General features: G+C 69.5%; 38 protein-coding genes, 1 tRNA gene and 3 pseudogenes. 22 read left to right on the top strand and 20 right to left on the bottom strand.

What is annotated here, in order from left to right; genetic code table 11:
• Positions 1-33 precede the first annotated feature (33 nt).
• Positions 34-2,157: pseudogene (gene tmcA, locus C469_RS12390) on the top strand (tRNA(Met) cytidine acetyltransferase TmcA); the annotation flags it as partial.
• Between the two features lie 423 nt (positions 2,158-2,580).
• Here the strand turns inward: tmcA and C469_RS12385 are convergent.
• Both C469_RS12385 and C469_RS12380 read right to left on the bottom strand, forming a co-directional pair.
• Positions 2,581-2,910: a 4Fe-4S dicluster domain-containing protein gene (locus C469_RS12385; protein WP_008007055.1), complete on the bottom strand. Its 330-nt coding sequence runs from the start codon at positions 2,908-2,910 to the stop codon at positions 2,581-2,583.
• Positions 2,911-3,003: 93 nt separating this feature from the next.
• Positions 3,004-4,770: a glutamate--tRNA ligase gene (locus tag C469_RS12380; protein ID WP_008007053.1), complete on the bottom strand. Its 1,767-nt coding sequence runs from the start codon at positions 4,768-4,770 to the stop codon at positions 3,004-3,006.
• A gap of 360 nt (positions 4,771-5,130) precedes the next feature.
• Here C469_RS12380 and C469_RS12375 point away from each other — a divergent pair, with 360 nt between their 5' ends.
• Complete coding sequence (locus tag C469_RS12375; RefSeq protein WP_008007051.1) at positions 5,131-5,358, top strand: hypothetical protein; 228 nt, start codon at positions 5,131-5,133, stop codon at positions 5,356-5,358.
• A 65-nt stretch (positions 5,359-5,423) separates the two neighbouring features.
• On the opposite strand, the gene surE is transcribed toward C469_RS12375, so the two are convergent.
• Positions 5,424-6,332 carry a 5'/3'-nucleotidase SurE gene (gene surE, locus C469_RS12370; RefSeq protein ID WP_049911407.1) on the bottom strand — a complete coding sequence of 303 codons (909 nt, stop codon included), beginning with the start codon at positions 6,330-6,332 and terminating at the stop codon, positions 5,424-5,426.
• Positions 6,333-6,556: 224 nt separating this feature from the next.
• A complete protein-coding gene (gene carA / locus C469_RS12365; protein WP_008007048.1) occupies positions 6,557-7,618 on the bottom strand; it encodes a glutamine-hydrolyzing carbamoyl-phosphate synthase small subunit in 1,062 nt (353 codons plus the stop codon).
• A gap of 96 nt (positions 7,619-7,714) precedes the next feature.
• Between carA and C469_RS12360 the strand changes: the two genes are divergently transcribed.
• Entirely contained in the window at positions 7,715-8,128 is a 414-nt protein-coding gene (locus tag C469_RS12360; RefSeq protein ID WP_008007046.1) for an Lrp/AsnC family transcriptional regulator, read from the top strand.
• Between the two features lie 550 nt (positions 8,129-8,678).
• Here the strand turns inward: C469_RS12360 and icd are convergent.
• Together icd and C469_RS12350 are read right to left on the bottom strand one after the other, a co-directional pair.
• A complete protein-coding gene (gene icd / locus C469_RS12355; RefSeq protein WP_008007044.1) occupies positions 8,679-9,941 on the bottom strand; it encodes an isocitrate dehydrogenase (NADP(+)) in 1,263 nt (420 codons plus the stop codon).
• A gap of 107 nt (positions 9,942-10,048) precedes the next feature.
• Entirely contained in the window at positions 10,049-11,026 is a 978-nt protein-coding gene (locus C469_RS12350; RefSeq protein ID WP_008007042.1) for a glycosyltransferase family 2 protein, read from the bottom strand.
• Positions 11,027-11,324: 298 nt separating this feature from the next.
• Here C469_RS12350 and C469_RS12345 point away from each other — a divergent pair, with 298 nt between their 5' ends.
• From C469_RS12345 to C469_RS12300, 10 genes are all read left to right on the top strand, one after another.
• The gene (locus C469_RS12345; RefSeq protein ID WP_008007040.1) at positions 11,325-12,242 is read left to right on the top strand and encodes an isoaspartyl peptidase/L-asparaginase; all 918 of its coding nucleotides are present in this window, start codon (positions 11,325-11,327) and stop codon (positions 12,240-12,242) included.
• Positions 12,243-12,627: 385 nt separating this feature from the next.
• The gene (locus tag C469_RS12340; protein ID WP_082230144.1) at positions 12,628-13,977 is read left to right on the top strand and encodes a beta-alanine-activating enzyme beta-propeller domain-containing protein; all 1,350 of its coding nucleotides are present in this window, start codon (positions 12,628-12,630) and stop codon (positions 13,975-13,977) included.
• Positions 13,978-14,065: 88 nt separating this feature from the next.
• Positions 14,066-15,106, top strand: coding sequence for a 2-phospho-L-lactate transferase (cofD, locus tag C469_RS12335; RefSeq protein ID WP_008007035.1), 1,041 nt, complete (start codon positions 14,066-14,068; stop codon positions 15,104-15,106).
• Complete coding sequence (locus C469_RS12330) at positions 15,103-15,951, top strand: hypothetical protein (RefSeq protein WP_008007033.1); 849 nt, start codon at positions 15,103-15,105, stop codon at positions 15,949-15,951. Before cofD ends, C469_RS12330 begins: the two co-directional genes overlap by 4 nt.
• Positions 15,948-16,877 carry a triphosphoribosyl-dephospho-CoA synthase gene (locus C469_RS12325; protein WP_008007031.1) on the top strand — a complete coding sequence of 310 codons (930 nt, stop codon included), beginning with the start codon at positions 15,948-15,950 and terminating at the stop codon, positions 16,875-16,877. The genes C469_RS12330 and C469_RS12325 overlap by 4 nt, the downstream gene beginning before the upstream one ends.
• Complete coding sequence (locus C469_RS12320) at positions 16,874-17,545, top strand: DUF447 domain-containing protein (RefSeq protein WP_008007030.1); 672 nt, start codon at positions 16,874-16,876, stop codon at positions 17,543-17,545. The genes C469_RS12325 and C469_RS12320 overlap by 4 nt, the downstream gene beginning before the upstream one ends.
• Positions 17,546-17,624: 79 nt before the next feature.
• Positions 17,625-17,819, top strand: a complete 195-nt coding sequence (locus C469_RS12315; RefSeq protein WP_008007028.1) for a 30S ribosomal protein S17e — start codon at positions 17,625-17,627, stop codon at positions 17,817-17,819.
• Between the two features lie 127 nt (positions 17,820-17,946).
• Positions 17,947-19,182 (top strand): tripartite tricarboxylate transporter permease, encoded by a 1,236-nt coding sequence (locus C469_RS12310; protein ID WP_049911406.1) that lies wholly within the window; start codon positions 17,947-17,949, stop codon positions 19,180-19,182.
• Between the two features lie 83 nt (positions 19,183-19,265).
• Positions 19,266-19,445 carry an HVO_2753 family zinc finger protein gene (locus C469_RS12305; RefSeq protein ID WP_004047107.1) on the top strand — a complete coding sequence of 60 codons (180 nt, stop codon included), beginning with the start codon at positions 19,266-19,268 and terminating at the stop codon, positions 19,443-19,445.
• Positions 19,446-19,447: 2 nt separating this feature from the next.
• Positions 19,448-19,714 (top strand): elongation factor 1-beta, encoded by a 267-nt coding sequence (locus C469_RS12300; RefSeq protein ID WP_008007020.1) that lies wholly within the window; start codon positions 19,448-19,450, stop codon positions 19,712-19,714.
• Between the two features lie 112 nt (positions 19,715-19,826).
• Here the strand turns inward: C469_RS12300 and C469_RS12295 are convergent, their stop codons facing one another.
• The 6 genes from C469_RS12295 to C469_RS12270 form a co-directional block, all read right to left on the bottom strand.
• A complete protein-coding gene (locus tag C469_RS12295) occupies positions 19,827-20,207 on the bottom strand; it encodes a thioredoxin family protein (protein WP_008007019.1) in 381 nt (126 codons plus the stop codon).
• Positions 20,208-20,267: 60 nt separating this feature from the next.
• Positions 20,268-23,912, bottom strand: a complete 3,645-nt coding sequence (locus C469_RS12290; RefSeq protein WP_008007017.1) for a UvrD-helicase domain-containing protein — start codon at positions 23,910-23,912, stop codon at positions 20,268-20,270.
• Positions 23,905-25,218, bottom strand: coding sequence for a hypothetical protein (locus C469_RS12285; RefSeq protein ID WP_049911405.1), 1,314 nt, complete (start codon positions 25,216-25,218; stop codon positions 23,905-23,907). Before C469_RS12285 ends, C469_RS12290 begins: the two co-directional genes overlap by 8 nt.
• Complete coding sequence (locus C469_RS17365; RefSeq protein ID WP_082230143.1) at positions 25,215-26,033, bottom strand: hypothetical protein; 819 nt, start codon at positions 26,031-26,033, stop codon at positions 25,215-25,217. Before C469_RS17365 ends, C469_RS12285 begins: the two co-directional genes overlap by 4 nt.
• 163 nt (positions 26,034-26,196) lie before the next feature.
• The gene (locus tag C469_RS12275) at positions 26,197-26,649 is read right to left on the bottom strand and encodes a DoxX family protein (RefSeq protein ID WP_008007015.1); all 453 of its coding nucleotides are present in this window, start codon (positions 26,647-26,649) and stop codon (positions 26,197-26,199) included.
• Positions 26,646-27,698, bottom strand: coding sequence for a WD40/YVTN/BNR-like repeat-containing protein (locus C469_RS12270; RefSeq protein WP_008007013.1), 1,053 nt, complete (start codon positions 27,696-27,698; stop codon positions 26,646-26,648). The genes C469_RS12275 and C469_RS12270 overlap by 4 nt, the downstream gene beginning before the upstream one ends.
• A gap of 119 nt (positions 27,699-27,817) precedes the next feature.
• Here C469_RS12270 and C469_RS12265 point away from each other — a divergent pair, with 119 nt between their 5' ends.
• Complete coding sequence (locus tag C469_RS12265; RefSeq protein WP_008007011.1) at positions 27,818-28,843, top strand: TatD family hydrolase; 1,026 nt, start codon at positions 27,818-27,820, stop codon at positions 28,841-28,843.
• Positions 28,844-29,352: 509 nt separating this feature from the next.
• Here the strand turns inward: C469_RS12265 and C469_RS12260 are convergent.
• Together C469_RS12260 and C469_RS12255 are read right to left on the bottom strand one after the other, a co-directional pair.
• Entirely contained in the window at positions 29,353-30,246 is an 894-nt protein-coding gene (locus C469_RS12260) for a fumarylacetoacetate hydrolase family protein (RefSeq protein WP_008007009.1), read from the bottom strand.
• Positions 30,247-30,290: 44 nt separating this feature from the next.
• Positions 30,291-31,646, bottom strand: coding sequence for an amidohydrolase family protein (locus C469_RS12255; RefSeq protein WP_008007007.1), 1,356 nt, complete (start codon positions 31,644-31,646; stop codon positions 30,291-30,293).
• A gap of 126 nt (positions 31,647-31,772) precedes the next feature.
• On the opposite strand from C469_RS12255, the gene C469_RS12250 reads away from it, so the two are divergent.
• From C469_RS12250 to C469_RS12230, 6 genes and pseudogenes are all read left to right on the top strand, one after another.
• The gene (locus C469_RS12250; RefSeq protein WP_008007005.1) at positions 31,773-32,387 is read left to right on the top strand and encodes a TetR/AcrR family transcriptional regulator; all 615 of its coding nucleotides are present in this window, start codon (positions 31,773-31,775) and stop codon (positions 32,385-32,387) included.
• Positions 32,388-32,600: 213 nt separating this feature from the next.
• Positions 32,601-33,275, top strand: a complete 675-nt coding sequence (gene phoU, locus C469_RS12245; protein ID WP_008007003.1) for a phosphate signaling complex protein PhoU — start codon at positions 32,601-32,603, stop codon at positions 33,273-33,275.
• Positions 33,276-33,280: 5 nt separating this feature from the next.
• Positions 33,281-33,679, top strand: a complete 399-nt coding sequence (locus tag C469_RS12240; protein WP_008007002.1) for an acyl-CoA thioesterase — start codon at positions 33,281-33,283, stop codon at positions 33,677-33,679.
• Positions 33,680-33,755: 76 nt separating this feature from the next.
• The gene (locus C469_RS12235) at positions 33,756-33,995 is read left to right on the top strand and encodes a glutaredoxin family protein (protein WP_008007000.1); all 240 of its coding nucleotides are present in this window, start codon (positions 33,756-33,758) and stop codon (positions 33,993-33,995) included.
• A pseudogene (locus C469_RS17400) lies at positions 33,992-34,072 on the top strand (cob(I)yrinic acid a,c-diamide adenosyltransferase); the annotation flags it as partial. The gene C469_RS12235 and the pseudogene C469_RS17400, both read left to right, overlap by 4 nt.
• 161 nt (positions 34,073-34,233) lie before the next feature.
• Positions 34,234-34,512, top strand: coding sequence for a DUF7553 family protein (locus tag C469_RS12230; protein WP_008006998.1), 279 nt, complete (start codon positions 34,234-34,236; stop codon positions 34,510-34,512).
• Between the two features lie 18 nt (positions 34,513-34,530).
• Here the strand turns inward: C469_RS12230 and C469_RS12225 are convergent, their stop codons facing one another.
• Entirely contained in the window at positions 34,531-35,049 is a 519-nt protein-coding gene (locus C469_RS12225; protein WP_008006997.1) for a hypothetical protein, read from the bottom strand.
• An 84-nt stretch (positions 35,050-35,133) separates the two neighbouring features.
• Here C469_RS12225 and C469_RS12220 point away from each other — a divergent pair.
• Positions 35,134-35,208, top strand: a tRNA-Val gene (locus tag C469_RS12220).
• Between the two features lie 333 nt (positions 35,209-35,541).
• Here the strand turns inward: C469_RS12220 and C469_RS12215 are convergent.
• The 5 genes and pseudogenes from C469_RS12215 to C469_RS12195 all read right to left on the bottom strand — a co-directional run bounded on the left by C469_RS12215 (position 35,542) and on the right by C469_RS12195 (position 40,726).
• Complete coding sequence (locus tag C469_RS12215; protein ID WP_008006995.1) at positions 35,542-36,114, bottom strand: PH domain-containing protein; 573 nt, start codon at positions 36,112-36,114, stop codon at positions 35,542-35,544.
• A gap of 6 nt (positions 36,115-36,120) precedes the next feature.
• A complete protein-coding gene (locus C469_RS12210; RefSeq protein ID WP_049911404.1) occupies positions 36,121-36,816 on the bottom strand; it encodes a PH domain-containing protein in 696 nt (231 codons plus the stop codon).
• A 995-nt stretch (positions 36,817-37,811) separates the two neighbouring features.
• Positions 37,812-38,022: pseudogene (locus tag C469_RS17685) on the bottom strand (IS200/IS605 family transposon protein TnpB); the annotation flags it as partial.
• A 298-nt stretch (positions 38,023-38,320) separates the two neighbouring features.
• Positions 38,321-39,646 (bottom strand): phosphoglucosamine mutase, encoded by a 1,326-nt coding sequence (gene glmM / locus C469_RS12200; protein ID WP_049911403.1) that lies wholly within the window; start codon positions 39,644-39,646, stop codon positions 38,321-38,323.
• Between the two features lie 81 nt (positions 39,647-39,727).
• Entirely contained in the window at positions 39,728-40,726 is a 999-nt protein-coding gene (locus C469_RS12195) for a hypothetical protein (RefSeq protein ID WP_147587300.1), read from the bottom strand.
• 168 nt (positions 40,727-40,894) lie between these two features.
• Here C469_RS12195 and C469_RS12190 point away from each other — a divergent pair, with 168 nt between their 5' ends.
• Complete coding sequence (locus tag C469_RS12190; RefSeq protein ID WP_241430023.1) at positions 40,895-42,949, top strand: glycoside hydrolase family 15 protein; 2,055 nt, start codon at positions 40,895-40,897, stop codon at positions 42,947-42,949.
• Positions 42,950-43,146 lie beyond the last annotated feature (197 nt).

Below are 43,146 nucleotides of genomic sequence, written 5' to 3'. Positions count from 1 at the left end.
CAGCCCGCTCAGAGATGTGTATAAGAGACAGCCCGCGAGGTCGTCGTCCTCGACTGCCACGAGCAGTTCGTTCCGAACGCGCTGGGCCGGTGCGTCGGCGCGGTCGACGGCGGCGGCCTCCTCGTCCTGTTGACCCCGGAGCTCGACGCGTGGCCCGCGGTCCGCGACCGGTTCGACGACTCGCTCGCGGTCCCGCCGTACGGGATCGAGGACGTGACGGGCCGCTTCCGCGAGCGCTTCGTCGGAACGCTCCGGTCGCATCCGGGGATCGCGATCGTCTCGCTCGGGGCGGACGGGCCGGAGGGCGACGCGGTCGAGCGCGACGGGCTCATCGGCCCGCCAGGCGGGGCGACCGGGGACGCGGGAGCGCGGACGGCCGCCGAGAACCCGACCGCCCCGCCGAACGCGACGTTCCCGGCCGCCGCCTACGAGGCCTGTCTCACGGGCGATCAGGTCCGAGCGGTGAGGGCCTTCGAGTCGCTGGCGACGCCGGGACACGCGGTCGTCGCCGAGGCGGACCGCGGGCGCGGGAAGTCGAGCGCGGCGGGGATCGCGGCGGGCGCGCTCGCGCTCGCGGGCGCCGACGTGCTCGTCACGGCGCCGGCGTTCCGCAACGCGGCGGAGGTGTTCGCGCGGGCGAGAGAGCTGCTCGGCGAGACCGACACCGACTCCGAGCGCGACGCCCGCCGCCTCGACGCGCCGGGCGGGGGGCGGGTTCGGTTCCTTCCGCCCGCCGAGGCCGCCGATCTCCCCGACGACCCGGACGCGGTGATCGTCGACGAGGCGGCCGCGCTCCCGGTGCGGCTCCTCGAGCGGTTCCTCGACGCGCCGGCGGTCGCGTTCTGCACGACGGTCCACGGGTACGAGGGGGCCGGGCGCGGGTTCTCGATCCGGTTCAGAGAGCGGCTGCGAGCGAGCCCGTTCTCGGTGCGGGACGTGCGCCTCGACGAGCCGATCCGGTACGCCCGGAACGACCCGGTGGAGGCGTGGGCGTCGCGGGCGCTCCTGTTGGACGCGCGCCCGGCGGTCGACGAGGCGGTCGCGGGCTCGACGGTCGGGGACGCGACGTACCGAACCCTCGCGACCGACGACCTGCTCGCGGACGAGGCCCTGCTCCGGGAGGCGTTCGGACTGCTCGTCGCCGCGCACTACCGCACGGAGCCGAACGACCTCGCGCGGCTGCTCGACGCGCCGAACCTCACCGCGCGGGCGCTCGTCGCCGAGGGGCGCGTCGTCGCGGTCGCGCTGCTCGCGCGCGAGGGCGGGCTCGACGCCGAGACCCGCCGGGGGATGTACGAGGGCGAGCGCGTCCGCGGCAACATGGTGCCGGACGTGCTCACGAGCCAGCTCCGCGACGAGACCGCCGCCGAGCCGCGGGGGGTACGGACGGTCCGGATCGCGACCCACCACGCGCTCCGAGGCGAGGGGTTCGGCACCCGCCTTCTCGACGAGGTGCACGCGGAGTTCGGCGGGGAGGGCGGCGGGGCCGAGGGGGACCGCGACGGCGACGTCGACTACTTCTCGGTCGGCTACGGCGCGACCCCGCGCCTGCTCCGCTTCTGGCGGCGGGCGGGCTACCGAACGGTCCACCTCTCGACCTCCCGCAACGACGCCTCCGGGGAGTACTCCGCGATCATGGTCCGTCCCGTCGGCGAGGGCGGACCGGGGAGCGCCCTCCTCGACCGCCACGCGGCCGCGTTCCGCGACCGCGAGCGCGACGGGCTCTCCGACGCCCACCGCGACGTGGACCCCGACGTGGTCGTCGGCGCGCTCCGCGCCTGTTCCGCGCCGACGACGGTCGACCTGACCGAGACCGAGTGGCGCTCCGTCGTGGGCGCGTCGTTCGGCCCGGGGATGTACGACAGCGCGCCCGGCGCGTTCCGCGACCTGGCGATGGCGGCGCTGATCGAGGGCGACGGAGGGAGCGAGACGACCGACGGCGACGCCCTCGACGGCGACGCCCTCGACGGCCGCGAGAAGCGCCTGCTCGTCCGGAAGGTCCTGCAGGGCCGCCCGAGCGAGTCGGTCGCCGACGAGCTCGGGTACGTGTCGGCGGGCGCGTGTATGCGGGCGCTCGGCGACGCCTACGAACCCCTCGTCGAGCGGTACGGGACCGACTTCGCGCTCGAAGAGCGCGAGCGGTTTATAAACAAGTGAGCGGATCAACGACAGGTGCTTATAAACGATGCCTTGCGGTGGCGCGCCTCCGAGCGGCCGCCCTTGGCGGTCGCGAGGAGTCCGCGAGGGACGCCGCGAGCGCTTTTAAGCGCGAGCGGCGAGGCTGGGGAGGCGTGAGGCTGCGGTGCTGGGCGGTGCGGTGGGTGGGACTCAAAGGGGCAGCCGTCGAGGACAGCGCAGGTGACGTAAGCACTGCAGGGAGCGAACGAAGTGAGCGACTGAAGCGCGCAGCGAACGTGCGCTGTCCTCGACGGCTGGGGCTTTGGAGGCTGTCACCGCGCCGCCGACAGCGGTTTATAAGCGACCGGCTGAGGCTTTGGAGATGTTCGCCGTCGATCGACGACAAACTGATTATAAATAATCCGCAGGGATTTCAGGGACCGTCCCAACGCATTCGATCGATTAGATCCGGTTCTCGCGGCCGGGGTCGACGTCGATCGCGTCGACGGGGCAGACGTCCACACAGAGCATGCAGTCGATACACTGGTCCTCGTCGACCGGGCTCGCCTTCCGCTCGGACTCGGGGTGACCGGGCGTGTCGACCCACTCGAACACGTCGACCGGGCAGTCCTCCAGACAGGCGCCGTCGGCGAGACAGATGTCGAAGTCGACCGCGACGTGCGTGCCGCGGATCCCCTGCTTCTCCGGCGGCTCGACGGGCCCCCAGACGGCGACGCCGTCCTCCTCGCCGACCTTCTCTCGGCTCTGTTCGAAGTTCGAGTCGATGGCCATCTTGCCCGTAGTTCCGCGGCTCGCTACTTAACCCCCGCGGCGGGCGGTCGCGGGCGCGCAGCTCGAGCCGCGCGCCGGTTCCGAAGACGCCGACTACGGGTGCGCGAAGTACGCGAGCAGGTCCTCCTCGCCGGTCGGCCCGTCGGGCTCGTCGGTCGCCTCGGGGTCGAACGCGTCGATCCGGGCGAAGCCGACGCGCTCGAACTGGACGACCGCGTCGGGGGCGACGTCGGCGACCGCGGGCTCCGCGATGCCCCGGACGTCGCCGGAGACGGTCCGGAGGAGCGCCTCGAGCCCCTCCTCGGCCGGCGCCCAGTGGATCACGTCCACGTCGCCGTCGCGGACCACGTCGATGCCGGCGTCGACGAAGGCCAGCTCGTCGCCCGCGTGCCGGACGCAGCCGTACCCCTTGAGCCAGACGCGCTCGCCCTCGCTCGGGAGGTCCGAGGACTCGACGACGACTCGTCCGGCGGGCACCTCGCGGTCGCCGCGGTCCGGATGCTCGGGGTGGAGCGGCGGGTGGCCGGCCTCGGGCGCGTCGCCGCCGACGACCGGGAGCTCCACGGCGGGGTCGTCCTCGCGGTCGCGCACGAGGAAGTACCGGTTCGCGTCGTCGTCGACGAGGTCGCGGTTGTTCGCGTACACCGACGACATCGCGAGGTCCACGTCGGAGGTGGACATCCCGAGTTCCGTCATCGAGTCGACGAGCGCCTGCCCCTGGATGCCGCGGCGACGCATCGACCGAATGGTCGGCGCTCGCGGGTCGTCCCAGCCGGTCAGCTCGCCGCCCTCGATCAGCCCCTTGATCGTCGACGTGGAGAGTTTCACGTCGTACTCGTCGACCTGCACGTGGCCCCAGTGGAGCACCTCGGGGTACTCCCAGTCGAAGTAGTCGTAGACGAACCGCTGTCGCTTCGCGGAGTCCTGCAGGTCGATCCCGCGGATGATGTGCGTGACGCCCGTGAGGTGGTCGTCGACGCCCGACTGGAAGTCGAGCATGGGCCAACAGCGGTAGTCCGCGGCCGCCTCGCGCGGGTGCGGCGTGTCGATCATCCGAAAGGCGACCCAGTCGCGGAGCGCGGGGTTCTTGTGCTCGATGTCGGTGCGGACACGGAGGACCATCTCACCGGCGCCGTACTCGCCGTCGACCATCGCCGAGAACTCCTCGTGAACCGTCTCGGCGTCCTTCCCGCGGTGCGGGCACGCTTCGGCGTCGTTTTTGAGCGCCGAGAACTCCTCGCCGGAGCACGAGCAGGTGTACGCGCCGCCGGCGTCGATCAGGTCGCGGGCGTGGTCGTAGTACGTCTCCAGCCGGTCCGAGGCCTTCAGGACGCGGTCGGCCTCGAATCCGAGGTATTCGATGTCCTCGAGGATGGCGTCGTACGCGTCCAGGTCGGGTCGTTTCGTCTCCGGGTCGGTGTCGTCGAACCGGCAGATGAACTCGCCGTCGTACCGCTCCTTGTACGTCCCGATGACGGCGGGCATCCGGGCGTGGCCGACGTGCCACGGGCCGTTGGGGTTCGGCGCGGCGCGCATCACGACCTCGCCCTCCTCGGCGTTCGGGAGGTCGGGGAGGACGTGCTCGTCCGCCTCGTCGTCGGCCTCGAGCTCCGCGAGCCTGTCGGGCGCGAGCTCGCCGAGCCGCTCGCGGCGCTCGGCCTCGTCCATGCCGGCGACCCGGTTCACGACCGGCGCGACGACGCCGGGGATCTCGTCGCCGTGCGGTCGGAAGTCGGGGTTCTCGCCCATCAGCGGGCCCATGATGGCGCCCACGTCCGGGTCGCTGCCGTGTTTGAGCGCGTTGAACAGCGCGGCGGCCTCGCCGGCCGCCTCGACGCGCTCGCGGAGTTCGTCGTCCATGCGCTTCGCTTGTCGGGGTCGGCTCAAAAGCGCCGCGGAACGGCGGTGGAGGGAGCGACTCGCGCGAAGCGGGACCGCGACGGCGGGGCCGCGGGCAGGGGTACCGGAGACGTGACCCCGAGCGGACTTAAACCGTCCAGACCGTTCACGCGGGTATGCGCCGGTTACCGACGTGAACGGTCGAGACGCTTATCAGGCCGCGACGGCGTAGGCGTGCGATCGGTTCGGGGAGCCGAACGGACGGCGGATGTTCGGCCGGCTCCGCCGGGTTGATATCCGGGCGAGTCGTGGATCGTCCATGGACACGGGAGCGATCCGGGCCCGAGCGCGGAGCGCGGAGGGGCAGACGTGGTAGAGCCCATGTCGGAGGCGGAACGCGACGCCGGGAACCGACGGATAAAGGCCGTCATCCTCCTTATCGTGGCGGTGTCGCCGCCGCTCATCTCGCTCCAGTTCGGCCCCTCACCGATCGAGCTGCTCGGGGCGCTCGGCTCCGGGGTCGTGCTGGGACTGATAATCGTGTGGTACCTCGGCCGGTTGGGCGAGGAGTTCACCGGGAGTTCGCGTCGACCGGGACGGCGGCGCTGAGGCCGGGCTGTCTCTTATACACATCTCTGATGGCGNGGGGGGGGGGGGGGGGAGAGCCGTCCCTCTCAGTCCTGCTCTATCCGCGAGGCCCCCGAGCCGGCCGCCGCCCCCTCGACGACCTCGCCGGCGCGGTCGCCCGCGATCGACCGCGACGACGACAGCGGCGAGATGCTCACTTCGCCCTCGACGGCCGCGAGCCGGTCGGAGCCGGGATCGTCGGCGACGTCGCCGCGGAGGAACTCCCGCCAGAAGCGGTCGCGGAGCTCCATCCCCATCTCCCCGCGCCGCTCGCTGAACTCCCACCCTTCGGGGACGTTCTCGTCCTCCGGCTCCGCCTCGCCGGGGTGGAACTCGATCACGTCGAAGCCGCGCGCGGGTTCCGTCAGCCGATAGGTCGGAGCCTCGGCCGCCTCGTCGTCGGCCGCCGGGACGTTGACGTTCAGCACGTCGGCGCCGAACGGGAGAGAGAGATCGGCGTCGCCGTCACCGTCGCTTCCGCCCTCGGCGCGGTCGAGCAGGTCGGCGACGACCTCGCCGGCGACCGCGAAGTCGCCGTTGTCGAGCGTCGGCGGGACGGGGAGGTTCCCCCGGTCGTACAGCGACACCGCGATCGCCGGCGTGCCGAGGAACGACGCCTCCATCGCGGCGCCGACCGTGCCGGACTGCCCGAGGATGTGCGCGCCGATGTTCGGCCCGTGGTTACAGCCGGAGACGACGGCGTCGGGGTCCAGCCCGAGCGCCACGTCCGCGACGGCGACGCAGTCGGCGGGAGTCCCCTCGACCGCGTAGCCGGCGTCGGTCTCGGTGTACTCCACCGTCGTGTCCCACCACGAGCGCGCGCCGCCGACGCCGGACTGGTTGCTCGCGGGCGCGACCACCGTCACGTCGTAGTCGCGCGAGAGCGCGTCGGCCAGCGCCCGGATCCCGACGGCGTCGATGCCGTCGTCGTTGGTGAGGAGGATCTCCGTCGTCATGGGCGTCACTGCGAGGGGACGGGGGAAAACGTCGCCGGTCGCGGACGGGACGGGGAACGAAATGGGCAGGAAACAGACGAGAAACGGGCGGAGAACGGACGAGAAACGGAACGTGAGAATCCGACGCGGGAACCGGCAGGCGTCGGGCGGGTGGTACTCCGTGGCGGTCAGTGGCGGCACGGGGCGGTCGGTCGCGGCCAGCGGATTCGTCGGGAGCGGGGCGGTCAGTCGGCGGCGACGGGCGGGGCCGCCTCCGCGAGCTCCAGCACCTCGTCGAAGAAGCCGAGCGAGTCGTGCGGACCGGGGTTCGCCTCGGGGTGGTACTGGCGGGTGATGACGTCGAGCTCCTGGCTGTCGAGCCCCTCGACGGTGTCGTCGTTGACGTTCACCTGCGTCACCTCCAGCGGACCGGTGTCGTCGACCGTGTAGCCGTGGTTCTGGGTGGTCATCACGACCTTCTCGCTCCGGAGGTCCCTGACGGGCTGGTTGACGCCCCGGTGGCCGAACGCCATCTTCTCGGTCGAGCCGCCGAGGGCGCTCGTGATCACCTGCTGGCCGAGGCAGATGCCGGCCATCGGCAGTTCGCCGGCGAACGCGTCGACGACTTCCTGAGCGGCGACGAAGTTCTCCGGGTCGCCCGGGCCGTTCGAGACGAACAGCACGTCGGGGTCCACGTCGGCCACGTCCTCGGGGGTCGCGTCGTACGGGAGGACGTGCACGTCCGCGCCGCGCTCGGTGAGCGAGGAGATGATCGAGCCCTTCGCGCCGCAGTCGAGCAAGGCCACGTCGGCGACGCCGTCGCCCTCGTGGACGGTCGGCTCCGACACGGACACCTGCGCGCCGATGTCGACGTGGTCGCTCATCGGCTTGCACGCCTCCATCTCCGCGACCGCGTCCTCGGGGGTCGCGTCCGGCCCGGCGGCGATCCCGCAGGCCATCGCGCCCTCCTCGCGGACCGTGGTGACGATCTCGCGGGTGTCGACGTGGTCCACGGCGGGCACGTCCTCGCCGGCGAGCCACTCGGCGACGTCGTCGGTGAACTCGCGGGCGATCGCCGCGCGCGGCTGGACCGAGTCGGACTCGAACCGCTCGCTTCGGACGCCGTAGTTCCCGATCAGGGGGTACGAGAAGGTGAGGATCTGTTCGGCGTAGGAGGGGTCGGTGAGCGACTCCTCGTAGCCGGTGTACGCGGTCGTGAACACCAGTTCGCCACGGGTACGCCCCGGCGAACGAGCGCGCGCTTCGAGCACGCGTCCGTCGGCCAGCGCGATGTAGGCGTCCGACATTACGAGAAACGTACGCGTAAAGGGTAATAAATGCGTCGTTCGTAGCTTCGTTACGATATTCGTAACGAGTAAGTCGCCGGGGCGAGACGGGCGGATATGGACGACCTCGATCGCCGGATCCTCTCGATACTGCGACGAGACGCGCGGACCCCGTACACGGAGATCGCGGACCGGGTCGGCACCTCGGAGGGAACGGTGCGCAACCGGGTCGACCGCATGACCGACGAGGGGGTCATCGAGCGGTTCACCGTCACGACCCGCACGGGAAACGTGAAGGCGATGATCGAGATCTCGGTCGAGATGAACGTCGACACCGCCGCCGTCGGCGAGCGGATGGTCGACTGGGACGAGGTGGACTTCGTCTGGCAGGTCTCCGGCGAGGACGACATCGTCCTCGTCGTCGACGCCGTCGACACGCGCGCGGTCAACGAACTCATCTCGCAGGCGAGGGAGATGGACGAGGTCAAGTCGACCAAGACGCGGCTCATCCTCGACGAGCGGTTGGGGTAGGCGAGCGACGCAGCGACGATTTATAAATGAACGCGCGGTGGCGTGCGCCGGTGAGCGCCCGGAGGGCGCGAACCGCCCGCACGAGGTCGCCGGCGCGTCGCGCCGGCTGCCAGAGGGACCTTCGGTCCCTCGCTGGAGTCGGACGGCCGGAGCGAAGCGGAGGCCGGCCGACGAGGTTGGGGAGGCGTGAGGCGCGGGGCGGTGCTGGTGCGGGCGGGATTCAAAGGGGCATCCGGGAGGCGGTCACAGGCGACGTAAGCAGCGTGGCGCTACGCGCCACGAGCAGCCGCCGGCGACACCGCAACGAGGGAGCGAACGAAGTGAGCGACCGAGTAAGGAGCGCAGCGAGCGTGCGCCCGCCTCCCGGCTGGGGCTTTGGATGTGCCTCCACCGATCCGCGGTCGATCACTTATAAATGAGTGGCTGGAGATTTAAACTTCCTAGCCACAGCGCCAACTACGCCTTATAAGCGACGGCTCCGCATTCCCTCAAAAAGAATATCGAAATTGTCGATCCGCGTCGCCGCCGATTTCGACGGCGTCGCTCCGGTTTACGCCAGCTCGTCGATCTGCTCGACGACGGCGTCGGCGAACTCGCTCGTCGCGAGCTTCTCGCCGCCCTCGATCTGCCGGTGGAGGTCGTAGGTGACCTTCTTGGAGGCGATCGTCTCCTCGACGGCCTCACGGACGAGGTCGGCCGCGTCGGACCAGCCGAGGTAGTCGAGCATCTCGCGGCCGGAGAGGATCATCGCGGTGGGGTTCACCTTGTCCTCGCCGGCGTACTTGGGCGCGGAGCCGTGGACGGGCTCGGCGAGACAGCGACCGTGGCCGCGGTTGATGCCGGGCGCGATGCCGAGGCCGCCGATCTGCGCGCCGGCGGCGTCGGACATGTAGTCGCCGTTGAGGTTCATCGTCGCGATGACGGAGTACTCGTCGGTGCGGGTCAGCAGCTGCTGGAGCATGTTGTCCGCGATGCGGTCCTTGACGACGAGAGTGCCCTCGGGGCGCTCGCCGTCGTGGTCCTCCCAGAGCTGGTCCTCGGTGATGACGTCGTCGCCGTACTCCTCCTCGGCGACCTCGTATCCCCAGTCGCGGAACGCGCCCTCGGTGAACTTCATGATGTTCCCCTTGTGGACGAGCGTGACCGAGTCGCGGTCGTTCGCGAGCGCGTAGTCGACCGCCTCGCGGATGAGCCGCTTCGAGCCGAACTCGGAGATGGGCTTGACGCCGATGCCGACCGGGCCGTCGTGGATGACGTCGGCGACCTCCATGTCCTGTTCTAAGAAGTCGCGTACCTGCTCGGACTCGTCGGTGCCGGCCTCCCACTCGATACCGGCGTAGACGTCCTCGGTGTTCTCCCGGAAGGTGATCATGTCCATCTCCTCCGGGTTCTTGACGGGCGAGGGAACGCCGTCGATGTAGTAGGTGGGGCGGACGTTCGCGTAGAGGTCGAGCGTCTTGCGGAGCGCGACGTTCAGCGAGCGGAAGCCGGCGCCGACGGGCGTCGTCAGCGGGCCCTTGATCGCGACGCGGTGGTTGCGGATCGCCGAGACGGTGTCCTCGGGGAGGTTCTCGTCGTACTTCTCGCGGGCGCTGGAGCCGGCGTAGACGCGCATCCACGCGATGGAGCGGCCCGTCGCCTCCGCGGCCGCGTCCAGTACCTTCTGGGCGGCCGGCCCGACGTCGGTGCCGATTCCGTCGCCGTGAATGATCGGGATGATCGGGTTCTCGGGGACGTTCAGCTCGCCGGTCTCCTCGTCGGCGAGCGTGATGGCCTCGCCGTCGTCGGGGACGTCGACCTTGTCGTAGCTCATGAACGTTCGTGCGTTGTCGGAGCCGCGTAAAGTGCCTGCCGCTTTGCCGCTGGGCGCCAGAGACCCCGAAATCGGGGGTTTACGCCGGTCTCACGAGGGAGCCGGCCTCACGCGGACAACACCTCCACGTCGAACAGCGACCGCCACCGGTAGCGCCGACCGCCCCAGACGAACGTCCGACGCGCCAGCGCGTACGCGAGGAAGAGCGGCGAGACGAGCACCGACGGCCCGGCGAGCAGGAACGTCGCTCGGCGGATCCCGAACCCGGCGTAGACGCCGGCCGAGACGGCGGTGACGAGCGCCACGCCGAGCACCGGCGCGAACAGACACAGCGCGGCGAACGCGACCGCGAAGGCGACGTCGAACGCGGCCGCGGGGGGGTCGTGGAACCGCACGATCCGGAAGAACCGGACGAACCGCTCCACGGACCCCCGGACCGAGCCGCCGCAGGGAACCGTCCGCGTCCGGTCCGCGGCCGTCACGTCGAGGTACTCCGTGAGGGTCCCGTCGTCGCTGACGGTCCGGCGGAGGTCGGCGAGGAGCGCCGCCTCCGGGTCGGCGGCGTTCGCGGCGGCGTCGGAGGCCGACTCGGGGCGTTCGAGGTCGTCGCGCTCGAAGACGACCGCGCCGCCCCAGACGATCCCGCCGACGGCGACCGCGACGGTCCCGCCGATCGCGTAGGCGGGCTCGAACAGCCGAGCGAGGGGGTCTCTCCCGACGAAGACCGGGATTTCCGTCGTCGGCCCCCGTCGCTCGTAGTCGTCGGAGAGCGTCGCGAGCCAGTCGCTCGGGTGCGCGAAGTCGTCGTCGGTCCAGACGAGTCGGTCGTGCGCGGCGGTCTCCATCCCCGCGGCGATGGCGTTCGCCTTCCCCGAGCAGCCCTCGGGCTCGCCGGCGAGGACGACTCTGACGCCCTCGGGCGTCGTTCCGCGGCGGTCGGCGACCGAGTCGTCGTCGGTGTCGCAGATCACGAGCAGCTCGTCGCCCGCGCCGAGCTGTGCGGCCACCTCCTCGCAGGCGTCGGTCCAGCGAGCGGTCGGGAGGAGGACGGAGGTCGGCGGACGGTCCTGGTCCGTGCTGGTCACGTCGCTCGCTTCGAGCGCGGGGGTGATAAGTGTCAGTCGAGAACACGCTCGCTCGTTCTCTCCGAGACGACTCACCGCCGGCCCTCACCGGCACTCGCGCGTGCCGACGTCCCGGACCCGGACCTCGCCGGTCCCGGCGACGTCGGTCGACCGACGAGACCGTCACCGACGCCGTCTCTTCGCCCGAGAAGCCCGCCGCCCGGTCACAGAGGTGCGGGAGCGGAGGTGCAGGAGACGGAAGCCGGACCGGCCCCGCCGCTTTCCGCGCGCTTATCCGGGCGCCGCGCGACCCCCGCGTATGCGCGTCATCGCTCACGGCGGCGCCGGGGGACGCCCCGACGAGCCGGCACCCAGACAGGCGACGCTCGACGAGGCGACCCGCCGCGGCGTCGACGCCGACACGCCCCTCGGCGCGGTCGAGGCGGCGCTCGGCGTCCTCGAATCGGACCCGCGCTTCAACGCCGGCGTCGGCGGCGCGGTCCAGTCCGACGGCGTCGTCCGCACCGACGCGGGCGTGATGACCTCCGATCGCGAGGTCGGCGCGGCCTGCTCGATGCCGGGCGTCGAGCACGCGGCGAGCGTCGCCCGCGTCGTCCACTCGGAGACGCCCCACGTCTTCGTCTCCGGCGAGCACGCGGTCGACCTCGCGGGCGAGTTCGGGATCGAGACGGGCGTCGACCTGCTCACGGACGAGAAGCGCGAGCGGTACGAGGCGGAGGACCCGCCGCAGGGCGGCCCGCGCGCGCACCTCGACTGGCTCGCGACGCGGTTCGGGTCGGGCGACGACCAGGCCGGCGGAGGCGCAGACTGCGGCGAGCCGGAAGAAGCCGGGGGCGACGCGCCCGACCACGACACCGTCGGCGCGGTGGCGACGGACGGCGAGACGTTCGCCGCGGCGACCTCCACCGGCGGCCGGTCGTTCGCGCTCGCCGGGCGCGTCGGCGACGTGCCGCAGGTCGGCTCGGGGTTCTTCTGTACCGAGGCCGGCGGCGCGAGCGCGACGGGCGCCGGCGAGGACATCGCGCGCGTCACGCTCTCGCGGCGGGCCGTGGATCACCTCGACGACGGGCTGAGCGCGCAGGAGGCGGCCGACCGAGCGATTGGTGAGTTCGAGGAGATAACCGGGTCGGGCGCCGGCGTCATCGTCCTCGGCGACGAGGACGCGGGGAGCGCGTTCAACACCGAGGGGATGCAGACGAGCGCGGCCGAACGGTAGTCGTCCGCGTGTCGACCCGGCCGAGGAACACCGAGGCGACCGTCCCGACCGTGAGGAACAGGACAGGAGGCGGGAGAACGGCCCGAGAGACGTGTGCCGGAGGAAGGCGGCGTTCCGGTCGAACTCGACGGTTGTCGCGTCGCTAACGGGGATCGAGACGACGGAACCGTCCGACGGCCGGGTGTATGGCCTCCGTCGTGAAATTCATGGAGAGAAGTGGGTCTTCCGGCGTCGGTTTCGGTGCGCACGACATGTGACTTACCGTACCTGTGTGGTCGCCGGCGACGGGACGGCCCCGCCGACGGCGAGCGATTCTCCGTCCCGGTCACGGAACTGCGGTTCCCCCTCCATCAGATACTTGTCAATCGGAGAGATATTCCCGAACATGACGTGCCCTCCACAGCGCGAGCGTCGTTTCGCGAGCCGTCGTCGAGCCCTCAAAACCGTCGGCGGACTCGCCGCACTGGGCGTGCTCGGGGCGAGCGCCTCCGGTTCGGTCGCCGCCGAACAGGGCGACCGGGAGTGGGTCTTCGAGACCGACGGGGTCGTGTTCTCGTCGCCGACGGTCGCCGACGGCGCCGTCCTCGTCGGAGCGTGGGACGACAACGTGTACGCGGTCGACGCGAGCACGGGCGAGCGGGAGTGGGTCTTCGAGACCGGGAATCAGGTCTGGTCGTCCCCGACCGTCGCCGACGGCACCGCCTTCTTCGGGAGCGCCGACGGTAGCCTCTACGCCGTCGACGCTGACGCGGGCGAGCAGCAGTGGGCCTTCGAGACTCCTGAGCCGATCCAGTCGTCGCCGACGGTCGTCGCCGGGACCGCCTTCGTCGGGAGCAACGACGGGAACCTCTACGCCGTCGACGCGGCGAGCGGCGACCGGCGGTGGACCTTCGAGACCGACGACGTCGTCTTCTCCTCCCCGACGGTCGCCCGCGATACCGTCTTCGTCGGGAGCGTCGATTCCGCCCTCTACGCGGTGGACGCGACGAGCGGCGACCGACGGTGGACCTTCGAGACCGGCGGCGCCGTCTCGTCGTCCCCGACCGTCGCCGGCGACATCGCCTTCGTCGGGAGCACCGACGGACGCCTGTACGCGGTCGATGCCGACTCGGGCGAGCGGCGATGGGAGTTCGAGACCGACGCGGAGGTCTCGTCGTCCCCGACCGTCGCCGACGGCACCGCCTTCGTCGGGAGCCGGGATCAGACCCTCTACGCGGTCGACGCCGAGTCGGGCGAGCAGCGATGGGAGTTCGGGACCGGAGACCGGATCGACTCGTCGCCGACGGTCGCGATCGACTCGTCGCCGACGGTCGCCGGCGGGGTCGTCTTCGTCGGGAGCCAAGACGGGAACCTCTACGCCGTCGACGCGGAGACCGGGGAGCGGCAATGGACCTTCGAGACCGGCGACCGGGTCGACTCGTCGCCGACGGTCGCCGACGGTACCGTCTTCGTCGGGAGCGCCGATTTCGGTCTCCACGCGGTCGACGCCGGGGTCGACGGGTCCAGCGAGGGGTCGCGCGCCGACCTGGAGACGCTCGGGCACCGCGGGCCGGTGCGGTCGGGGGAGTCGGCGCCCGGCGGCGACGGGTCGGCGGGGACCGACGAGAGCGACGGCGCGGTGAACGACAGCGCACCGGGGTTCGGCGTCGCCGGCGCGGCGGCCGGGATCGGCGGGGCGACGTACCTGCTCAGGCGGCGGTTCGGTGACGGGCCGGAGGGGACCCCGGAGCGGTGACTCGCCGCGGGCGCGCGTCGGGTGAGAACGGCGGTCGTCGCCGCCCGCGGAGGCGAGGATACAAATCCGCCCGCCGCCTTGCGCCGGTATGGTTACCTTCCTCGCCGGCGGCACGGGGACGCCGAAGCTCCTCGACGGGGCGACCCGCGTGTGGGACCCCGGGGAGATTTCGGTCGTCGCCAACACGGGCGACGACGTCGAGCTCGGCGGCCACCTCGTCTGCCCCGACGTCGACACCGTTCTGTTCGCCGGCGGCGGCGTCCTCGACCGCGAGACGTGGTGGGGGATCGCGGACGACACGACGACGACTCACGAGGAGTTGCGCCGGCTCGCCGACGAGGTCGGACTCGAGACGGCCCCCCGATACCTCGACGACGCCGCGCAGACGGCGGGCCGCGAGATAGCCCGCTGGCGGCGCTTCTCGGGCGTCGGCGAGTTCATGGAGATCGGCGACCGCGACCGCGCGGTCCACGTCACGCGCACGAGCCTGCTCGACGAGGGGAAGTCGCTCACCGAGGCGATCTGTACCCTCGCGGACGCCTTCGGCCTCGACGTCGACCTCCTCCCGATGTCCGACGACCCGGTCGCGACGCTGGTCCACACCGAGGCGGGCGAGACGATCCACTTCCAGGAGTACTGGGTCGCGCGCCGGGGCGAGCCGGCGGTCGCCGACGTGGAGTTCCGGGGCGCGGCGGACGCGGAGCCGACCGCCGCCGTCCGCGAGGCGCTCGCCGACCCCGTCGTGATCGGACCCTCGAACCCCGTGACGAGCGTCGGCCCGATGCTCGCGCTCCCAGGCGTCGAGGCGGCGCTGTCGGCGACCCCCGTGGTCGCCGTCTCGCCGTTCGTCGGCGACGAGGTGTTCTCCGGCCCCGCCGCCGACCTGATGGCCGGCGTCGGCCGCGACCCCTCCACCGCGGGCGTCGCCGAGGCGTACCCGTTCGCGGACGCGCTCGTCCTCGACGACGACGATCCGACCGAGCTTCCCGATCGGCACGTCGAGCGCACCGACACCCGCATCGACGACGCGGGCGACGCCGAGCGCGTCGCTCGGGCGTGCGAGCGCGCGCTGGCGGCGGTGGCGGACGGAGAGGCCGAGACGGAAGCGGACGCGGAGGTGGCGGAGTGACGGCGACCGGCGAGGGGGCTCCACCTTCACTCCCGCCCCCGAGCCCGTTCCTCGTCGCGGCCAGCCTCAGCGGCGCGGCCGACGCGGACTGGGCGCGGGCCGCGGCCCCGCACGTCGACGCCGCGGTCCTCGGGGGGATCGCGCTCGACCCGGCCAGTCGGGCCGCCGCGCGCGACCTCGTCGCCCGCGACCGCTCGGAGTTCCTCCCCGGAGATCCGCTCGCGTGGATCGACCGCCAGCTCGGTCGCCTCGCCGAGACCCCCGTCATCCCCGGCGTCAACGTCCGGAGCGCGACCGTCGACCCGGTCCGCGAGGCGGCGGCGGTCTGCGCCGAGCGCGACGCGGTCTGCGAGGTGAACGCGCACTGCCGGCAGCCCGAACTCCGTGCGGTCGGCTGCGGCGAGTCGCTCCTCCGGGACGCCGGCCGCCTCGCCGACTACGTGGCCGCCGCCGCCGAGACCGGCGCGACGACGAGCGTGAAGGTCCGCGCCGAGGTCCCCGGCGTCGACCTCGTCGCCGTCGCGGACGCGGTCGCGGCCGCGGGCGCCGACTGGCTCCACGTCGACGCGATGGACTCGGAGGGCGTCGTCGGCGAACTCACCGCCGGCCGGTCGACGGGCGAGCCCGAGAACCCCCGCGACGACCTCGCCGTGATCGCCAACAACGGCGTCCGGGGCCGGGAGACGGTCGCCGAGTACGCCGCGTACGGCGCGGACGCCGTGAGCGTCGGCCGGCCGAGCGAGCGCCCGGAAGCCCTCTCTCGGGTCGCCGACGCGGTGGCGGCGTGGCGGGCGGGGGAGCTGCTCGGTGAGGGCTCGGCGACCCCGCCGGAGGCGCCGCCGTGAGACCCGACCCCGTCGACGACGCGACGCTCGCACTCCTGCTGGAAGTCGCGGGGACGCCGAAACCGGGCAACGTCGACCGGCATCGCGACCTCGACGACCTCCGGTTCGAGGCGTTCCTCGGCGGGGCGGTCGGCGCCCGCGAGGGGCTCGAACTGGCCGCTGACGGTGAGGCGGGGATCGGCCGCGCCTTCGAGCGCGGCGTCGCGGGGATGGCGGCGCGGGCCGGAACGAACACCCAGTTCGGCTGTCTCCTCCTGCTCGTTCCGCTGGTGCGGGCGACCGTCGCGACCGGCGAAGACGATAGCGACCTCTCCCCCGCGGCCGTCGATCGAGTCACCAGAGGGACGACCGTCGACGACGCCGTCGCGTTCTACCGCGCGTTCGAGCACGTCGACGTGGCGGTGGCGGACCCGCCGGCGGACGCCGACGACCTCGACGTGCGCCGCGGGGGCGACGCGGCCCCCGCGCTCCGGGAGCGGGGCGTGACCCTGCGGGACGTGATGGCGCTCTCGGCGGCCGACGACGCCGACAGGATCCCCGACCGCAACGCGCAGGAGTGGGTCGAGGGGTTCCCGCGGACGTTCCGCGCGGCCGAGTGGATCCGGAGCGACGAGGGCCCCCTGACCGACCGGGCGGCCAGGGCGTTCCTCGGGCTGCTCGCGGCCGAGCCCGACACGCTGGTCGCGGCGAACCACGGTCCGGAGAGGGCCCGCGAGGCCAGCGATCGAGCCGCCGCGCTGCTCGCGGGGGAACGCTCGACTTCCGAGACGATCGACGCCGCCGCGGTCCACGGCGCCGACCTCGACGCCGCGGAGGAGCTGGCGGCCGCGTTCGTCGACGAGGGGATCAACCCCGGGACGACCGCCGACCTCACCTGCGCGGCGCTGTACGTCGCCCTCCGCCGCGGGACGGAGGTGGAGCGGTGAGCGGGACCGACCGCGGCGACCGCGACACGGATTCCGCCCCCGACGGCTGGCCGGTCGCCCTCCGGGGCGTCACCGAGTCGGTCGTGACGACGCTCGGGCCGAACGACCGCTGGAACGTCGCGGCGCTCGGCCTCCACGCGCCGGACGACCCGTGCGACCCCGTTACCGCGCGGACGTACGGGCGCACCCGGACGTGGCGGAACTTCGCCGAGCGCGGCGGCGGCGTCGTCCAGTTCACGGCCGACCCGCGGACGTTCGTCGACGCCGCGCTGACCGTCCGCGAGGTCGACGAACCGGTGCTCCCGACCGCGGACGCGTGGGTCGAGGTGACCGTCGAGGAGGTCGGGAGCGAGACCGAGGGCGAGACGACGGTCCGGACGTGGGCGCTCGACCCGGTCGACCACGCGGTCGTGAGAGAGCGCGTTCCCACGATCAATCGCGGGTTCGGCGCGGTCGTCGACGCGACGGTGGCGGCCTCGCGGCTGGACGTGCCGGGGTTCGACGCGGACGAACTCCTCGACCGACTGCGGTACTTCGCCGACGTGGTCGACCGGTGCGGCGGCCCGGCCGAGCGCGAGGCGTTCGCCGGGATCGACGAGGCGACCGGGTGGCGGGAGCGGGCGGGAAGCGGGGAGTCGCGAAGCGGCCGAGACGGTGAAGAGCCGTGAAGCGGTCGGCGCGAGCGCGCCTGCGGCCCGCTCGCGGCGTAACGAACCCTTTTAGTTCGGGCCGGCGGTATCGCTCGGTATGGCCATCAAGCCCAAGTACATCAAGCAGCTCGGGAACGTCCTGCTTGAGCGGTACCCCGACTCGTTCAACACGGACTTCGAGACGAACAAGGAGAGCGTCACCGCGCTGACGACCGTCGAGTCGAAGGGCGTGCGCAACCGGATCGCCGGCTACGTCACCCAGAAGAAGGCGCAGGCGGCACAGAAGGCGTAAGCGGGTTCGAGTTTCTGTCGGTTCGTTTCGTTTGCGCCGAGCCGCGGCTCTCGCGGTCGCCGTCGGCGGTGACCCGTGGTCGGCCGGTCCCCACGTTTATCCGGGGAGCCGCGGCCACCTCGTCGCGATGGACGCGCTGGTCCGACCCGTCGTCGATCCGGGGTTCGCGGCGGCGGCGCTGGCGTTCCTGTGCGGCGGCGTCGCGCTCGGGACGGCGAGCGGGCTCGTTCCGGGGCTCCACGCCAACAACTTCGCGCTGCTGCTCGCGGGAGTCGCCCCCTCGATCTCCGCCGACCCGCTGCTCGTCGGCGTCGCGATGCTCGGCGCGGGCGTGGTCCACTCCTTCCTCGACATCGTGCCCGCCCTCGCGCTCGGCGTCCCGGACGCGGCCACCGCGGTCGCGGCGCTGCCGGGTCACCGGCTCGTGGTGGCGGGACGCGGCCGGGAGGCAGTCCGGCTGTCCGCGGTCGGATCGGGGCTCGCGGTCGCGCTCGCGGTCCCGCTCGCGGTCCCGATCACGTGGGTCATGGTACGGGGCTACCCCGTCGTCAGAGCGCACCTCCCGCTGCTTCTCGGCGGCGTCGTCGCCTTCCTCGTGCTCACCGAATCGTCGAAACGGGCCGCGCTCGGCGGGCTCGTCGCGTTCCTCGCGAGCGCCGCGCTCGGTCTCGCGACGCTCGACGCCGACCCGTCGGCACCACTCGACGCGGGCGGCGTCCTCGCGCCACTTTTCGCCGGGCTGTTCGGCGCCCCGGTGCTCGTCGAGGCGATGCGCGGCGGCGGCGTGCCGCCGCAGGCCGACGCCCGAATCGCGATGAGCCGCCGCGGGCTCGCCGCCAGCGCGGGCGGCGGGTCGCTCGCGGGCGCGGTCGTCGGCTACGTGCCGGGCGTCTCCGCGGCCATCGCGGCGGTCGCTGCGCTGCCGGCGGTCCCGCGCGACGAGTCGGACCGCGGGTTCGTCGTCGCCACGAGCGGCGCGAACACGGCGAATACCATTTTCGCGCTGTTCGCGCTCGTCGCGCTCGGGACGCCGCGGACGGGCGTGACCGTCGCGATCGACCGCGCCGAGGTCCCCTTCGCGCTCCCGATCCTACTCGTCGCGGCCGCGACCGCCTCGGCGTGCGGGTTCGCGCTCGTGTTGCTGGTCGGCGACGCCTACCTCCGCGTCGTCGGGAACGCGGACTACACGCGGCTCTCCGTCGGCGTGCTGGCGCTGCTCTCTGGGATCTCGTTCGCCTTCGCGGGGGCGTTCGGCGTCGGCGTGTTCGTCCTCGCCGGGGCGCTGGGGCTCGTCCCGCCGCGGGTCGGCGCCCGACGGGTCCACCTGATGGGGGTGCTGATCGGGCCGCTGATCGTCGGGTGAACCACGGTATCGCGTCGCAATCGGCCGTACGGAGGGCGAGGGCAAAGAACAACGGTTAAAAGTCGCGCGGTGGTGGTTCATGTATGAGCGAGAGTGAAACGCAGGGCACCCGGCAGTGTGTCTCCTGTGGCATTCAGGTGGCCGGGATGAACGCCGCGCGGTTCTCCTGCCCCGACTGCGGAGAGACGATCCACCGGTGCGCCAAGTGCCGGAAGCAGAGCAACCTCTACGAGTGTCCCGACTGCGGCTTCCGAGGGCCCTGACCATGGGAGACGTCGCCGCCAAGATCAAGGTCATGCCGAACAGCCCCGACGTGGACCTCGACGACCTGCAGGACCGCCTGGAGGAGTCGCTCCCGCAGGGCGCGAAGATCCGCGGCTTCCAGCGCGACGACGTGGCGTTCGGGCTCGTCGCCCTCCTGCCCACCGTCATCGTCCCCGACGGCGCGGGCGGCACCGAGGCCGTCGAGGAGGCGTTCAACGAAGTCGACGGCGTCGAGTCCGTCGCCGTCGAGAACGTCGGTCGCCTCTAGGCGACTTCGTCCTCGTTGTAGACGACGCGAAGGCGACATTTTTCGCATCCGACCGTTCCTCGACCGGAGAGCGGCGGCCGTGCGGTCCTCCGAGGTGTCCGACCCGGTCGAACTACGCGACGTGCTCCGCGATCCACGCCGTGAGGTCGTCGCCCGGGATAAACCCCTCCGCGCGGCGCGCGACCGGCTCGCCGTCGACGAACAGCACGAACAGCGGGACGCTCCGCACGTCGAACCGCTCGACGAGGGGCGGGTCGTCGCGGGGGTTCACCGTGGCGACGGCGATGTCGAGCTCGCGGGCGACGTTACCGAGGACTGGCTCCATGCTCGCGCAGATGCCGCAGCCGTCGGTGTAGAACTCGACCACGGCGGCGTCCGCGTCGGCGACGAACGCGTCGAGCGCGGCTTCGTCCTCGAGGGATATCGGCCGGCGGACCCCGGCGGAGGCGCCGTCAGCTGACCCGGAGTTCTCGGAGTCGGTCTTGGGTTCCATACGCACTATTGTCGTCGAGCGCTGATAAAGGCTCGCGTCGGGTGCGGGACGAAACCGGCCTCAACGGTCGAGGAGCCGTCGCAGCCGCCGGTGGACGATGTCCGGCGGCCAGGAGGCGCCCGTCGTCTCGGTCGCGACGCCGAACGTCTCGACGGTCCGGCTGACCGTGGCGTCCGACGCGCCGCGCTGTTCCGCGAGGAACGCGTACGCCGCGATCTGGAGCTCGTACCGCCGGCGCGTCTCGGGAGTCGGCTCGGCCAGCGCAATCTTCACGTCGGTCACGAACCGCTCTCCGGTCGGGTACTCGACGACGAAGTCCGCCCGCCCGTGGATCTCGACCTCGAGATCGTCGACCTCGGCCAGCCCGTCCAGGGGGCGTTCGACGCCGACCGCGGTCGCCGGGTCCGCGATCCGCTCCCACAGGTCGGAGTCGAGGAAATCGTCGAGGACGGTCCGGAAGAAGGCGAACATCCCCTCGCGTTCCGCCCCGGCGACCGGCTCCGGGAGCGCGTTCGCGGCCTCGTCGAAGGCCGCTCGCGCGTCCGCCCCCGTCGTCCGGATCGCCCCTCCGTCGACGCCGCCGGCGACGAGTCGCGTGAGCGCGTCGTGGAGACACGTCCCCACCGCCTCGGGACCGAGCCGATCGAAGCGCAGGGGGAGACCGTCCGAGACCTCGTTCGTCGCCGTGTGCAGCGGTTCGCCCAACAGGTGGGCGAGCGCGTACCGATCCGCGTCCTCCGTCAACGGGTACATCGTGCTGGGGCTCAGGAACCGGGGGACCCACGGGTCGAGCCGGTCGCGACGCGTCGGAGACGCGGCGACGTGAGCCCGTCCCGCCGTCGAGACCGGGCGGTCGAGTCGGGCGAACAGGTCCGCGTCGTTGACGCCGACCTCGATCGCGTCACGGTTCGGGTCCGCGTCGAGCCGCAGCTCGTAGGAGTCGCTCCCGCCGCGCGGGAAGGCCAGCCCGTCGCGGAGCGCGTCGAGCCACCGGTCCCGAGTCAGCTCCCCTCCCGCGGCCGAGCGGGGCAGCGGAACGACGAGGTGGTCCCGGGCCCGCGTCAGCGCCACGTACAGCAGCCGCCAGGCCTCGGCGCGCTCGTTCCCCGCGACGCGGCCGAGCCGAGCGGGGCCGACGAGCGCGTCGCGGTCGGCGGAGGCGGTATCGGACGCCGAGTCCGACACGGAGTCGACCGCCGAGTCGCGCCACCGGGCCGTCGCCCAGCGGAGCCCGGCGTCGCGGCTCCAGCCGTCACCGGCGTCGTACAGCCCCCCGTCGAAGGGCGGGACGGGGATGTCGCCGGGCACGTCCGTGTTCGTCGGCGGGGCGAGCCCCGCGATCGGTCCCTGCGCGACGAACCGACGAGTGTGGGGGCCGCGCGACCAGATGTCGAACCCGGGGTCGGCGACGACGACCACGTCGTCCTGGTCCCCTTTGGCTCGGTGGACCGTGCGGAACTCGACGTCGGAGGCGGTGCCGGCCGCGCTCGGCTGCGTCGGGCCGAGGCCGGGGTCCTCGCGGAACGGCGCCGCGAGGTCGATCAGCTCCGAGGGCGGGTAGCGGTCCTCTCCCTCCCAGTCGGAGAGCGTCTCGACGAGCGCATCCAGGTTCGCGACCCGCTGGTCCGCGTCGGTCTCGTCGACGAACCCGTTCGGGTCGGCCCGGAGCGCGAGCGCCTCGACGACGTCCTCGACGTAGACGCTCGCCGGGAGCCGCCGGAACGCGTCGCTGCGGTCGCGGAGCCGGGCGAGTCCCTCGAGGGCGTTCCGCTGCGCGTCCCCGAGGGCGGGCGGATCGTCGTCGAGCACCCGGTCGAGGTCCCACATTCGGGCCTCGACCGGAGACGCGTCGACGGCGTCGCACAGCGGCGACTCGGTGAGGAGCTCGGCGGTGCGTCGGGGGGCGCCCGGGGCGATCAGCCACTCGCAGACGGCGAGCGCCGTCTCGACGGCGGGGCAGTCGAACAGCGCGTCGGTCGCGGTGCGGACGCGGAGCCCCTCGTCGGCGAACGCCGCCTCGTACTCGGGCATTCGCGTCCCCCGGCGGAACAGCACCGTGACGCCGAGCGGGTCGCCGTCGGCGTCGCGGAACGTCCCGTCCGCGAGCCCCCGCGAGACGTGTCTCGCGAGCATGTTCGCCTCCCCGACCTCGCCTTCCGGGTCGGCCCACGTCCCGGACCCGGGGTGACCGATACCGGCGAACGAGGAGACGTGGACCGCCGGGTCGTCGCCGCCGTCGCGGGCCGCGTTCAACCGCGGGGACGCGGCGTCGAGGTCGCCGAGCCGTCCGCGAGCCGGGTCGTCGAACACCGGGCCGGCGACCGCGTTTATCGCCGCGGCGACGTCGGGCACGCACCGGTAGGTCGTGGTCGCGGTCCGGTTCTCGTGGGTGTCCCAGTCCACGCCGAGGTACGTCCCCTCGGCCGTCGCGGCGGCGAACCACCGCGGGTCGGCGTGTCGCCACAGGTAGATCCCCTGGAGGGCGTCGCCGCAGGCGAACACGCGCGACTCGCTCGTCACGACGTGCGAGAGCGCGGCGTGCTGGACGGCGGACACGTCCTGCGCCTCGTCGATGACCAGACTCCGAATCCGCGACCGATACGTCCGGAGAACCCGGTCCCGATGCGAGTCGTCGACCGATCGGAGCGGTTCCGGGAGGTCCGACCGCCCCCTCGACTCGTCGAGGAACGCGTCCACGAGGTACGCGACGTCGGTGTGGGAGACGGCGCCGTGCTCCCGGACCGCGGTCCGGTAGCGGGCGCGGTACGCCGAGAGGACGGCACAGAAGTCGTCGATGCGCGCGCCCCACGCGTCGTACAGCTCGCGGTCGGCGCCGAGCAGACGCGCTCGGTCCGGGCCGGTCACCGCCTCTCGGAGTCGGTCGGCGGCGGCACCGGACGCGTCGCCGTCGGACGCGTCGCCGGCCGCCTCTCGGCTCCCGGTCGCCTTGCCGGCCGCTTCTCGGTCCCCGATCGCCTCGCCCTCGACGAACAGCCGGACCGACCGCGCGATCGCGTCGAACGAGTCGGGTCTCCCGCCGGGATACGTCGAGTCGCGCGTCCGCGTCAGCTCCGACCGGAACGAATCGGTCGAGAGGCGCCGGTCGCGGCAGTACGCGAGCGCGTCCGCCAGCATCTCGTCGACGCCCGCGTCGTACTCCCCCTCGGGATACGCGGCTTCGAGGTCGCGGAGCCGCCGGGCGTGCTCCGGGTCGTCGCGGAGCGACTCGTAGCAGTCGCGGTGGACCCGCCGCAGGAGCGCGTCGTTCCCGACCGACGGCGTCCCGTCGAAGCCGATGTCGCCGGCGAACTCCCGGAAGATCCCGCGCAGGAACCCGTCGACGGTGCCCGCGTAGGGAGCCTGTCGCGTTCGCTGTCGGAGGTACCGCAGCTCCGCCTCGGAGACGTCGGCCGCGGCGGGGACGAGGTCGTGCTCGACGAGCGCCCGCAGCCGGTCGCAGATCGCCGGCGCGATGTCGGCGGCCTCGTCGCGGTTGAACGAGACGACCGCGACGTGTTGCTCCGGGGTCGGGTCCCCGGCCGCGTACCGGCGGAGGATGTCCTCGGCGGCGACGTGGTGAGCGACGACCGACTTGCCCGCCCCCGGAACGCAGTCGAGGGTGAACAGCCCGGCGTCGGCCGCGAAATAGGCGTCTCTGATCTCTCGCTGTGCGCCCCGCAAGCGGACGGGGTCGCCGTCACTCATCGTCCGCCTCCGGGTCCACGTGGGTGCCCCCGGACTCGCCGGCGACGACCGCTCGCAGTTCGGGCGGAAGCTCCCGCTCCGTCCCGGCCAGTTCGCGCCGGGACTCCTCGGCGACCCGCCGCGTGTCGAGGTGATCGAGCAGCGGGGAGCGGGCCGCGTCGTCGCCGGCGGGAGTCCGAGTGTGTCGGGTGAAGACGAGACAGCGCTCCGCCGCCCCGAGCGTGTCGGCGAACTGATCGCGGTCGCGACCGCCGACCCACGCCGGCCGCGGCGCGAGCGCTCCGGTCGCTCCCTCGCCTCGGAGGACCGCCTCCCGAAACTCCGGCGGCAACACGGACCGCGACGGCCGCGGCCACTCCTCCGCGGTCATCCCGACGGAGATCACGTACGGGACCTCGAGCGCCCAGACGTCGTTCGCCTCGAAGACGTCGAGCGCGCGGGCGTTCGAGTGCTCCCGGCGACCGGGGCGCTGCGCAGCGATCACCCCGGCGAGATCGGCGACCGCGCTCCACGAGCGCTCCAGCGTCCCCTCCTCGAGCCGGTCGGCGAGCTTGCGCCGCAGCTGTCGGACGAGGGTGCGAACGCGAACGACCGCGCGCGCGTCGGTCTCGGTGTCGAGGAGCGCCGGCGAGTCCGCGGCCTTCGTCTCCGGGAGCCCGCGGTCGGCGTACCCCTCTACCGCCTCGCCGAGCACCGAGGCGACCGACGACGGCCCCGGCGCGGGAGCGGCGTCGAGCCACTCGGCGAACCGCCGGACCCTGTCGTCCGCGGCGATCGTCGACTCGCTCCCGTCGATCACCTCGATCCACTCGGAGAGCGGCCGCGACCCGTCCGGAAGGGCCTCTCGGGCTCGGTGGAGCGCTTCGGGTTCGATCGGCCAGCCCGGTGACGGGCGGTCGGCGTCGTCCGGGAGCGGCGGGTTCGACGGGTCGCCCGATCCCGACGGCGACCAGCCGAGTTCGAGCGGGCGCAGCAGCGTCTCGCGGTCCGCGGCGTCACCGGACAGCGCCTCGCACACCGCCTCGACGAGGGCGTACGGCCGGGTTCGCGTCACCCGCAGCTGCGTCCAGAACACCGGCGCGACCCCGTGCTGGAGCGCCGCCCGGAACAGCGGCCCCTCGTAGGGGTCGAGATCGCGGGCGACGACGGCGACGTCCCTGACCGGAACGCCCGCCCCCCGGAGCGCAGCCGCCACCGCCATCGCGTCGCGCGCCTCGTCCCGGCGCGTCGGGGAGGCGATCTCGACCGCCGGCACGTCGGGCGCGTCGATCGGTGCCGAGAGCGCGAGCCGGTCGGCCCCCGTCATTCGAACGCCTCCGCTCCGAGGTCGGCGACGGCGAGGAGGTCGGGGACCCGACTCCGGAGGTACTCCCCGGTCCCCTGCCGGAAGTGGACGTGGACCTCGAGGGACGTGGCGGCCAGCAGCCCGTGGAGGAGGTCGGTGTGCGGCGCCGACAGGGCGCTGAGCCCGAGGAGCGTGAGCCGTTCGACGTTCGGGTACGCCTCCGCCCACGCCGACCCGTCGGTCGCCGTGATCGACCGCGTCGCGCGGCGCAGGAGGGCCGTCTCCGAGACGGCCTCGTCGGTCCGAGCCCGGAGTTCGCGTTCGATCCCGAGTCCGGCGTCGAGGAGACCGTCCGCTTCGTCGTCGATCGGTCCGGGGAGCGCGGCGGCCGTGTCCGTCCAGGCCGCGATCCGCTCCGGGTGGAAGTTGGTGACCGTTTCCACGTCCGCCCGGATCTGCTCTGCGCGTCGCGGGTCTCGCGACGCAGCCCCCGTCGGGAGGGCGGAGATCACGGGAGCGTCGGGCTCGCCGGAGCCGAGCGCCGACCGGATCAGCGAGAGGCGGTCGACGCGGTCGACGGCGGCGGTCGGACGGCCCGCGACCTCCAAAACCCGAGTCCCGATGCCGACCGGGTCCGCGAAGCGGAAGGCGTCCGTCGGCAGCCGCGCCTCGCGGAGTCGACGCTGGACGTTCCGCTGATGGAGTTCGACCGGAGAGACGACGAGTTCGGTCGGAGTCGAGCGGTGTCGCGCCCGCTCGAACAGCCGCTCCTCGTCGCCGACGTGAAGCGTCAGCCGGTCCGGGACCCCGTCGTCAGGTGTGCGCGTTCCGTCCATTATCGGGTTCGATCGCTCGTCAGACCCGGACGTACAGCGGCCTCCCTGGAACCGTTGTCGGTCTCGGAGGGGACGGTCGCGGGGCGGGTCCGACGTCGGAACGGCCGCGACCTGTCACGGCCGCAGAGCGGCTCGACGGCGTCGAGCCGCGGCTCGCCTTCGACTACTCTTCGCGGTCGGCCGCGTCGAGGAGCAGGATCGCTCCGCCGAGGAGCGCGACGTTTTTTAAGAAGTTGATCTTGTTGTCGTGACGCGCTTTCCCCTCCATCGTCCAGAAGTCGTGGATCGAGGGGGTGGTCCCGAGGAAGAACACGATCAGCGCGCCGGCGGACGCGCGGGGGAACTTCCAGAGGACGACGCCGAGGTTGGCGACGAACAGCATCCCGGTGACGAACGGCACGAGCGCGTCGGGCATCGGGACCCCCTTCTCCTCGGCGACCGCGACGCGCTTCTCGTTGTTCTTGAACCCGTCGACGGCCATGTACGCGAGGATACCGCCGTAGAGGGCGCGCCCGATCGCGGACGGCGGACCGGCGGTCGAACCCGAATCGGCGGTCGGTGTCTCGTCGGCGACCGTGGTCGAGTCGTCGACCGTGACCGCGTCGTCGTCGCTCACGCCGACACCACCTCGATGCGGCTGACGTTCGCGTCGACGCGCCCGACCGTCTCGTAGGCGCCGTCGGCGGTCCGGCGCATGATCCTGCCCTCGACGTCGTCGCGCTGGTCCGGCACGTCGAACAGCCCGGAGCCGCAGAGCACGTCGCCGTCGCGAACCGCCCACGTCTCGACGATCTCGTGGGGCTCGCCGGGGAAGGGGACGCGCTCGAAGTCGCGGCCGAAGTTCGTCGACTCGAACAGCGCGACCTCGTGGTCGTCGTTCACCCACGCCGGGGGCGCCTCCTCGCCGCCGCAGAAGAAGACGGTGCCGTCGTGGACGAACACGCACCGGATGTACGAGAAGTCGTTGCCGGTGTCGACCCGGTTCCACGAGTCGCCCGCGTCGGTGGTGCGCCAGAGCCCGCCCTCGCCGACCGCGTGGCCGAGCCCGAGGTTCTCGAGGTTGTGATCGAGGTACCCGGTCGTCGCGAGCCACACGTCCTCCGAGATCGGGAGGACCTGATGCACGTCGTCGACGATCGCGTCTCGCCGGTCGGTCCACGTCTGTCCGGCGTCGTCGCTGAGGTGGATCCCGCCCGCCTCGACGCCGGCGATCAGCCGCTCCGGGCGCCCGGGGACCGCCTCGAGCGCGCGCAGGCGAGCGTAGTGCGGGTCGATCGGCGACTCCCAGTGCCCGCGCGACGGGAGGTCGCGGAACCCCTTCAGCTCCGTCCACGTCTCGCCGTCGTCGACCGAGCGGAACAGGTAGGGGTCGTTCGTCCCGGCGTAGAGCGCGCCGTCGGCGGTCGCGAGGATCGACCACACCTCGCTCTGGCCGGCGTGCCAGAAGCGGTCCCCGAGGGGGACGCCGAGGTCCTCCCACGTCAGCCCGCCGTCCCGCGAGCGGTACGCCCCGGTCGAGGACGCGACGAAGACTCCCTCGGTGTGGTCCCACGACCTCGCGGCGGTGACGACGCCGCAGTCGAGCACCCGTTCCGGATCCCCCCGCTCGAACGGCACGGTCTCGGTCCGGTAGAGGCCGTCGTCTGTCCCGATCAAAAGTGTCATACACGCGTACGTGTGTCGAACACGTACTAAAGTTTTACCAAGCCGTAAAACGCTAAGTAGCAGCGGTCTCAACCGGCAGTCGACGACAGTTGCGGCCCCGACCCGGCGACGACCCACTCATGACAGCGCCTCACCCGACGAAACGACCGACCGACGCGACGTACCTCGACGACCGGGACCCGGCGGAGGACCCGCCCGATCCCCCGCGAGAGCTGTTGACGCTCCCGTGGATCGACATCCACAACCACGCGCACACGCTCTCGTGGGACGACCGAGAGCGGTACGCCCTGTCCGGCTGTCGCTCGATGATGATGGTCGCGTCGGGGTACCACTGGACGCCGTACAAGCCCGTCGAGGCCGACGACATCCGCTTCCTCTGGGACGACGCGATCAACCGGCGGGAAGCGATCGAGCGCAACCACTTCTTCGAGGCGAAGCTGGGGCTCGGCGTCCACACCGGCGTCCGCATCGAGGACCCCGAGGAGCTGTTGGCGGCGATGGACGCGTACTGCGCGCTCGACGAGGTGGTCGCCGTCGGCGAGACGGGCGTCGTCCCCTCCCAGCACGTCGAGCGGTGGGGCGTCGACGAGCAGCGGGCGGTCGTGCAGGCGCAGATGGAGCTCGCGGACGAGCACGGCCTCCCCGTGATCCTCCACACCCCGAACACGGCGAGCGAGTCGAAGCGCGCGTACCGCGACGGGCTCGGCGTGACGCCCGGATACGAGAAGAACGCGGGGCTCGGCGCCGACCCCGTCCTCGACGGCGAGAACCCCGCGTTGGAGTGCGTGAAGCTCGACGTGGCGGCCGCGCGCGACGCCGGCCTCCCCGAGGAGCGCGTCGTCGCCTCCCACGCCGACCGGAACAACACCGAGTACCTGATGGAACAGACCGACTGCTACCTGAGCTACACCATCGGCCACTCGTGGCTGGTCGGCGTCGACGCCGCGGACGTGGCCGACGCCATCGACGAGTACGGTCCCGAGCGGATCATGGTCGACACCGACTGCGCGAACGTCCTCCGGACCGACCCGTACGCCCTGAAGCGCGCGATCTTCGAGCTGTACCGCTACGGGATCGACCCCGACGACATCCGACGAGTTGTGCTGGAGAACCCGCGAGCGGTCTTCGACTTCGAACAGGAGTAGTCCGCCCGTTCTCGCCGGTGCGGCCCCGTCGAAACCTCGTTTTTCACGCAGATCCCTGAGCGACAGCGATGATCATTTATAAACAAACGAGGCGGTGGCGCGTGCCTGCGAGCGGCCACCGGCCGCGAGCAGCACGCGCGAGGGAGTCGCTGGCGCCGTCGGCGCCAGCGACGAGGCTGGGGAGGCGTGAGGTGCGGTGCTGTGCGGGGCAGGGTGGGACCCAAAGGGGCAGTCGCGAGGACGACTTAGGCGACGAAAGCACCGCAGGGAGCGAGTGAAACGAGCGACTGAGGAGCGCAGCGAGCGTAAGTCGTCCTCGCGACTGGGGCTTTGGAGGTGTTCACCGCCGATCTGTAGTCAGCTATTTATAAACGAGCGACTGGGGCTTTGGAGGTGTTCACCACAGTATCATCAACCACTTATAAACAGCCGACAGCAACACCACTCGATCACTTGTGAAAATCCGGAGCCGACTTGGCTCACGTACTCCCGTGAGGGTCGTCGCGCCGCTATTCTGCGTCGTACGCGAACTCGCTGGTCAGTTCGCCGACGCCCTCGACGCCGATCGTGACGCTGTCGCCGTCCCCCAGCAGCACCGGCGGCTCGCGGTAGACGCCGACGCCGGGCGGCGTGCCGGTGAAGAGGAGGTCGCCGGGGGTCAGCGTGAACGCCTGGCTACAGAAGGAGACGAGCTCGTCGATCCCGAAGATCAGGTTCGAAGTCGTGGACTCCTGGAGGCGCTCGCCGTTCACGTCCGCCCAGATCGACAGGTCGTGCGGGTCCGCCACCTCGTCCGTCGTCACGATCTCCGGGCCGATGGGAGCGAACGAGTCGAGGCTCTTCCCGCGGACCCACTGCCCGTCGCCGTGCTGGAGGTCGCGGGCCGACACGTCGTTGCCGACGGTGAAGCCGGCGACGTACTCTAACGCCTCGTCGGGGTCGACGCGGCGGGCCTCCTCGCCGATGACGGCGACCAGCTCGGCCTCGTAGTCGACCTTCCCCGTGAGGTCGGGGTCCCACGAGACGGTGTCTTCCGGCCCCGTCACCGAGGTGGGGAACTTCGAGAAGAGCACCGGCTCGTCCGGGATCGGGTTGTCGCCCTCCTCCGCGTGGTCGCGGTAGTTGAGCCCGACGCAGACGACCTTCCCCGGGTCGGAGACGGGCGCCGCCCGCGAGAGGTCGGCCGCGTCGCGGACGCCGACCCCCGTCTCCTCGGCGTACTCGACCGCCAGTTCGGCCTTCCGGCGCCACTCCCAGTCGGCGAGGAGGTCGGTCGTCGATCCGTCGATGCGGACCCCGGCGGCCGTGCCCGCCTCCGGGAGGCTGACCACGCCGCCGTCGTCGGTCGGGACGCCGCACCAGGGGTCTTCCGCGTCCGTCGTCGTGTATTGTCCGAGTTTCATGTGAGATGAGAGTTCGTATGGGGGTAGTGAGCCGGGTCGCGCGGTTACAGGTCGATGCCGGCCTCGTCGAGCAGGCGCTCGCCGGAGGCGACGAACCGGTCGAACTCCTCGTCGACCTTCGGGTTCGTCAGCTCGCCGTCGCGCTTGACGACCTCGCCGTCGACGAGGACCGTGTCGATGTGCGAGGGGTCCGACTGGAAGACGACCGTCTGGACCGGGGAGTGGCAGGGCGCGGTCATGAAGTCGTTCGTGTCGAAGAGCACGAGGTCCGCGCGCTTGCCGGGCGTGATCGTCCCGATCTCGTCGTCCAACCCGAGCGCCTTCGCGCCCTCGATGGTGGCCATCTCGAGGGTGTCGCGCGCGGTGACGCTCACCGCGGTGACCTCCTCGTCGCCCTCGAGGACCGCCTGGTTGTCGAACATCCGCTGAAGCTGCATCCCGATCCGCATCTGGCTGCCCATGTCGCCGCTAACGTTCGAGCAGACGTCGACGCCCCACGTCGGGCGGCCGCCCGCCTCGAGGACCTTCCCGGTGACGGGGATGCCGTGGCCCATCTGCATCTCGACCTCCGGCGTCGACGAGAAGGAGACGCCCTGCTCGACGGCGTGGTCGATGTCCTCCTGCGAGAAGTGGTTCCCGTGGGCGACGTTGACGTCGGGGCCGAGCATGTCCTCGATGCAGCCGAACCCCTGGTAGTCCCCGCCGTACACCGACGACGGCCACAGCGCGGCGCCCATGTGGATCGTCGAGAGCACGCCCAGGTCCCGCGCCAGTTCCAAGTCGCCGCGGGCGGTCTCGTCGGTACAGAAGTCCGGTCCCCGGAGCCCGAGCGCGAGGCTGAGCAGGTCGTCGTCGCGGATCTTCCCCTGGCGGAGCTCGCGGATGTTCTCCTCGGGGAGGCCGACGTCGCTCTCGTACCACCACTTCGCCGCGTCGTCGCCCGGCGGGCCGTAGGTGTACACGGCGCGCAGACCGGCGTCCTGCAGCGCGTCGACGGCCCGTTCGCCGTGTTCGAGCGTGTTCGGATACGACCAGTCCAGCGCCGTGGTCGTCCCCGTGTAGAGCTTCTCGAACGCGCCGAAGAGACCGCCGAGGTACATGTCCTCGGGCCGGTAGAGCCCGGTGATGTTGCCGAGCATGTGGTCGAAGTACTCCCCCATGAGCGACCAGTCGCCGGCGATGCCCCGGACCTGGGTCTGCGCGAGGTGGATGTGCGAGTCGACGAAGCCGGGGACGACGATCTTGCCGGACGCGTCGATGACCTCGGCGTTCTCGGTCGAGAGCCCGTGACCCACGTCGACGATCTCGCCGTCCTCGATCAGCACGTCCGCCTCCTCGCGGTCTCCGATATCCGGGTCGAGAGAGACGACCGTCCCGTTCTGAATGATCTTTCGTGTCATGTGTACGTATACCGTTTGACCAGGAGGTTAAAAATTTACTGTGTGGTAAATTCAGCGCGCAGGGAAGCGGGAAACTCGACCTCTCGGGTGGGATCGCTTATATGTCTCACCGGCGGAGAGGCTCGTATGAGCGACTCCCGCGAGACGGTCTCCGCCAAGGACACCGAGGAGGTGATCATGGAGGCCACGTTCCGTGCGCTGAGCAAGCACGGGTACACGGACCTGCGGATGCGTGACATCGGTGAGGAGATGGATCTGACGCGGCAGGTGATCCACTACCACTTCGATGGCAAGTACGACCTGCTGTCCGCGTTCCTGGAGTACGTCATCGACCAGTACGAGGGCAGCGTGGAGATAGACGGAGACGACGACCCGCGCTCGGAGCTCGACGCGCGGATCGACCAGTGCCTCTTCGGGCCGGAGTTCGAGGAGTTCAGCCACTGGGATCGGATGAAGGTGTACCACGAGCTGTACACCCACGCGCAAAACGACGGCGACCACCGGGAGATCTTCGACGAGCACTACGACCGCGTCCGCGGGAGCATCGTCGAGGTCGTCGAAGACGGGATCGAGCAGGGCGAGTTCGAGCCCGTCGACGCCGAGCGGATGGGACAGCTCATCACCGACGTCATCCACGCCGCGCGCGGACGCCGGATGGCGCTGGGGCACACCGACGCGCCCGAGGAGACCCGGAAGGCGATCGACGACTTCATTCTCAGCTCGCTGTACGCCGACGAGTGACCCCCCGGCCGACGAGTGACCCCCGGCCGTCGACCGCCCGCGGCTCGGACCGACGCCGGTCGTTTATAAACAACTGTCCGACGAGCCGCGGAGCCGCGAGGATTCCGGAAAGGGTCACGGTTCGGTCGGTTTCGGCGCAGAGACCGGGCGGACCGTAGGCGTTCGATCGGCGACGTGTTTTTATACGTCCGGTGAGCGTGATACGCCAACACGATGCCACGCGAACAGTACCAGACGAAGCTGGAAGGGCTCCGCGACGACGTCCTCTACATGAGCGAGCTCGTCGCCGAGCGGCTCCGGATGAGCCTCGACGCCTTAGAGCGACAGGACGGCGAACTCGGCGAGGAGGTCATCGCCGGCGACGCCGAGATCAACGATCTGTACCTCGAACTGGAGGGGCAGTGTACGGACCTCATCGCCCTCCAGCAGCCGGTCGCGGGCGACCTGCGCTTCATCGCCGCCTCGTTCAAGATCATCACCGACCTCGAGCGGATCGCCGACCTCGCGACGAACCTCGGCGGGTACGCGAAGCGGGCCGACCGCGAGGTGTTCCCCGACGTCGACGTGCAGCGCATCGGCGACGACACGCTCGCGATGCTGGAGGACGCGATGGAGGCGTACGCCGAGTCGGACCCCGAGCGCTGTTTCGCGGTCGCCGAGGCCGACGACGACGTCGACGCCGCCTGCGAGGCCGCGAGCGAACTCGTCGTGCGCGACCTGATCGAGCGCGACGAGCTCCGCGAGGAGGCGGGCGTGGAGGGGACGATGCGGAACGTCTCGCGGCTCCTGCTCACGATCCGCGACCTCGAACGCGTCGGCGACCACGCGGTCAACATCGCGGCGCGCTCGCTGTACATGATCGAGAACGACGACGAGCTGCTGTACTGACCGCCGTGAACGGTTACACCACCGAGATCGACGTTCGCTTCCGCGACATCGACGCGATGGGGCACGTCAACAACGCCGTGTACGCGACGTACATCGAGCAGGCGCGGACCGAGTACTTCCGGGACGTGCTCGACGCGGACCTCTCCTCGCTGGCGACGGTGTTGGCGTCGCTGTCGATCGACTTCCGGCGCCCGGTCGAGCTGACCGACGGGACCGTCGCCGTCGACGTGTCGGTCGCCGAGCTCGGCACCTCCAGCGTGACGATGACTCACGAACTCCGCGCCGGCGGCGAGGTCGTCGCCGAGGCGGAGGCGACGCTCGTGAGCCTCGATCCGGACTCCGGGAAGCCCGCCCCGATCGCCGACGAGCACCGGTCGACGATCGAGTCGTACCACGACATCTGACGGGCGGCGGGCGATCTGCCGACAACACTCCCGTCGACACCCTACCTTCTTGCCGCCGCGCGCCGATCGATCGGCCATGTCACTCCGACTGTACGCCCTCGACGGGTGTCCCTACTGCGAGAACGTGTCCGACGCGCTCGACGAGGCCGGCGTCGCGTACGAGACCGAGTGGGTGGACGCGCTCCACTCCGACCGCGACGAGGTGAAGCGGGTCAGCGGCCAGCGCGGCGTCCCGGTCCTGATCGACGAGGAGCGCGGCGTGACCATGTCCGAGAGCGCGAACATCTTGGAGTACGTCGAGCGGAGCCTCGCGTGACCATCTACACCGGCCGCGGCGACGGGGGCGACACCGACCTCCGGGACATGAGCCGGGTGTCGAAGGCGAGCCCGAGGAGTCGCTCGCGTACTGATCCCGCTTCCCGCCGCTCTTGCGCCCTCGTCGCCGTTCTCGGGTGAAACCGGAGTCCAGACTCGACGGCGACGGCGCGACCGCAGTAATCTGACCCCGCCGCACCGCCACAAAGGATATATCCGTCGCATCCCAAAGGACAGATATGAGCAAACACTTCGAAGACGCACGGTACTACCTCGGTCGCGCGGCGGAACACGCGAAGGCGGGCGTGAAAGAGGAGCTAGCGCCGATCGAGGCGCGGGTGAAAGACCTCGTCGGCATCGACGACGACGAGGAGCCGGAGCCGTCGCGGCTCGACCGGCTGCAGGCCGACCTGAAGGACCTCGAGGAGCGCGCGGAGGGCGAGGCCCGAGAGGCGGTGGCGTCGGCGCGCGAGCGCGTCGCCGACTACCGCGGCCGCGACGCCGCCAAGGCGGAGTAGAGCTCCGGTCGAACCCGGCTATTCGCTTTTGAAACGCGCGTCCTCGACGGCGAGTCGCTCCGCCGCCGGGACGACGGCGTACTCGATCCCCTCGCGTTCGAACAGCCTCCGCGCCCGCTCGATTCCCGCCTCGGCGTCGACGTCGGTCGCGCGGTAGTGTCGGATCGGGTGGCGGATCCACGAGGGCTCCCAGTGCGCGTACACGTCGGTCGTCTCGCGGTCCGGGCCGACGAACAGCGCGAGGTGGAGCTGGCGGTCGCTCGCGAGCGCGCCGTCGGGGTACCGGACCCAGCTCGCGACCGACGTTTCCGGCGGGGCGGCGTAGTCGCGGAACTTGAGCGACGAGACGAGGTTGCGGACGAAGCCGAGCCGGTGGAGCCGCGCCTCGACGATCGGAGCGGGCTCCCGGAGGGTGAACGCGTACTGGTCGCGCGGCGTCTCTCGCTCCGCGTAGAGCCCGAGCGCCGACAGCGGGAGGTGGAGGAGGCTCGCCGCGTGCTGGCGGAGGCGTTCGAGGAACCGGAGTTCGTGGGTCACGGCGGGTCGGTTCGGGCGCCCGGCGAAAGAATCTTCGCCGTAAAGTAACTCTTAAGTCTAGCGGTCGGATACGTCGACATGAGCGGGTTGGTGGTCTAGCCAGGTTATGACGGCTCCTTCACACGGAGCAGGTCGGCGGTTCGAATCCGCCCCAACCCACTTAAACACTTCCTCTCAGTGAAGTAGCAAACCGCATGACGGGGAGGCTTTCGCATTGTTCCCCCTCAGCGATTCACCCGTTCACCGGCTACTTTTGTCCCAAACCGCCATTTCAGAACCGCACCCGGGCGTAGCAATTGAAAATTGGTACGCTCGATAGAAAACTCGCTGACCGCATCAACCTCGCCCACTCTGCCTGTACGACTCGCTTACAATGCCGTTCCATCGACGTCAATCTCCGACCTACCTAGATCGTGTTAGAGATCCTGTGCGAGATAGGGAGAACGTCGTCCTCATGAGGCCCTCGTTGACCCTCTGGCTGCTCCCGAACGGCTACTCTTCGAGAGCGCTGCGAATCGCTCGGATCTCGTCACGGATTTGCTGCCACTGCGTCAGATCTCCAGGGATACCGGATCCCCGTCGATCCCCTCCACCGATACCATCGTCGGTCGATGCGGTTCGATCGACGAGTGCCCGGATGGAACGGGGGTCGTCGATCGCCCGGAACGAGAGGTCGTCCCCACCAGCGATTTCGAACGTCACTGAGCCGTACCCGAAGATCGATCCCGTGATATCCTGCCCGAAAGAGCTGTTCTGAACGGTTTCGAGGTTCGCCTGTGTGACAGACCGAGTGAAAACGCCGCGTTTCACGTAGAGCGCCTCGTCCGTTATCACGTACTGAACGCCTTGGAGAGCGAAATACTTCCAAATCGGGATCGCCACCCCGAGCGGGACGACCACGAGGAAGCGCAGGCTCCCGCTAAGAACACTGCCCGCGACCCCGGAGATGAGGAGGAGAACCCCGATCACGACTGCCGGAAGGGCAGTAGTGATCCGCGGGCGGCCGGACCACGCGACCGATTCGTCGGCGTCGATCGGGATAGCCGAGTCGATCGAATCCGTCATCGCTGGCTACCGTTCACCGTCCGACTCGCGGTCGCCGGGAGAGCTCTTCTCGCTTTGGTCTCCACTCACGAGGTCAGTGTGACTGGTGTCGTCCTCACCGGGAGATCGGTCGTCCGCCGCAGTACCGGTGGTGGACGTCGTGACGGATGTGGCTCCTGTCGTCCCCTGTCGTTCGTCGAGCGTCGACCGGATCGCCTTGAGTTCGACGAGGATCTCGTCAAGCACGTCGCGCTTCGTTTCACCGGATTCCGTCGTCGGTTCACCGCGGCTGCCCTTCACACGTTTATTGATGAGCTCCTGAACCTCCCGCGGTTCCGGAGCTGACCGGAACTGCATCTCGATGCCGGAGCCGCCGGCGGTCGAGACGTCCACGTTCCCGTACCCGAATTGAGAGCCGAAGAATCCCTGACTGTAGGACGTGTTTTGGACCTTTCCGAAATCGATACGCTGGACGTCACGCGAGAGGATACCCGTCTTCTTATACAGCCCATCGGTCGTCACGACGTAGTGCGTATTCTCGCGTTGGAGATAGGTGCCGGCGATGACGAACAAGCCGATGAGGACGAAAGAGAGCGGAATTCCGACGATAAGCGCTGGGATCAAACTACTCCTGTGTGGTTTTCCGGACCAGACAATCTCTTCATCCTCGTCCAGAGTTAACCAGCCGGCAGTCTCAGGGTCGGAGGTAGCGGACTCGGGCATACGAGGCAGTTCGCCAGATGGCTGTATTAAACTCCCGGCGAGGCGATGGCGAGAGTCGTCCGTCAGTGCGCTTTCCGAGATGTTCACACACCTAGCGACGGCATCCACTTCAGCTACGGACGATCACCGGCATCCGATTCGTTCTGGGATGGCTTCCCATCGAACAGAGATGTGAACCTGACCAGAAGAACCAGGACGATAGCCAGACCGAGGGTCGAGTATTCGACCGAAACCACCAGCCACTTCGCTGATTGGGTGGTGTTCATCAAGCTAATGAGAGCGGTGGGATAGCTATCGGGGGTTGAGTAGATCAGGATAACCCAGAGATTCTCTAATGAGTCCAGGAGTCGTGAACAGACAGTCAGCACCATCCCGGCCTTCGGAATCAGCACCAGGCGGTCGGCGAACCACAGTCGCTTCATCACGAGCGAATGGAGCGAGAAAAAGAGAAAGAACCCGGCGACGATAAAGAGGTAATCGAGCACCGAGAGGAGAACGACCGAATCCATGACCGGCTCGAATGCCTGTAAGATGGTGTTCACGTCGGTTCGAGTCGTTGCCTCCTGTAGGTCTGCGGTCGAATACCCGGACGTCTCGATCTCCCTCGTGACCGGCACGAATCCGAAGACGATGGTTCCGACGAACACACAGAAAGAGATGACCGCGACGACGCCGTGCGTTCTCGAAGAGCCGGCCTCCGCGTACGCTTCGACCGGTCGAAAGACGCTGATATCTCCTCGCATGTTTGCGACGGTACCGACGGACGTTGAGCGGCCGTGATGATAAAACGAGTGTAGGTCAGATAGTGGTCGGCGTGTCTTACCCGAATGACGTCCTCCTCGCCGTGAACGGAGAGGGAGCAAAACACCCTCAAGCAGTCGGGCTACGCCCGACGACGGCGAGGTTTCCTCGCGCTGGGAGTATGGGTTACCTTCCCGCGGAGGCAACTTGCGGGTTTGTATGCTCCTCGCTGGGACGGGGAGAGCGTGGTGACTCCGTCCACCGTCCGAGTCGCCCCAGAACCCGGGTTTGCTGTTGGCTTCGCTTTTCCTTTTGAGGCTAAAGAACGACCTCCGCGCTTCGCGGTTCTTGCGTTCGAGTTGCTGAACCGTGGATGCGCCGAGCGTTCCGCCGTAGCGACCGCGATACTCGCTGATGTCCCATACCGTCTTCGTCCGGGTCTTTGTAGTGTCCACCGCGCTCGTAGCCGTCGTTCGGACCCTCATTCCGCTCCGATCGCTTCGTTGATATCTGCAAACCCCTTGGCGGGGCTCGGTTGTCTATGGAGAACGCGTGGTTCAGAGGAGCAGAGTTCCATGGTGCGGGCTCATACACCGGTTTGTGAGATAGAAGGGTAGCACACCACAGGATCCAGATTGAATCTCGGAAACAGTCCCGGAAATGAAGAAATACAGAACAGGGGGTAGAACTCACCAGTAGAGGCGTTCTTACGTGATCTACAGATAAGCAAGGCGAGTGCCTCGGGGCTTGACCCCGAGGCGGTTCACATTTGTTGCTCAACCAGTCTAGAGGCGGTCTCGAAGACGGTATCGGCCCGCTGTGGATCTCTGGCCTCGGCAGTAACGCGAATACGTGGTTCCGTCCCGCTCGCACGCAGGAGGAACCAAGCGTCCCCAAGATCAACTCGGACACCGTCGAGGGTATCGACTGAATCGTATTCATTCCGCACTGTAGCAGAAATCCGTTCCATGACGCCGATCTTATCAGTGATTTCGAAGGTAGTTCGACGGGTAGGGTACCGCTCGAAATCGGCTATCTGTTCGGCGAGCGGACCCGTTTCAGCCACGAGTTCGACGAGTTTTGCCGCCGCTAACGGTCCGTCTGGACAGAGCGTATCTTCCGGAAATATCCACGCACCGCTCGGCTCGCCACCAAAAACGACACCTTCTTCGGTGGTTCGTTCGGCCACGAAGACGTCACCGACGCGAGTCAAAACGACCTCTGCACCAACGGCTTCGAGCGTGTCCGCTACGAGGAGGCTTGTATCCACGGGGACCGCGACACGGTCACCGGCTCCAGCCGCCTCCCGGGCGAACAGTGCCAACAGGACATCCCCAGGGACAAACTCCCCATCACCGGTGACAGCCATCATGCGGTCGGCGTCGCCGTCGTGAGCAATCCCGAGGTCCGCGTCGGTCTCCCCTACGGTTGTAGAGAGCGTTGAGCAGTTTTCGGCGGTCGGCTCACTAGGTCGCCCCGGGAATCGGCCGTCAGGTTGGGCGTTGAGCGTCTCGACGGAACAGCCGATCGCTTGTAGTGCTTCGACGCTGACGCCACCGGCCCCGTTGCCGATATCGATCACAACCGAAACCGACTCAACGGAGTCTACAGCCTCGGAGATAGCCTCGGCGTGACTCGCTTGTGCGCCAGTCCACGACGACCGCTGCCCGATATTGTTCCAGGGCTGCCGGTCAAACTCCCCCGTGCGGATCCGGTTGACGAGACGATCCTGTAGGGGCTGGTCGTACGCCTGTCCGGTGGGTTGCCAGAGTTTGAGCCCGTTATCCTGTGGCGGGTTGTGGGAGGCAGTCACCGCGATTCCAGCGTCAGCGTCCTGTTCGGCGACGCCTCGAGCGATCGTCGGCGTTGATGCAACGCCGACATCCACGACATCGGTCCCGCACTCAGTCAGTCCCGCCGTCAGCGCACCGGCAAGCATGGGCCCACTGGTACGAGCGTCTCGGCCAACGACGACACGGTCGGTCTCGGCTGCGACTGCCCGCCCGACTGTAAGCGCCAGTTCGGCGTCGACGTCAGTCCCAACGTGTCCTCTGATACCGCTCGTCCCGAAGTACTCTCCCTGTGTCATCGTCTTATTGCGAGAGGGCGCCGAGTATAAACCCTCTTCAGCCCATGACCAGCGGTCGTCGCGACGAAACACGTCTGCGCCTCATTCGTCGACACTCGTGTCATCAATCGAGTCGGATTGACGAGTGATGGGCGCGTCAGGAGGGGTACAGAACCGCTTCCAGAACGGGTGGGCAAACAGTTCACCGATGGTCTGGTCTCGGATGGCCCGTAGCCTGTCTTCGGCCGGCACTGCGGCGCCGCTGATCGACCGAAGCGGTGCCGGGACCGCCCCGGGGAAGGTCTGGACGAAGTCGGACCACGTCACGCCGGCAGGCCACCGACCCGTTTTGAGACGTCCCGCGGAGAGCAGATCTGCGGTCGGGATTCGCCCATCGGCGAGAGCGTCGAACGCCTCGTCATCCACGACACCGAAGCCGGAGGGCGTTCGTGGAAGAGGGGCATGCCAGTCCAGTTCCGGCAGCAATGGGACATCGTACTCCCGCGCGTACTCTCTGATCGGGTGAGCCGTGTGTTTCCCCTGTGCGAGGGCGTTCAGCGGGGCCGGATAGCCGGTCGTGTATCCGAGCGCGACAGCGAACGACTCATCGACGACACGGTCCAGAACGCTCCGGAGGTGCGCATCAGAGAAGCCGAGCTTCGGGAACCGCGGGTGGGCGGGGGCGACCCAAGCGGCCTCGCGGCCGAGGTCACACAGCTCGTCGAGTGAGCACGCTCGGGCGGGCGGGCGGTCTTCTATCGGTAATCCACAGACGGTTACGTGGCTGTCATCAGTTGCAACGGAGGTCTCGACACCGTTGATAACCGCCCCGCGGCTGCCGGCTACCGTGAAGACGGCGTGGGATTCGAACCGGTCGATTGTGCCACCGCGCTCGGTAACGCGTTCGGCAAGCCGATCGAACCGGTCGGGGTCGGCCTTCCAGTGTTCGGTACGTGTAAAGACCATATCGAGGTTCGGTGGGGCAGCACCCACCATTGAAACGTAATCCGCGTGATGGATCCCGTTCGTATGGCCCCTCACATCGCGTTCGGCGTGGTTCGAATCCGTCGTATGAGTGTGATGACAGAATATTGTTGGCATGTGTGCCTCGCATTTTTGAATATGCGGCCCGTGATCGTATTTTAAGTGTACTAGCAACAAGTGAGTTATAATGGTGTCCTTAACAGACCGTTTTATGAATAATTGCGTGTTGAGGGTGACGCAGGTTCGCTGTAGACAGCGGGACAGCGGTTGCCGGGAGAGACAGCAGTGACTGACCCAGAGCGACCGTTCGCCCCGCGACCGAGCGATAAGGACGCGATCGTGAGTGCGCCCTTCGGTGGCGGCCGCGACGTGCTTGCGGCGGTGAACAAGTACCCCGGAACCAACCACCGGGCGTGGAACGGGGCACTTATCGAGGAGGTTTCGGCGTTTCGACTCGACGTCGAACAGCTCTACGACTTACACACACTGCTGAGTCGAACGGACTCGGGAGTGACCCTCGACGTGCGCAACGATGCCGTTTCGAGTACCACCGGCTATACCTCGAGCCGTGTCCCCGAGATCGGGATTCACAACGACTTCCGGTTCCCTGACGGTGAGGCGGCAGCCCTCGATCAACGAGTACTCGTCAGTCCCAGCGCGCCGACACTGTTGGTCGACAACCGCGTGCGATTCGAAGATGCGCGGGGACACTCGCTGTTCACGCTGGCCAGCCTCGGGATGGACGACATACGAACCGGCGATGATGTCGAGGGGGCGGCTCGCCGACACATAAGCGGCTACGATTTCATCGTCGGACACGACGGAAACCGGCATCTCGCAATCGCTCAGCGGAATCCGGAGACGGGCCAAACCACGTTCGACGGGCAGCGAATCGGCCTCCAAGGCGTCGATTCGGGCCCGGACCGCAGCGCGTGGCAGGACCTCTACGTCGACGGGAACGGGACGCTGACCGAGACGACGGAGAAGGAGGGTAAAGTAGACGCCGCCATCGCGCTACATGCGGGGAGAGAAACCGACGTCCGCTGGACGACCGGCATCGGGTTTGGGAAGAGCGAACAGGAAGCTATCGATAACGTCCGGTGGACGCTGGATGCCGGGTACGAGCGCGAGCGCGCCACCTTCGAGGCGTTCTGGGAGGCGTGGTATTCGAGTCTCTCGTTGTCTCCTCCGGCCGACGCCACTGCGCGAGAGCTGTACGAGCTCTCGGTGACGAGCATCAAATGTGCCCAAGACCGCCGCGGGGGCATTATCGCCGGGGCGTTCAAGCCGGAGCAGTTCTCCTACCGCTACATCTGGCCGCGAGACCTGGTCATTATGATACAAGCGCTCTCGGCGGTCGGGGCGATCCCCGAAGCCCGGCGCGCCTTGGACTGGCTCAATCACGTTCAGATCGACACCCACACGACCGATACGCGAGACATCGACCGCTACGGCACGTGGTGGCAGAACTACTACGCTGACGGGAGCGATCACTGGCAGGAACTCCAACTCGACCAGGTCGGCGGACCGATATACGCCCACTGGCTCCTCTACGAGGAGACCGGTGACGACGCATTGTTAGAAGCGCACTATCCCATGAGCCGTCGGGCAGCAGACTTCCTGCTGTCGTGGGATCGGAACGGATTCCCGAAACGACATCAAGACCCTTGGGAAGAAATCTGGGGTCACACGACAGAGGGATCGGCGGCCGCTATCGCCGGGCTTCGGTCGATGGCTGAACTCGCCTCGGCAGCCGGCGACGACGCCTACGCCGAGCGCTGTCGCGAGTGCGCTGACACGTGGGCGAGTAACTTCCGCGACTACTGTTTCGAGGAGGACGGACTGTTGGGTGCCCACTACGTCACGGCGAGCAACCCCGAGTATCCGGACTCACCCCCGGCGGACCGCCGTCCTGACGGGGCCGTATTCATGGCATACTGGCCGTGGAACGTCGTTGCAGCCGACGACGAAACGATGGTCTCGACGGTCGAGCACGCCGACGACACCGCGTGGCGGGCCAAACGAAGCCAGTGTTTGGGCCGCTATCCCGGTGACGACTACACGCCGACCGGAGTCGACGAGGACGGTGGCTGGCCCATCTGTGAGGCCTACGCCGACATGGTTCGCTGGCAGAGCGGTCAGGACACCGATGCGGTCTCCGATTACGTCCATCATCACGCCCCCGAATGGGTGACGAGCGCAAACCTCCTCCCAGAACGCGTCGACGGGGCCGGTCGCCCCCGCTGGAACGCCAACCTCCTGTGGAGCCAAGCGACCTACGTGTTACTCGCCGAGAGCATGCGCCGTGGCGAACCGTACGGGATGGCGCCCGGAGAGTGATACGAACCTGCTGGACATCGACATGAAGTGTCCGCTCATCCCCTGCTGACCTAGTTGAACCCCACAAGGTGATGATTTCTGACTCTCAATCGCTCAGTACAGAGGTGGCGGTGAGCGATTACGGGAGTAGGTGAATCAGATCGGCTGAGCGGTTGTTTATAAATTGAATCGCGGTGTTGCTGTCGTCTATTTATAAG

The sequence above is a fragment of the Halorubrum lipolyticum DSM 21995 genome (assembly GCF_000337375.1).
GTDB classification, from domain to species: Archaea; Halobacteriota; Halobacteria; order Halobacteriales; family Haloferacaceae; genus Halorubrum; species Halorubrum lipolyticum.
Note: the sequence above shows the minus strand (reverse complement) of the source record. Positions and strands in the feature narration are given on the sequence as shown.

What these genes read in the sequence shown, in the direction of transcription:
- C469_RS12260 (WP_008007009.1), bottom strand. Translation starts at nt 30,246, where the DNA reads ATGAAACTCGGACAATACACGACGACGGACGCGGAAGACCCCTGGTGC.
- C469_RS12270 (WP_008007013.1), bottom strand. Translation starts at nt 27,698, where the DNA reads ATGACACTTTTGATCGGGACAGACGACGGCCTCTACCGGACCGAGACC.
- C469_RS12215 (WP_008006995.1), bottom strand. Translation starts at nt 36,114, where the DNA reads ATGACGGATTCGATCGACTCGGCTATCCCGATCGACGCCGACGAATCG.
- C469_RS12285 (WP_049911405.1), bottom strand. Translation starts at nt 25,218, where the DNA reads ATGACGGGGGCCGACCGGCTCGCGCTCTCGGCACCGATCGACGCGCCC.
- C469_RS12385 (WP_008007055.1), bottom strand. Translation starts at nt 2,910, where the DNA reads ATGGCCATCGACTCGAACTTCGAACAGAGCCGAGAGAAGGTCGGCGAG.
- C469_RS12230 (WP_008006998.1), top strand. Translation starts at nt 34,234, where the DNA reads ATGAGCAAACACTTCGAAGACGCACGGTACTACCTCGGTCGCGCGGCG.
- cofD (WP_008007035.1), top strand. Translation starts at nt 14,066, where the DNA reads ATGGTTACCTTCCTCGCCGGCGGCACGGGGACGCCGAAGCTCCTCGAC.
- C469_RS12380 (WP_008007053.1), bottom strand. Translation starts at nt 4,770, where the DNA reads ATGGACGACGAACTCCGCGAGCGCGTCGAGGCGGCCGGCGAGGCCGCC.
- glmM (WP_049911403.1), bottom strand. Translation starts at nt 39,646, where the DNA reads ATGACACAGGGAGAGTACTTCGGGACGAGCGGTATCAGAGGACACGTT.
- C469_RS12195 (WP_147587300.1), bottom strand. Translation starts at nt 40,726, where the DNA reads ATGCCAACAATATTCTGTCATCACACTCATACGACGGATTCGAACCAC.
- C469_RS12290 (WP_008007017.1), bottom strand. Translation starts at nt 23,912, where the DNA reads ATGAGTGACGGCGACCCCGTCCGCTTGCGGGGCGCACAGCGAGAGATC.
- carA (WP_008007048.1), bottom strand. Translation starts at nt 7,618, where the DNA reads ATGTCGGACGCCTACATCGCGCTGGCCGACGGACGCGTGCTCGAAGCG.
- C469_RS12265 (WP_008007011.1), top strand. Translation starts at nt 27,818, where the DNA reads ATGACAGCGCCTCACCCGACGAAACGACCGACCGACGCGACGTACCTC.
- C469_RS12360 (WP_008007046.1), top strand. Translation starts at nt 7,715, where the DNA reads ATGGACGACCTCGATCGCCGGATCCTCTCGATACTGCGACGAGACGCG.
- C469_RS12305 (WP_004047107.1), top strand. Translation starts at nt 19,266, where the DNA reads ATGAGCGAGAGTGAAACGCAGGGCACCCGGCAGTGTGTCTCCTGTGGC.
- surE (WP_049911407.1), bottom strand. Translation starts at nt 6,332, where the DNA reads ATGACGACGGAGATCCTCCTCACCAACGACGACGGCATCGACGCCGTC.
- phoU (WP_008007003.1), top strand. Translation starts at nt 32,601, where the DNA reads ATGCCACGCGAACAGTACCAGACGAAGCTGGAAGGGCTCCGCGACGAC.
- C469_RS12315 (WP_008007028.1), top strand. Translation starts at nt 17,625, where the DNA reads ATGGCCATCAAGCCCAAGTACATCAAGCAGCTCGGGAACGTCCTGCTT.
- C469_RS12310 (WP_049911406.1), top strand. Translation starts at nt 17,947, where the DNA reads ATGGACGCGCTGGTCCGACCCGTCGTCGATCCGGGGTTCGCGGCGGCG.
- C469_RS12295 (WP_008007019.1), bottom strand. Translation starts at nt 20,207, where the DNA reads ATGGAACCCAAGACCGACTCCGAGAACTCCGGGTCAGCTGACGGCGCC.
- C469_RS17365 (WP_082230143.1), bottom strand. Translation starts at nt 26,033, where the DNA reads ATGGACGGAACGCGCACACCTGACGACGGGGTCCCGGACCGGCTGACG.
- C469_RS12340 (WP_082230144.1), top strand. Translation starts at nt 12,628, where the DNA reads ATGACGTGCCCTCCACAGCGCGAGCGTCGTTTCGCGAGCCGTCGTCGA.
- C469_RS12255 (WP_008007007.1), bottom strand. Translation starts at nt 31,646, where the DNA reads ATGACACGAAAGATCATTCAGAACGGGACGGTCGTCTCTCTCGACCCG.
- C469_RS12235 (WP_008007000.1), top strand. Translation starts at nt 33,756, where the DNA reads ATGTCACTCCGACTGTACGCCCTCGACGGGTGTCCCTACTGCGAGAAC.
- icd (WP_008007044.1), bottom strand. Translation starts at nt 9,941, where the DNA reads ATGAGCTACGACAAGGTCGACGTCCCCGACGACGGCGAGGCCATCACG.
- C469_RS12300 (WP_008007020.1), top strand. Translation starts at nt 19,448, where the DNA reads ATGGGAGACGTCGCCGCCAAGATCAAGGTCATGCCGAACAGCCCCGAC.
- C469_RS12250 (WP_008007005.1), top strand. Translation starts at nt 31,773, where the DNA reads ATGAGCGACTCCCGCGAGACGGTCTCCGCCAAGGACACCGAGGAGGTG.
- C469_RS12375 (WP_008007051.1), top strand. Translation starts at nt 5,131, where the DNA reads ATGTCGGAGGCGGAACGCGACGCCGGGAACCGACGGATAAAGGCCGTC.
- C469_RS12210 (WP_049911404.1), bottom strand. Translation starts at nt 36,816, where the DNA reads ATGCCCGAGTCCGCTACCTCCGACCCTGAGACTGCCGGCTGGTTAACT.
- C469_RS12345 (WP_008007040.1), top strand. Translation starts at nt 11,325, where the DNA reads ATGCGCGTCATCGCTCACGGCGGCGCCGGGGGACGCCCCGACGAGCCG.